The sequence below is a fragment of the Streptomyces sp. NPDC029296 genome (assembly GCF_055569255.1).
This window is the reverse complement of sequence record NZ_JBVHXT010000016.1, coordinates 29,485-87,155: the sequence shown is the minus strand read 5'-3', so window position 1 is coordinate 87,155 and position 57,671 is coordinate 29,485. Positions and strand designations below refer to the sequence as shown.

Sequence of the window (57,671 nt, the reverse complement as noted above, 5' to 3'; positions counted from 1 at the left end):
CAACCGCGACGGGATCGACGGCCGCCCGCGCGGCCACCTGCGCGCCTTCGGGCTGTCCCGGGTGAACCTGCGCACGCTCGCGCACCAGGGCTTTCTGCCCGGGGTCCGTAAGTCCTCCTGGTGACGGCACGGCTCCGTCGGTCGCGAAGACGTCGCCCCGCACCCCGGTGACCAGCAGGGACGCGAGGCCGCGCTCCGGCCGCCACCGGGGTTGCGGAGGGGCGCGCGCACGGGACCCGGGAGCAGGCGCCATGATGCAAGGGCACCGTCACGACCAGGACAGGGACCCGCTCATGCGCGCCATTCCGCTCACCGTCACCGCCCTCGCCGCCGCCTTGCTGCTGACCGCCTGCGACGACGGTGGCGGCAAGAGCGGTGACAGCGCCGGCTCGGCCTGCGAGATCGGCGGGGTCTCCGTGCAGATCGGCTCGGCGAGCGTGGCCCCGGCCGCCGGGGACACCGGCGAGATCCCGGTCAGCCTCACCAACCAGAGCACGCCCTGCACCCTGGACCACTTCCCCGAGGTGGTCCTGAGCGGCGGCGGCAGCGATGCCGCCGTGCCCACGCTCAAGGGCGCGAAGGCGCAGAAGCTGAAGCTCGCCAAGGGCGACTCCGCGACCTTCTCCCTCAGCTATGTCCGCGGCGGGGACGGCGCGAAGAACGTCCTCGCGGCGCAGACCGTGAAGATCACCCTGCCCGGTACCGACACCGGGCGGAGCTTCCCGTGGAAGTACGGCCCGGTCGCCGGCAAGGCCGACGGGAGCGGACCGGACGCGTCGGTGAGCGCCTTCCAGCAGGTCGGCGACTGAGGCTCCGGGCGAGGCTGCGGGCGGGCCGGCGACCGAGGCCGCGGGCGGGCCGGCGGCGAGGCCGGACCGGCGGGGTTCCGGCGCGGTATCGGGATCCGGCGCGGCACCGACGCCCGGCGCGGCACCGCCGAGGTCCGGCGCGGCACCGGGGTCCGCGCGACGCCGGGGCCGGCCGCGGTACCGGGGCTCACTCCAGCCGGGGGCGGGCCCTGACCTGGGCCTGGTCCGCCGCCCGGGCGCCCTCGGTCCAGCCCGCCGCGTCGCCGACCCCCCGCAGCCGGGTCGTCGTGGTCTCCGGGAACATGTGCTCCAGCCGGCCGGTGACGGCTATCGCGCGCGTGGCCAGCACCGGCAGCAGGTCCTGGGTCACCTGGGTCTCGGCGGCGGCCGTGAGCCGGTCGCCCACGCGGTGCGCGTAGGCCGCGAGGAACGACTGCCGGAAGGTCTTGGTCCGCTTGCGTCCGCCGGCCCGCTGGGCCGCCTCGGCCCTGGTCATCGCGTGCGTGGCCTGCACCAGCAGCGAGGTGTAGAGCAGTTCGACGGCCTCCAGGTCCGCCTCGAAGCCGACGACCGTGGAGAAGCCGAGCGGTTCGTTCCACACCGCGCGGCAGTGGTTGGCCGTGGCCACCGCGTCCAGCAGGACCGCCTTGGCCTGTTCGTACGGCGGCTCGACCCCGATCCGGCAGGCTCCCGGCGCGTCCGGCGCGGGCGCCCCGGCGGCGAGCAGCGCCTCGTCGACGCTGTGCCGGGCCATCAGCTCCTGCGCCTTGGCGCTGAGCGCCTCCGCCTCCTCGGGATAGCCGGTCGCCTCGGCCTTGGCGAGCAGCGCGCGGATGCGGGTGAGCATGCGGGAGGCGGCCGGGCCGGGGGCGCGGCGGGGCTCGTCCTCCAGGGGCTCCAGGGCGGGCAGGCGCAGCAGCAGGCGGTACAGCTCCAGGACGGCCGTGGCGTGCGAGAAGCGGTCGGCGGTGCCGTCCGGACCGGCGGGCAGCGCGGCCAGCTGGCCGGTCCAGCGGCGCCCGCGCGGACGGTCCCGCCCGGCCTGCGCCCGGATCAGCCCGGCGGCCAGGCGGACGTGCGGGTCCTCCAGCTCGCGCCGCACCAGCCGTACGACGTCGGCGGGCTGCCAGCCGCGCCTCCAGGCCGCCGCCACGAACTCCTCGCCGCGCCGCGCGAGTTCGGCGTCGCTCCCCGGATCGGCGGCGAGCAGGGAGGCGCCCGTGTCGAGCCCGGTGTCGGTGTCGTCGTAGAGGGCGGCCCGGAAAGCCCGCTCGACGGTGCTGGCGGTACTGGTCACAGGCTCGATCGTGCCACGCGCCACCGACAGTGGGAGGACCGCCGTCCACAGCCTGTGGACAACTCCGGTGGCGGCGCGGTCGCGGGCGGCCCCGGGCGGGTGTCCTGGACCGCTTCGGCGGGGCGGTGTGCGCGGACTCACCGTACGGCCGGCGGCCACGCCCGAGCGGACCGGTGTCCGACGCGAAGGTGACTGACAACCAGTGGTTGACACTCCTAGAAAGGCAACCTACGGTTGACACTATGGCGACCAACCCCAAACCCACGGCCTCCGTGCGCCTCGACGACCTCATCGAGGCCATCAAGAAGGTCCATCACGAGCCCCTCGACCAGCTCCAGGACGCGGTGATCGCCGCCGATCACCTCGGTGACGTGGCCGACCACCTGATCGGGCACTTCGTCGACCAGGCCCGCCGCTCGGGAGCGTCCTGGACCGACATCGGCCGCAGCATGGGCGTGACCCGGCAGGCGGCGCAGAAGCGGTTCGTGCCCAAGGAGTCCGCCGACCTCGACCCCAGCCAGGGATTCAGCCGCTACACCCCCCGCGCGCGGAACGTGGTCATGGCCGCGCACAACGAGGCGGTGGCCGCCCGCAACACCGAGGGCCGCCCGGAGCACCTGCTCCTCGGCCTGCTGTCCGAGCCCGAGGCCCTGGCCGCGAAGGCGATCACCGCGCAGGGCGTGGTCCTGGACGCCGCACGCCAGGCCGCGACCGCCGCGCTGCCACCGGCCGCGGACGACGTCCCCGACCTCGTCCCCTACGGCCCCGACGCCAAGAAGGTCCTGGAACTCACCTTCCGCGAGGCCCTCCGGCTCGGCCACAACTACATCGGCACCGAGCACATCCTTTTGGCCCTGCTGGAGCACGAGAACGGGCAGGGCGTCCTCAGCGGCCTCGGCATCACCAAGCCGGCCGTCGAGGCGGAGGTGGGCAGGATGCTGGCCCTGCTGCTGGAGAACACCTCCGAACCGGACGGCTCGCAGGGATAGACCCGCAGGTCACGGCCGATTGTCAGACCCGCCTGCCACACTCGCGGACATGACGGACCGGTGGGCGCTCGCACCGGCCGAGGACGGAGGCGTGGACGTCGCCCCCCTCGGCCCGGACGGGCTGCCCGCCGGACCGGTGCGGCGGGAGAGCGATCTCGCCGGGGCGGTGCGGAGCCGCCCGGAGGTGACGCGCTGGGTGTGGCGCTCGACCGCCGAGGTCTACCCGCGCCTGCTCGCCACGGGGGTGCGAGTGGAGCGGTGCTACGACATCGAGGACGCCGAGACACTCCTGCTGGGCCACGAGGGCCGGTACGGCGAGCCACGCTCGGCCGCCGCCGCCCTGGCCCGCCTCCGCGGCGGCCCCGTCCCGCCCGACCCGCCGCAGCGCGCGGCCGAACCCGGCGCCCAGTCCCCGCTGTTCGAACCCGCCGGCCGGCGCCTGCCCCTGCCGGACCTGCTCGCGGTCTACGCCGACCAGCAGCGCCGCCACCAGCGGGCCGCCCACCCCGACCGGATGCGGCTGCTGACCGCCGCCGAGTCGGCGGGCATGCTGGTGGCCGCCGAGATGAACCGCTCCGGCCTGCCGTGGAGCGCCGGGGTCCACCGCGAACTGCTGCACGAACTGCTCGGCGAGCGGTACGCGGGCGGCGGTGAGCCGCGCCGCCTCGCCGAGCTGGCCGACGAGGTGTCCGCCGCCTTCGGCCGCCGGGTGCGGCCGGACCTGCCCGCCGATGTGGTCAAGGCCTTCGCGCAGGCCGGGATCAAGGTGAAGTCCACCCGCCGCTGGGAGCTCAGGACCGTCGACCACCCGGCCGTCGCACCCCTGCTGGAGTACAAGAAGCTGTACCGCATCTGGGTGGCGCACGGCTGGTCCTGGCTCCAGGACTGGGTGCGCGACGGCCGCTTCCGCCCCGAGTTCCTGGCCGGCGGCACGGTCACCGGGCGCTGGGTGACCAACGGCGGGGGCGGACTGCAGATCCCCAAGGTGATCCGGCGGGCCGTGGTCGCCGACCCCGGCTGGCGGCTGGTGGTGGCCGACGCCGACCAGATGGAACCGCGCGTGCTGGCCGCGATCTCCCGCGACCCCGGCCTGATGGAGGTGGCCGGCCGCGACAGCGACCTCTACCAGTCCGTCTCCGACCGCGCCTTCTCCGGCGACCGCGAGCAGGCCAAACTCGCCGTGCTCGGCGCGGTGTACGGCCAGACCTCCGGCGACGGCCTGAAGAACCTCGCCGCGCTCCGCCGCCGCTTCCCGAAGGCCGTCGCCTACGTCGACGAGGCCGCCCGCGCGGGCGAGGAGGGCCGGCTGGTCCGCACCTGGCTGGGCCGCACCTGCCCGCCGGCCGCCGGTTCCGGCGAGGACACGGCCCAGGAGGCGGGCATCCCGGTCGGCGAGGAGGAACCGGAGGCCCAGTCCGGCTGGGTCCCCGGGTACGCCTCGACGAACGCCCGCGCGCGGGGCCGCTTCGCCCGCAACTTCGTCGTCCAGGGCAGCGCCGCCGACTGGGCCCTGCTCCTGCTCGCCGCGCTGCGCCGCGCCCTGGGGGACATGGCGGCCGAGCTGGTCTTCTTCCAGCACGACGAGGTGATCGTGCACTGCCCCGCACAGGAGGCCGACGCGGTCGTACGCGCCATCCGCGACTCCGCCGCCCTGGCCGGCCGGCTGACCTTCGGCGACACCCCGGTGCGGTTCCCGTTCACGACGGCGGTGGTCGAGTGCTACGCCGACGCCAAGTGAGCGAGTCCCCCCGTCCCCCGGGCACCTCCCGGCCGCCGCTCGACGGCCCCCTTCACCCGGCGTCGCCGGGGCCCTCGCCCAGCAGCTCCCGCAGTTCCGCCAGGACCGCCTGTTCGTCCGTGCCCTCCAGTGCCTCCCGCGCCGCGCGCCAGGCGTCGTACGCCTCCGTCCGCCGTCCCCGCTCCCGCAGCAGGAGGCCGTGCTGGTGCAGGGCCAGTCCGCCCGTGTAGCGGTCGGCGCGGGCGTCGGCCCGGCGCAGCAGCTCGGCGCACTCGTCGGCCGCCCGTCCGGTCTGCCGGAGCTGCCGCAGCGCGCGGACCAGGCCGAGCCGGGTCTGGGCCTCGCCGTGCCAGTCGCCGTGGTCGCCGAGGATGCGCAGGCTCTCCTCGAAGTGCCGGGCGGCGGCCTCCGGTTCGCCGAGGGTGAGATGGGCGTAGCCGATGTTGCAGTGCGCCGAGTGCCGCACGATGACCGCGCCGATCCGGTCCCCGATCGCCAGCGAGCGCCGGTGCTGCTCGATGGCGGCGCGCGGGTCGGTGTGCTCGTAGAGGTTGCCGAGGTGGCTGCGGGTGACGGCCTCGCCGTAGGGATCGTTCAGCAGCCGCGAGTAGACGAGGCTGCGGCGCAGCGCCTCCCCCGACTCCGCGAACCGCCCGAGCCCCTCCAGCAGCAGCCCCCGGTTGTTCAGGCAGCGCCGGATCCGGGAGACCGCGCCGAGCCGCCCCCAGATCTCCAGGGCCTGGTCGGTGAGGGTGAGGGAGTCGTTCTGCCGGCCCGTCAGGAAGTGCAGGGCCGCGAGGTCGCACAGCGCGTACGCCTCGGCGGCCGGATCCCTCAGCCGCCGCGCCGCCCGGAGACCGGCCCGCCCCAGCACCTCCATCTCGGCGACCCGGCCGCCGCGCTGCACATAGGGCAGGAGCAGCCGTGTGAGCACCGAGAGGTGGGCGGCGGTGCGCGGATCACCGGTGTCCGCGTTCCGCGCCACCAGCGCGACGACGTTCTCCAGCTCCACCTCGCCCCAGGCGAACGCCTCCTCGGCCGACTCGAAGGGCGCGAGGGCGGCCACGTCCGCCGCGTGCCCGGCGGGCTGCGCGGCGGTCGGCCGCCGCCGGTCGTCCTGGTCGACGCCGGGCCCGGTGATCGCCGTCAGCACCCGCTCGGCCACGGCCGCGTACCAGCGCAGGGCGACGAGATCGGCGGTGCCGGTGTCCGGGTCCGGGGCCACGTCCGCGGCGGTGGCCCGCGCGTCGGCGTCGGCCAGCTCGCGGGCGAAGTCGCGGACGAGGTCGTGGGGCGCGTACCGGCCGTATGCCGTCTCCTCCAGCAGGGCGACGTCGACCAGGCGGTCCAGCGCGGCCTCGGCACGCCGCTCGTCGGTGCCGGTGAGACGGGCGATCAGCGGGGCGCCGTACGTCGGCAGGTCGAGTGCGCCGATGCGGCACAGGGCGAGGGCCGCGTCCCGGTCGGCCTCGCGCTCGGCGGCGGCCAGCGCGTCGTGGGCGACGGCCAGGGAGCGGCGGACGCTCAGATCGTCGTACTCCAGGTGGTGCAGCCGGCTGCCGGTGTCGGCGAGCTGCCCGGCCAGGACGTCCGGGGTGAGGGGGCGGCGGGCGGCGAGCCGGGCGGCGACCACGCGCAGCGCCAGCGGGAGCCGGCCGGTCAGCTCGACCAGCGGATGACCGGAGTCCAGCCCCTCGCGTCCGCTCACCGCGCGCAGCAGGGCCGCGCTGTCCTCGCCGGTCAGCGGGGAGAGCGGGAAGCGCCGGGCGCCGTCGAGGGCGGTGAGCGGCGAGCGGCTGGTGACGATCACCGCGCAGCCGGGCCCGGCCGGGAGCAGCGGCCGCACCTGGGCCGCGTTCGCCGCGTCGTCCAGCACCAGCAGGACGCGGGCGGGGGCGAGCAGGGAGCGGAGCAACGCGGCGGCGGCGTCCGGGTGTTCGGGGATGTTCCGGGGGCCGACGCCGAGGTCGCGCAGCAGCGCGGTGAGCGCCTGGGTGGCGGTGAGCGGGGCCACGCCGGGGGTGGCGCCGTGCAGATTGACGTAGAGCTGGCCGTCGGTGAAGCGTTCCCGCAGCTCATGGGCCACGTGCAGGGCCAGGGCGCTCTTGCCGACCCCGGCCATGCCGCTGATCACCGCGACGCCGGGGCCCGGGGCGGACGGCCGGGTCAGCGCGTCGCGCAGTTCGCGCCGTACGTCCGCCCGCCCGGTGAAGTGGGCCGGCGGGGCGGGCAACTGGGCCGGACGCGGGGTCTGCGAGGCGGGCGGCGCGGCGTCGACGCGCGGGGAGCCGGGGCTCGCGGATTCGGCGGCGGGGGTGCCGGCCGGCCGGGAGGCCGTGGACGCGGGGAGGGTGGTGCCGGGCGACGCGACCGAGGCGGGGCCGGAGACATGGTGATCGCCGGCACCGCCGCCCGTGGACGGCGCGCCGTCGTCACCGGTGCCCGGCTCCCCGCTCGCCCGGCCTTCCGGCTGGTCGTCGTCGCGTGCCTCGCCGCCGCGGCCGCGCAGCACCTCGACATGGGCCTCGCGGACCGTCGGGCCGGGTTCGATGCCGAGTTCCTCCACCAGGCGGGCGCGCAGATCGCGGTGGACGGCGAGGGCCTCGGCCTGGCGCCCGGTGCGGTGCAGGGCGAGCATCAGCTGACGGTGGTACGCCTCGCGCAGCGGATGCTCGGCGACCAGCGCGGACAGCTCGGGCACGAGGGCGGCCAGGCGGGCGCCGCCGAGGGCGAGTTCGGCGTCGTAGCGCCACTCCAGAAGGAGCAGCCGGGCCTGCTCCAGGCGCTGCGCGAAGGCGTAGCCGCCGATGTCGGCGGGGAGTCCGCCGAGCGGGGCGCCGCGCCACAGCGCGAGCGCGCCGGAGCTGGCCCGCAGGACGCCCGGCCAGTCCCGCCGGGCGTGCGCGGCGCGCGCCTCGGCGACCCGGGCGTCGAAGACGTGCACATCCAGCTCGCCGTGGTCGACCCGCAGCACATAACCCGGCGGTACGGCCCGGAGCCGCTCGGGATCGTCCAGGAGCCGGCGCAGCCGGGTGACGTGGTTGTGCAGGGATGCCTGCGCGGAGACGGGCGGCGTGCCGCCCCACAGCGCGTCCTTCAGCATCTCGACCGACACGACCCGGCCGGGCTCCAGCAGCAGCGCCGCGAGCAGGGCACGGACCTTGGGACTGCCGATCGACCGGACGTGCCCGTCGCCCGCGGCTCCGGCAGCGGGGTCGTACGGCGCCCCGTACGCCGGTCGGTCGTAGAGGACCGGCGGTCCCAGCAGTCCGAAGCGCAGCTCGCACCGCCGCATCACGCCGCTCCACAGCCTTCCCGCGCGGTCGGGGCCGACCGCGCTCCGCGGCGGGTGTGTGCCCGCCGTCGCCTGGCGGAAACCCGCCCTGTCCACAACGGCGTCCCGCCACTCGTTGCCCACTGAACGGCCGACGGAATGCACCCTTCCAAGGGTCTTTTCCCGCTATTGAAAGGCCACTTCCGGCCAGCCGCCCGGCGGCCCGCTGACGAACCGTTGGCCACATGTTAGCGATCCGTTGGCGAATCCTGATGTGATCATTCCATCGGATCTGGCTCGACGGCGCGCGCGTATGTCGCGTAACTCGGGGGAGTGTCGCCGCAGGCCGGATCCGGGGACGACAAGGGCCCCGGCCGGCGGAGGTGAACGACCGGGGCCCCGTCCCGCCTTTCCCCGACAGCGTGCTCACGCGCCCCTGCCGCCACGCCCCACCGAACCCACAGGCCCCATCCGGCCCCACCGGGATGCCAAACCCTCTGAACGACAAAACCCCAGGTCAGACGATGTCTGCCCTGGGGTTCCAGTGGAGCCGCTTTCGGGATTCGAACCCGAGACCTACGCATTACGAGTGCGTTGCTCTGGCCATCTGAGCTAAAGCGGCGTGCTGCTCGAACCATGGTGCGATCGGCAACGTCGGTAAGTCTACACAGTTTCCCGGGGTGCTTCGTACCCACCCCGGAGCGGGGGCTTCCGGGGTGGGCTCCAGGGGCTATGAGCAGCGCTTTCCGGGGGGTGGCGGGGTGCCTCGGAGGAGGTAGGTGTCGATCGCCGTGTCGATGCAGCCGCTGCCCCGCCGGTACGCCGTGTGGCCGTCGCCGTCGTACGTCAGCAGGCGGGCCGAGGAGAGCTGCCCGGCCAGGGACCGTGCCCAGCGGTAGGGCGTCGCCGGGTCGCGGACGGTACCGACCACCACGATCGGCGCCGCTCCCCTCCCCTCGATGCGGTGCGGCTCGCCCGTGGCCCGCACCGGCCAGTACGCGCAGTTCAGGGAGGCCCAGGCCAGGCCCGGGCCGAAGACCGGGGACGCCTTCTCGAACGCGGGCAGCGCCTTCTCCACCTCCTCGGGACCCGAGAACGCGGCGGGCAGGTCCAGGCAGTTCACCGCCGCGTTGGCCATCATCAGGTTGCTGTAGTGGCCGTCGGCGTCCCGCTCGTAGTAGCTGTCCGAGAGGGACAGCAGACCCGCGCCGTCGTGCTCCTCCATCGCCGAGGTCAGCGCCTCGCGCAACTGCCCCCAGGACCCCTCGTCGTACATCGACGCGATCACCCCGGTCGTGGCCAGCGCCTCCCCCAGCCTGCGGCCGTCCGCGTCACCCGTCGGCAGCGGCCGGGCGTCCAGCTCCCGGAAGAACGCCCGCAGGCGCTCGCCGACCCGCGCGGGGGTCGTGCCCCGGCCGCCGAGCGGGCAGTCGGCGTGCCGTACGCAGTCCTTCGCGAACGCCTGGAACGCCGTCTCGAAACCCGCCGTCTGGTCCAGGTTCAGCCCGCGGGCGTCCAGGGACGGGTCCATCGCGCCGTCCAGCACCATCCGGCCGACCCGCTTCGGGAACAGCCCCGCGTACGTCGCCCCGAGGAACGTGCCGTACGACGCCCCGACGTAGTTCAGCCTCCGGTCGCCGAGCACCGCCCGCAGGATGTCCATGTCCCGCGCCGCCTCCACCGTCGAGACGTGCCGCAGCAGCCGCGCCGAGTGGGCCCCGCAGCTCTCCGCGAACCTCCGGTCCGCCGCGACCAGCGCGTCCCGCTCCCTCTGGTCGTCGGGTGTCGGATCCGTCTGCGTGTACGCGTCCATCCGCCGCCCGTCGAGGCACTTCACGGGCTCGCTGCGGGCGACGCCCCGCGGGTCCATCGCCACCATGTCGTAGCGGGCGCGGACCGCCGCCGGGTAGCCGAGGGCCGCGTACTGCTGGAGGTACCCCACCGCCGAGCCGCCCGGGCCGCCCGGGTTGACCAGCAGCGAGCCGAGCCGCCCCGCCGTGCCGGTGGCCTTCTTGCGGGCGACGGCGAGGCGGACGGTGCCCGCGTCGGGGCGGGCATAGTCCAGCGGGGCCTTCATCGTCGCGCACTCGAACCCGGGGGCACCGCACGCGCGCCAGCGCGGCCGTTGGCTGTAGTACGGCGTCAGCGCCGCCGGGGTCGCACGCGGCAGCGCGGCGAGCGCGGCCTGCACCGTCCCGGCGGCCGACGTGGCCGGGCTCCCGGGGGAACAGGCGGACACCAGCAGCGCGCCGGCCGCGAGGAGGGTGGCCGTGAGTCGGGCCGCCGTCCGGGGGCGGACGCCCCGGATCCGATGGGCACGGCCGGAACCGCGGGGAGGGGGAGTTGGCCTGGTTCGCATCAGGCGAGCGTAACGCCGGGCGACGGCTCAGGTGCGATGCGTAGTGTTTGTGCCCTCCTACGGGGGACGCGCCCGCTCACCCCGCCCGCAGTGCCATCGTCATCGCCTCCACCGCCAGCAGCGGGGCCACGTTGCGGTCCAGCGCGTCGCGGCACGCCGAGATCGCCTCGATGCGGCGGAGCGTGGACTCGGGGGTGCTGCCGCGCGCCAGCCGGTCCAGGGCGTCCTCGGCGTCGGCGTTGGCGATCGCCACACGCGTGCCGAGCTGGAGGGCGAGGACATCGCGGTAGAAGGCGGTGAGGTCGCCGAGGGCCACGTCGAGACTGTCGCGCTGCGTCCGGGTCCTGCGGCGCTTCTGCATGTCCTCCAGGTCCTTCATCACCCCCGCCGTCCCGCGCGGCATCCGGCCGCCCTGGGCCGCGCCGAGCGCCGCCTTCAGTTCCTCGGTCTCCTTGCCGTCCATCTCCTCGGCGAGCTGCTTGGCGTCCTCCGCCGCCGCGTCGACCAGTTCCTGGGCGGCCTTGAGGCAGGCGCCCACCTCACCGAGCCGCAGCGGCAGCCTCAGCACGGCGGCGCGGCGCTCGCGGGCCGCCGGGTCGGTGGCCAGCCGGCGGGCCCGGTCGACATGGCCCTGGGTGGCGCGGGCGACGGACGCGGCGACCTCGGGCTCGATGCCGTCGCGCCGTACGAGCATGTCGGCGACCGCGTCGACGGACGGTGTGCGCAGGTTCAGGTGGCGGCACCGGGAGCGGATGGTGGGCAGGACGTCCTCGATGGAGGGGGCGCACAGCAGCCACACCGTGCGCGGGGCCGGCTCCTCCACGGCCTTGAGGACGGCGTTGGCCGACTTCTCGTTCAGCCGCTCGGCGTCCTCGACCAGGATGATCTGCCAGCGGCCGTTCGCCGGGGCGGTGAACGACTTGCGGACCGTGTCCCGCATGTCCTTGACCAGGATCTCGGAGCCGACCGCGGCGACCGTCGTGACGTCCGCGTGGGTGCCGAGCAGTGCCGTGTGGCAGCCGTCGCAGAAGCCGCAGCCGGGGACGCCGCCGAGCGCCCGGTCGGGGCTCACGCACTGCAGAGCGGCGGCGAAGGCCCTGGCCGCCTGGTTCCGGCCCGCGCCGGGCGGGCCCGTGAACAGCCAGGCATGGGTCATCTTCGACGCCTCGGGGGGCGGCTGCTCCGCCGTGGCGGCCGTGACGAGGGCGTCGGCGTCCCGCGCGGCCGCGTCGAGCACCGCGCTCACCTTCTCCTGCCCGACGAGGTCGTCCCACACGGTCATGGGTCACGCCGCCCTTCCGTCACACTCCGCGTTCCGGGATCCATTGTGCGGGCGCGCACCGACAACGGGAGACGACCCGGGTCGCGGGGCGTGCGGGGAGCCGGCCGGGCGGGCGGGGAAGCGACCGGCGCCCGGCGCCCGGCATGCCGACCGGCGTCTCATGGAGGCGACCGTGCCCCGACGTGCCGACCGGCGTCTGACGGTGGCGGCCGGGGACCGGCGGAGGCGGCCCGGAACCCGCGCGGCGCGACCGGCCGGCGCGGCACCCCGGTCGGTCACCGGGGCCCCGCCGGCCTCCTCAGGCCCCTCGGCCCCTCAGCCGCGTCGGCCCCTGCCCCGGCCCCGGCCCCGGCCCCGGCTGCCCGGCTCCTCGTTCTCGCCCCCGTCGCCGTACTCCCGCTCGCCGTACGCGCTCTCGTCGTACGACCCGAGCAGTTCGTCGGCCAGCGACGGCAGGTCGTCCAGCGGGGTCTCCTCGGCCCAGTCGGAGCGCGGGCGGCGGGGGGTGCCGTCGGCGCCGAGCTGGGGCATCTCCCGCGTGCGGGGCTCGGAACCGTCGGGTCCCGCGGCGGGGCGCTCGTCCCGGAAGAAGCCGGGCGGCACCCGGTCCGCCGGGTCGTCGCCCCGCACGGGCGGCAGCACGGCCGTCTCGTCGGCCGCGCCCGGGGTCACCCGCGGCAGCACCGCCGTCTCGTCCCCGGCACCCGGGCCCGACGCCGGCGACCCGGCCGGACCGTCGGCGGACACCGGCGGCGGTGCGGCCGTCTCGTCCGCCGCGCCGGAAGGCACCTGCGGCAGCACCGCCGTCTCCTCCCCCGGCCCGGAGGGCACCGGCGGCTGCGGCAGCTCGGCGGTCACCTCGGAGTCCGGGGAGGAGTCCCGGGCGCCACCGGCGAAGCGGTCGCGCACCGGTCGCAGCACCGTCGTGTCGTCCGTGGCCGGACCGTCCGTACGGCGTTCCGTCCCGCCCGGGGTCCGCGCGTCCGGCGACACCGCCGGCGTCGGAACGGTCTCGTCGACGGGCGAAGCGCCAAAGGTGTGCCCGGCGTCCCCGGTGTTCCGGGCGGTGCCCGGCGTCGTGGGCAGGGGCGCGCTGGGCCTGCGGGCCGCCGCGTCGGCCGCCGCCGCGGCCTCGGCGGCCTGCCGGCGGGCCTCCTCGGCGCGGAGCAGCGCCTCCTCGGCCTTGCGCTGCGCCTCCAGACGCCGCGCCTCCTCCTCGGCACGCAGCTTCGCCTGCCGGGCCTCCTCCTCCGCCCGCAGCCGGGCCTGCCGGGCCTCTTCCTCGGCGCGCAGCCGGGCCTCCTCCTCGGCCTGCTTGCGGCGCCGTTCCTCCTCCGCCTTGCGGCGGGCCTCCTCCTCGGCGCGCGCCTTCTCCTCGGCGAGCAGCCGCTGCCGCTCCTCCTCCGCGCGCCGGCGCGCCTCCTCGGCCCGCTGCCGGGCCTCCTCCGCCTGCCGCTCGGCCTCGCGCCGCTGCGCCTCCTCCAGCTCGCGCCGCTTGCGCTCCTCCTCCTCGGCGCGCAGGCGGGCCAGCTGCTCCTGGCGCTCACGCTCCAGGCGCTCCTCCTCGGCCTTGCGGGCGGCCTCTTCCTCGGCCTTGCGGCGGGCTTCCTCCTCGGCTTTGCGGCGCGCCTCCTCCTGGGCCTTGATCTCGGCCTCGGACAGCGGCAGCACGACGTCCAGCCGGTGCCGGATCACGGTGGTGACGGCCTCGGGCTCCTGTCCGGCGTCCACCACCAGATAGCGGCCGGGGTCGGACGCGGCCAGCGTGAGGAAACCGGCCCGCACGCGTGCGTGGAACTCGGCCGGCTCCGACTCCAGCCGGTCCGGTGCCTCGGTGAACCGTTCGCGGGCGGTCTCCGGGGAGACGTCCAGCAGCACGGTGAGGTGCGGGACCAGCCCGTCGGTGGCCCAGCGGTTGATGCGGGCGACCTCGGTCGGGGACAGGTCGCGGCCGGCGCCCTGGTAGGCGACGGAGGAGTCGATGTAGCGGTCGGAGATGACCACCGCGCCGCGCTCCAGGGCGGGCCGTACGACCGTGTCGACGTGCTCGGCGCGGTCGGCGGCGTACAGCAGTGCCTCCGCGCGGTGCGACAGGCCGGCCGAGGACACGTCCAGCAGGATGGAGCGCAGCCGCTTGCCCACCGGGGTGGCGCCGGGTTCGCGGGTGACCACGACCTCGTGGCCCTTGGCCCGGATCCACTCGGCGAGCGCCTCGGCCTGGGTGGACTTGCCGGCGCCGTCACCGCCCTCCAGGGCGATGAAGAAGCCGTTGGCCGCCGGTGCCGTGACCGGGTCGTCACCGCCGAGCAGCGCGTCCTTCAGGTCCTGGCGCAGCGGTACGCCGGAGCGGTCGTCGACCTTGGCGAGCACCAGCGCGGCCACCGGCAGCAGCAGCGCGCCGACCAGCATCAGCGTGAAGGCCGCGCCGCCGTGCGCGAAGACGAACTTGCCGTTCTCCAGCCGGTGCGGGCCGATCAGCGCCGCGAACAGCGGTGCGATCAGGACGCCGAGCGCTATGAAGACGCGGACGACGGCGTGCAGGTGCTCGGTGGTGCGCGCCCGGCGGAAGTCCTCGGTCTCCTGGTCGAGCAGGGTGTGCCCGGTGTTCGCGGCGACGCCCGCGGCGGCACCGGCCAGCGTGACGATCAGCAGGACCGTGGTGACGTCCGGGACCAGTCCGGCGGCCAGCAGCGCGATGCCGGTGACGGCGATCGCCAGGGCCAGCAGACGGCGGCGGGACAGGGAGGGCAGCAGCGCGGGGGCGGTCCGGATGCCGACGGCGACGCCGCCGGTCAGGCCCAGCACCAGCAGGCCGTAGAGGACCGGGCCGCCGCCCAGGTCCTTGGCGTGCAGCACGCACACCGAGACGGCCGCGGCGATCGCCCCGGCGACCCCGGCGCAGGCCGGGACCAGCAGCGGGGCGGCGCCCGTGCGGCCCTTGTCGACACCGGTGCCGGTGCGCGGCCGGCGCAGTCCCTCCAGCGGGGACCGCGCGCGCGGGGTGTGGGTGCCGGGCACCTCCAGGGAGGTCAGCACGGACAGCGAGGCGGCGAACAGGCCCGCCGCCACGTACGACGCGAGGGCCGCCTGATGCTGGTCGAACCAGGCCACGCCCGTGCCCAGCAGGTTGTTCAGCAGGGCGGCGCCGACCAGGACGGCGGCGGCCAACGGGACGGTGAGGAAGGTGGTGCGCAGCGCCAGGCGACGCAGGGCGTCCAGGTGGTCCGGCAGCGGCCGCACGGTCGCGCCCTCCGGGGGCGGGGCCGGCAGCAGGGCCGGGGCGGCGCTCTCCCGGCACACCGTCCACAGCCGCTCGGCGACGCCGGTGACGAAGGCGGTGACCAGCAGGACGGCGAGCGCGTCGCCCGGGATCCAGGCGATCCACAGGGGCGCGACGATCAGCAGCGCGGCGCGCAGCCCGTCGGCGCCGACCATGGTCCAGCGGCGGTCGAGCGGGCCCTCCAGGGCGGTGAGCGTGGTCAGCGGGCCGAGGAGGACGGCACCGAAGAGCAGCGTGGCGAGGACGCGTGCGCCGAAGACCGTCGCCACTGCGAACGCCACGCCTCGGTAACCACCGCCGAAGGCGCCCTCGGCGATCGCCGCCTGGAGGACCAGGACGACGAGGACGAGAAGGGACAGGGTGTCGCCGACCCCGCTGACCAGCTGCGCGCTCCACAAGCGCCTCAGCTGCGGTCGGCGCAGCAGGGAACGGACGGCACGCTCGCGGGAGTCCGCGACCAGGGCGTCGTCCGGGGCTGTGGGGTGGGCCGTTGGCTGCTCGGCTCGCGTCATGCGTTCAGCCTATCCGCAGCCACTGACACCACACCTCGCGTGTCCGCACGCGCGTCCGCCCCGGTACCAGGCGGGCACCGGGGCGGACGTTCATTTCGCGAAGCGCCGAGCGAAGCCGGGCGCGAAGCCGAGTAGGCGGCCGGGTACGAGACCGCGGGGGCCGGCAGGGCGGTCACGGACGCCGTGAACGGCCCCTGACCGCGGCCGGCCCCCCTCGATGGGGCCGGGGTCCTCCGCTCAGTCCTCCGGCCCGGAAGCCGTCGCCTTGGAAGCGGCCGTCTTCTTCGTGGCCGTCTTCTTGGCGGTCGTCTTCTTCGCGGTGGCCGTCGTCTTCTTGGCGGCCGTCTTCTTGGCGGCGGTCTTCTTCGCCGGGGCGGTCTTCTTGGCCGCCGCCTTCTTCGCGGTCTTCTTGGCCGGGGCCTTCGCGCGCTTCTCGGCGAGCAGCTCGAAACCACGCTCAGGAGTGATCGTCTCGACGCTGTCGCCGGAACGCAGGGTCGCGTTCGTCTCGCCGTCGGTGACGTACGGGCCGAAGCGGCCGTCCTTGACGACGACCGGCTTGCCGGAGACCGGGTCGTCGCCCAGTTCCTTCAGCGGCGGCTTGGCGGCGGCCCGGCCCCGCTGCTTGGGCTGGGCGTAGATCGCCTGGGCCTCTTCCAGCGTGATCGTGAAGAGCTGCTCCTCGGACTGGAGCGAACGCGAGTCCGTGCCCTTCTTCAGGTACGGGCCGTAGCGGCCGTTCTGCGCGGTGATCTCCACGCCGTCGGCGTCCGTGCCGACGACCCGCGGCAGCGACATCAGCTGCAGCGCGTCCTCGAGCGTCACCGTGTCGAGCGACATGGACTTGAACAGCGACGCCGTCCGCGGCTTGACCGCGTTCTTGCCCGTCTTCGGGGTGCCCTCGGGCAGGATCTCCGTGACGTACGGGCCGTAGCGGCCGGCCTTGGCGACGATCTGGTGGCCCGTCTCCGGGTCGGTGCCCAGCTCGAAGTCGCCGCTCGGCTTGGCCAGCAGTTCCTCGGCCAGCTCGACGGTCAGCTCGTCCGGGGCCAGGTCGTCCGGGATGTCGGCGCGCTGGTGCTCCTCGGTGTCCTTCTCGCCGCGCTCGATGTACGGGCCGTAGCGGCCGACGCGGAGCACGATGCCGTTGCCCACCGGGAACGAGGAGACCTCGCGGGCGTCGATCGCGCCCAGGTCGGTCACCAGCTCCTTGAGGCCGCCGAGGTGGTCCCCGTCGCCGTTGCCCGCCTCGGCCGCGCTGCCGACGCCGTCCCGGCCCTCACCGAAGTAGAAGCGCTTCAGCCACGGCACGGCCTTCGCCTCACCGGCGGCGATCCGGTCGAGGTCGTCCTCCATCTTGGCGGTGAAGTCGTAGTCGACCAGCCGCCCGAAGTGCTTCTCCAGGAGGTTGACCACGGCGAAGGACAGGAAGGACGGCACCAGGGCCGTGCCCTTCTTGAACACATAGCCGCGGTCCAGGATCGTGCCGATGATCGACGCGTAGGTCGACGGGCGGCCGATCTCGCGCTCTTCCAGCTCCTTGACGAGGCTGGCCTCGGTGTACCGGGCCGGGGGCTTGGTCGCGTGGCCGTCGACCGTGATGTCCTCGGCGGACAGCGCGTCGCCCTCGGCGACCTGCGGCAGCCGGCGCTCGCGGTCGTCCAGCTCGGCGTTCGGGTCGTCGGCGCCCTCGACGTAGGCCTTCAGGAAGCCGTGGAAGGTGATCGTCTTGCCGGACGCGCTGAACTCGACGTCCCGGCCGTCGGCGGACGTGCCACCGATCTTCACCGTGACGCTGTTCCCGGTCGCGTCCTTCATCTGGGAGGCGACGGTCCGCTTCCAGATCAGTTCGTACAGCTTGAACTGGTCGCCGGTCAGGCCGGTCTCCGCGGGCGTGCGGAAACGATCACCCGAGGGGCGGATGGCCTCGTGGGCCTCCTGCGCGTTCTTGACCTTGGCGGCGTACGTGCGCGGCTGCGGCGGCAGGTAGTCGGCGCCGTACAGCTGCGTGACCTGGGCGCGGGCCGCGGAGATCGCGGTGTCGCTCAGCGTCGTGGAGTCCGTACGCATGTACGTGATGTAGCCGTTCTCGTACAGCTTCTGCGCGATCTGCATCGTCGCCTTGGCGCCGAAGCCGAGCTTGCGGCTGGCCTCCTGCTGGAGTGTCGTCGTACGGAACGGGGCGTACGGCGAGCGGCGGTACGGCTTGGACTCGACGGACCGGACGGAGAAGCGGGTGTTCTCCAGGGCGGCGGCGAGGCCGCGGGCGGTCGCCTCGTCGAGGTGGAGGGTGCCGGCGCTCTTGAGCCGGCCCACGGAGTCGAAGTCGCGGCCCTGCGCGACCCGCCTGCCGTCGACGCTCTGGAGGCGGGCGACCAGCGACGACGGGTCCGACGTGTCTCCCGCGCGGCCGGTGGCGAAGGTGCCCGTCAGGTCCCAGTACTCGGCGGAACGGAAGGCGATGCGCTCGCGTTCCCGCTCCACGACGAGTCGCGTGGCGACGGACTGCACGCGGCCGGCCGACAGCCGGGGCATGACCTTCTTCCACAGGACCGGCGAGACCTCGTAGCCGTAGAGGCGGTCGAGGATGCGGCGGGTCTCCTGGGCGTCGACCAGCTTCTGGTTGAGCTGGCGCGGGTTGGCGACGGCCGCGCGGATCGCGTCCTTGGTGATCTCGTGGAACACCATCCGCTTGACGGGGATCTTCGGCTTCAGGACCTCCTGGAGGTGCCAGGCGATCGCCTCGCCCTCCCGGTCCTCATCGGTGGCGAGGAACAGCTCGTCGGAGTCCTTCAGCAGGTCCTTGAGCTTCTTGACCTGGGCCTTCTTGTCGGCGTTGACGACATAGATCGGCTGGAAGTCGTGTTCCACGTCCACACCGAGGCGACGGACCTCGCCGGTGTACTTCTCGGGTACCTCCGCGGCACCGTTGGGAAGGTCGCGGATGTGCCCGACGCTCGCCTCGACGATGTAACCGGGGCCGAGGTAACCCTTGATCGTCTTCGCCTTGGCAGGCGACTCGACGATGACGAGTCGGCGACCGCCGTGTGCGGTCTCGCTGGTCGGGGACAACTTCGCTCTTCTCTCCGGTCGACGCTGGGGCCTCCCCAGGCCTTGGTCCCGGGGTTCGCGGCGTACTGCTGGCTCGTGTGACGCTGCGGAGTGTGACGCTACATCCCGCCCCCGTGTCAAACGGGAAAAGCCCACAACGGCCACTCGAACGGTAACCCGACTACCGGCATTCCTGCCGCCCGGACTGCCCGGCCGCCCGCGCGGCCCTGTCCGGAGCGTAACGTTCCCCTTACCCGCCGAAGCGGTCCCGCACGGGCTCAGAGCCGGGTCAGGCAGTACCCGCCGAGGGTCAGGGCGGCGGTCGCGGCCACGCCCGCGAAGGCGGTGGATGCGACCCGGCTCACACCGAGGGCCACCGGTTCGCGGCGTCGCAGCCGCCTCCCGGTCCAGGCCAGTAGACCGGCTCCGAACAGGGCGAACACCGCTCCCGCGAAGATCGCCGGCCCGCTTTCCATCGCCCGCCCCCCTCTTGACTGCCACCGGCTGCGCCCGGCGCGGGGAGCGTGGCACGCACGGGAGACGGGCGGGCGACATCGGGGTGAACGGAAGGCCGACATCAAATCGCACATACAAGCGAACGAGAAGGTCCGGGCTCGTCGGCCATATTTTTCCGGCCGTTTTCCGGAGACCAACCCGGCAGCGAGGCCCCGGAGCCCTCTCCGGCCCCGCGCTCCCGGTGTACGGCAGGGGCGCGCGGCCGGGCCGGACGACGATCCGGCCGCGCCCCGCGACGGCACGGGCACCCGGGAGCCGGGAGTCGGGAGTCGGGAGTCGGGAGCCCCTGCCAGCTCGCTCAGCCCGCCGGCTCCAGGAAGCCCTGTTCCACCAGCAGCCGGATCTGGGCGGGGGTGCGGTCGCGGAGCAGCACCGCGTCCTCGCCGACGAGCTGGGCGATGGCGTCCAGGATGCGGCCCGCGCTCAGCGTGCCGTCGCACACGCCCGCGAACCCGGCGCCGACCGTGTCCACCTTCGTCGCCCGACGCATCCCCCGGTGCTGGCGCAGCACCACGTGCTCGGGATCCTCGGCGCCGGGCAGCCCGACCTGCTCCTGGACCACTTCGGGGGCGAGCCTGAAGTGGCTGTCCAGCAGTGCCGCGTCGTCGTGGCCCCGGAGGTAGTCGAGCCGGTCGAAGTGCGCCCGGATCGTCTCGCCGAGCGGCTGCTCGACCGGGTGCGGCCACTCCTCCACGGTGACGACGGGCTCGGCGGAGCCGGTCTTGCGCAGGGTGATCCAGCCGAAGCCGACCGCCCTGGCCTTGCGCGCCTCGAACTCGTCGAGCCAGGCGTCGTAGCGCGCCTGGTACTCCGTCGGGTCACCGTGGTGGTCGCCGGCGTCCCGCAGCCACAGCTCGGCGTACTGTGTGACGTCCTGCACCTCGCGCTGCACGATCCAGGCGTCGCACCCGCGCGGCACCCAGGACCTGAGCCTGTCCTGCCAGTCCTCCCCCGCCACGTGCTGCCAGTTCGCGAGGAACTGCGCGAACCCGCCCTCGTTCAGCCGTTCCCCCGCCTGCTGGACGAGCGAGCGGCACAGATCGTCCCCGCCCATGCCGCCGTCCCGGTACGTCAGCCGGGCCCCCGGGGAGATCACGAACGGCGGGTTGGAGACGATCAGGTCGAAGCTCTCGTCGTCCCGGACCGGCTCGAAGAGCGAGCCCTCGCGCAGATCGGCGGCGGGCGCCCCGGACAGCGCCAGCGTGAGCGCCGTGATGTGCAGCGCACGCGGGTTGAGGTCGGTCGCCGTCACGCGCGTGGCGTGCCGGGCGGCGTGCAGCGCCTGGATGCCGGAGCCGGTGCCGAGGTCCAGGGCGGAGGCGACGGGGGTGCGCACGGTGATGCCGGCGAGGGTCGTGGAGGCGCCGCCGACGCCGAGGACGACGCCCTCCTCGCGCTGTCCGATGCCGCCGGCCCCGCCGACCGCGCAGCCCAGGTCGGAGACGATGAACCAGTCCTCGCCGCCGGGACCGCCGTAGGGCCGCACGTCCACGGTCGCGGCCACCGCGTCGCCGCCCACGCGCCGCAGCCAGCCGGCCTCCAGTGCCTCCTGGACCGGCAGCACGGCCGTCACGCGCGCGTGCGGCACCGGCTGCTGGAGCAGGAACAGCCGTACGAGCGTCTCCAGCGGCGTGTCGCCGCGGGTCGCCCGCAGGGCGGGCACGGTCTCGCTGCGGGCCAGTGCCGCGTACGCGGCGGCGCCGAGCAGGTCGAGCAACCCGTCGGCGGTGAAGGAGGCGGCCAGCAGCGCGTCCCTCAGGCGCGCGGCGGTGTCGGGCCGGTCGACGGCGGGCAGGGAAGCGGGTCCGGTGTCAGTCACGCCCCCATTGTGGCCCGCGGCGGCCCGCCGGGGCGGACCCCGCGCGGGCCGTTCGCCGACGTCAGCCGGTCGTCACCGAGGCCGTGGAACGCGCCGTCGCGGACGCGGCGACCTTGCAGCTGGGCTGCTCGGCCATGGCCTCCTTGACCTCGCCCTGCTCCAGCCGCTTCAGCGCCTCGGTGCCGTCGTCGCCCTGCTTGCCGACCTCCTTGGTCTGGCCGGCGACCTCCTTGAGGCCCTTGGCGAACTTGCCCTGGTCCTTGGTGTCGAGACCCTCGACCGTCTTCTTCAGGCCGGTGTACGACGTGGAGAGGCCGGCGAGGTTGCCGGCCGCGTCCTTCTGGAGCTTGGCGCCGCCGTCGATCCCGGGGGGCGCCCCGGCGCTGTTCAGGGCGTCCGCGAGGGCCTTGTAGCCGTCGGCCAGGTTCTGGAAGGCCTCGACGTACGTCTTCTGGGCGTCCTTCGGCGGAAGGTTGCCGTCCGTGGCGATGGACGCGATCGAGGCGTTGGCCGACTTGATCCTGGCGCTCTGCGCGGGCACGGCGTCGCAGACCGTCTTGGCCCAGGACACCAGCTTGGGGTCGGGCCCCTTGTCACCGCCGCCGCCGCATCCCGTCACCGCCACCGCCAGTACCGCACCGCCGGACAGTGCGGCCGCGAGCTTCTTGTTCACCGGATTGGTCCCTTCCATGGCTCTCGGCCCCCGGAATCTACACGGCGGACGGCCGCACCCCCGCCACCGGACGAGTGATCAGTCGGATTTTGTGACCTTTTGCCCCTTGGGAGAGAAGGCTCACGACGTGGCCGAGCGCACACGAGGAGGCGGGCGGGCGGCGCGTCGGCACGCGCCCCCGCCCGCCTGTGGACCGGGCCTTGCCGGTCCGGGCTAGGAAACCACCGCCGCGTCGGGCGAGTTGGTCACCCGTTCGGCGTTCTCGTCGTCCCCGACGGCGATGCCGCGCCGCTTGGAGATGTACACGGAGACGATGATCACCAGGAGCGCGAGGACCGCGATGCCGATCCGCACGCCGAGGTTCTTGTCGTCGCCGTAGGAGAACCTGATCACCGCCGGCGCGATGAGCAGCGACACCAGGTTCATGACCTTCAGCAGCGGGTTGATCGCGGGTCCGGCGGTGTCCTTGAAGGGATCGCCGACCGTGTCCCCGATCACCGTGGCCGCGTGTGCCTCGCTGCCCTTGCCGCCGTGGTGGCCGTCCTCCACCAGCTTCTTGGCGTTGTCCCAAGCGCCGCCGGAGTTGGCCAGGAAGACCGCCATCAGCGTGCCCGCGCCGATGGCACCGGCGAGGAAGGAGCCGAGCGCGCCGACGCCGAGCGTGAACCCGATGAAGATCGGCGCCATGACGGCGAGCAGGCCGGGCGTGGCCAGCTCGCGCAGGGCGTCCTTGGTGCAGATGTCGACGACCTTGCCGTACTCGGGCTTCTCGGTGAAGTCCATGATCCCGGGCTTCTCGCGGAACTGCCGCCGCACCTCGAAGACCACCGAGCCGGCCGAGCGGGAGACGGCGTTGATGGCCAGTCCGGAGAAGAGGAAGACGACCGCGGCACCCGCGATGAGGCCGACCAGGTTGTTGGGCTGCGAGATGTCCAGGGACAGGCCGAGCGGCGCGCCGGGCCCGGTCAGCTTGGCGCCGACGTCCCGCACGTTGGTGGTGATCGCGTCACGGTACGACCCGAACAGCGCCGACGCGGCGAGGACGGCGGTGGCGATGGCGATGCCCTTGGTGATGGCCTTGGTGGTGTTGCCGACCGCGTCCAGGTTGGTGAGCACCTGCGCGCCCGCGCCCTCGACGTCGCCGGACATCTCGGCGATGCCCTGCGCGTTGTCGGAGACCGGCCCGAAGGTGTCCATGGCGACGATCACGCCGACCGTGGTGAGCAGGCCGGTGCCGGCCAGGGCCACGGCGAACAGCGCCAGCATGATCGACGTGCCGCCGAGCAGGAACGCCCCGTACACGCCGAGCCCGATGAGCAGGGCGGTGTACACGGCCGACTCCAGGCCGACCGAGATGCCGGACAGGACGACGGTGGCCGGTCCGGTCAGGGAGGTCTTGCCGATGTCCCGCACCGGACGGCGGTTGGTCTCGGTGAAGTAGCCGGTCAGCTGCTGGATGACGGCGGCGAGCAGGATGCCGATGGCGACCGCGACCAGCGCGAGGATGCGCGGGTCGCCGTCCTTGCCCTTGATCGCCGCGTCGGTGACGCCGTCGAGGCCGGCGTAGCTTCCCGGCAGGTAGACGAAGACGGCCACCGCGACCAGCGCGAGCGAGATCACCGCGGAGATGAAGAAGCCGCGGTTGATCGCGGTCATGCCGCTGCGGTCGGCGCGGCGCGGGGCGACCGCGAAGATGCCGATCATCGCCGTGATCACGCCGATGGCGGGCACCAGCAGCGGGAAGGCCAGTCCGAAGTCGCCGAAGGCGGTCTTGCCGAGGATCAGCGCGGCCACCAGGGTCACGGCGTACGACTCGAAGAGGTCGGCCGCCATGCCCGCGCAGTCGCCGACGTTGTCGCCCACGTTGTCGGCGATGGTCGCGGCATTGCGCGGGTCGTCCTCCGGAATGCCCTGCTCGACCTTGCCGACCAGGTCGGCGCCGACGTCGGCGGCCTTGGTGAAGATGCCGCCGCCCACGCGCATGAACATCGCGATCAGGGCGGCGCCGAGGCCGAAGCCCTCCAGCACCTTCGGCGCGTCGGCGGCGTACACCAGCACCACACAGGAGGCGCCCAGCAGGCCGAGCCCCACCGTGAACATGCCGACGACGCCGCCCGTGCGGAATGCGATCTTCATCGCGGTGTGCGAGACGGTGGTGAGATCCTTTCGGGGTTCGCCTTCCGCCGGAGTGGCCTCCCGGGCCGCCGCGGCGACCCGTACGTTGCTGCGCACGGCGAGCCACATGCCGATATAGCCGGTGGCCGCCGAGAACGCCGCGCCGATCAGGAAGAACACCGAGCGGCCGGCCCGCTGATTCCAGTCGTCCGCGGGCAGCAGCATGAGCAGGAAGAACACGACGACGGCGAATAGGCCGAGCGTGCGCAACTGCCGGGCCAGATACGCCTTGGCACCTTCCTGGACCGCCTCGGCGATCCGTTTCATGCCGTCGGTGCCCTCGCCCGCCGCGAGCACCTGCCGGACCAGGATCCCCGCGACCACCAGGGCGGCGAGGGCGACCGCCGCGATAACGGCCACGATGATCCGATTGTCGTCGGTCAGAACCACGGCTGCGAGAGAAGTGGGATGACCCAGATGAGGGGTAGAAAGCCCCGCCATTCGTCCTCCTTGACGCTTGGGCTGAGCTCAAGATGTGGACGGATTGTAGGGACCGCCGAGTGATCTAAACAGGGGACGGTAATCGGATTCGGCCTGCTCATGCTCTTCAGCAAATGATCGAGAGAACAGCATGGAACCCGAAAGAAGTAATGCCCTCAGGGCATTGACGGGCGCACGGGCGCTTGATCGAATTATCGGGCTATTGATCGTGAATATCTTCACGAATTCCGGGACGTCCCGGAAAACACGACGAGGGCCCTGCTGAGCGGGGCCCTCGGGAGTGCGGCTGTGCCGTCGGTCAGACGACCGTCGTGGCCGGCGGTGTGGTCGGCCAGGTCATGCGGATCAGTCCGCCGTTCGTTCCGGTGGTGACCTCCACGTCGTCGACGAGGCCGCTGATGACCGCGAGGCCCATCTCGTCCTCCTCGGCGTCCGTGTCGCCCTCCTGCGCCGAGCCGGGCGTGTCGCCGCCCGCGACGGCGTGCGGCGCCTCGTCGCCGACCTCGATGGAGAACTGTTTCTCCTCTTCGATCAGCGCCACCTTCACCGGTGCCGTGACACCGCTGCCTCGGTGCAGTCCGACCGCGCGGGAACACGCCTCGCCCACGGCGAGACGCACTTCGTCCAGAACGGCCTCGTCCACTCCCGCCCGGCGCGCCACCGCCGCCGCCACCAGGCGGGCGGTCCGGACGTGCTCGGGCAGCGCGCTGAAGCGGAGTTCGACGGTGGCCATGCATCCCCCTCGCGACTACGGGCGTGCGGTCGGGGACGGGGCCGCCGCCGGGCGACCGCACCCCCCTGGTGTCCTTGTGTACCCCCGGGCCGCCTCGTGCGCAGCGTCTGGTCCGCGTCATCCGCGTCCGCGGCGGCTTGGCGCGTCCGCATCGTCCGCGTCGGCCCAGGACGGGACCGGCCGACGACCGGACCCCGGTAGGGGCCCGGCGCCGGCGACCGGTCCGGAATCGGCCGGCGGCCGATCAGTCGGTGGCCTGCACCGCTTCCTCGACCGTGGTGTGGATCGGGAACACCTTGGTGAGGCCGGTGATGCGGAAGATCTTGAGAATGCGCTCCTGGTTGCAGACCAGGCGCAGCGAGCCCTCGTGGGCTCGCACCCGCTTCAGGCCACCGACCAGCACGCCGAGTCCGGTGGAGTCGAGGAAGTCCACGCCCTCCATGTCGACGACGAGGTGGAAATTCCCGTCGTTCACCAGCTCGACCAGCTGCTCGCGCAGCTTGGGCGCGGTATACACGTCGATTTCGCCACCGACTCGGACGACCGTACGATCGCCGACGGTCTCGGTCGACAGGGACAGGTCCACGGATCCTCCAGCACCTTGCTATCGAGCGGTTGTCCCTCGGGCACCCAGACTGCGGCCCCCGGGACGCTTCGCCAGCCGCGATGGCATTCAATCACTTACCGGCAGGCGTGCACGACGCCTTGACTCCATTGTCCGTCACACCAGTGACACACTCGGTGCCGATGGCCAAGAATCACCGATCCGATCGAACCCCGGCGGGCCCGGCGTCCCGTCCGGCTCCGGGCGCGGTCCTGGACCGGCTCGCCTCCGGGCCGAGCCGGGCTGCGCGCATCACTCATACGGAGCACTTGCCCCCGCGTGCGGGCCGCCATGCCGTCTGGCCTGACCGGATTCGCTCCGAGGTGATCGCGGCCGTCCAGGAGTGCGGCATCGAACACCCCTGGGCACACCAGGCACTCGCCGCCGAGCACGCCCTGGACGGCGACTCGGTGGTCGTCGCCACCGGCACCGCCTCCGGCAAGTCCCTCGCCTACCTCATGCCCGTCCTGTCCACCCTTCTGGACGGCGCCGAGGCCCCGAACGGCCGTGGCACCACCGCCCTGTACCTGGCGCCCACCAAGGCGCTCGCCGCGGACCAGTGCCGGTCGGTGAAGGAACTTTCACAATCTCTCGGCACTTCGGTGCGCCCGGCCGTGTACGACGGCGACACCCCGGTCGAGGAACGGGAGTGGATCCGCCAGTACGCCAACTACGTGCTCACCAACCCGGACATGCTGCACCGCGGGATACTTCCCTCCCACCCGCGCTGGTCCTCCTTCCTGAAATCCCTCCGGTACGTCGTCATCGACGAGTGCCACACCTACCGCGGCGTGTTCGGCTCGCACGTCGCCCAGGTGCTGCGCCGGCTGCGCCGCCTGTGCGCCCGCTACGGCTCCTCCCCCGTGTTCCTGCTGGCCTCCGCGACCGCCGCCGAGCCCGCGGCCTCCGCCCGCCGGCTGACCGGCCTGCCGGTGGTCGAGGTCGCCGACGACGCCTCCCCGCGCGGGGAGCTGGTCTTCGCCCTCTGGGAACCCCCGCTCACCGAGCTGCGGGGCGAGAGGGGCGCCCCCGTACGGCGTACCGCCACCGCCGAGACCGCCGATCTGCTGACCGACCTGACCGTGCAGGGCGTGCGCTCGGTCGCTTTCGTGCGCTCCCGGCGCGGCGCCGAGCTGATCTCGGTCATCGCGCAGGAAAGACTCGGTGAGGTGGACCGCTCCCTGGTCCGGCGTGTCGCGGCCTACCGCGGCGGCTACCTCCCCGAGGAGCGCCGCGCCCTGGAACGCGCCCTGCACTCCGGCGAGCTGCTCGGCCTCGCCGCGACGACGGCCCTGGAGCTGGGCGTGGACGTCTCCGGACTGGACGCGGTGGTGATCGCCGGCTATCCGGGCACCCGCGCGTCCCTGTGGCAGCAGGCGGGCCGGGCGGGCCGTTCCGGCCAGGGCGCGCTGGCGGTCCTCGTCGCCCGCGACGACCCGCTGGACACCTTCCTCGTCCACCATCCCGAGGCCCTGTTCGACCAGCCGGTGGAATCGACGGTCCTCGACCCCGACAACCCCTACGTCCTCGCCCCGCACCTGTGCGCCGCCGCGGCGGAGCTGCCGCTGACCGAGGAGGACCTGGGCCTGTTCGGCCCCGCCTGCGCGGACGTGCTGCCGCAGCTGGAGGCCGCGAAGCTGCTGCGCCGCCGCACCCGGGCCTGGCACTGGACCCGCCGGGAGCGGGCCGCCGACCTCACCGACATCCGCGGCGCCGGGGGCCGCCCGGTGCAGATCGTGGAGTCCGGCACGGGGCGGCTGCTCGGCACGGTCGACGCGGCCGCCGCGCACTCCACGGTCCACGAGGGCGCCGTCCACCTGCACCAGGGCCGCACGTACCTGGTGCGCTCCCTGGACCTGGAGGACTCGGTCGCCCTGGTCGAGCGGGCCGACCCGCCGTACTCGACCGTCGCCCGCGACACCACGTCGATCTCCGTCCTGGAGACGGACACCGAGATCCCGTGGGGCGCCGGCCGCCTGTGCTACGGCTCGGTGGAGGTCACCAACCAGGTGGTCTCCTACCTCCGCCGTCGCCTCATCACCGGCGAGGTGCTGGGCGAGACGAAACTCGACCTCCCTCCGCGTACCCTGCGCACCCGCGCGGTGTGGTGGACGGTCACCGAGGACCAGCTGGACGAGGCCCGGATCAACCCGGAGATCCTCGGCGGCTCCCTGCACGCCGCCGAGCACGCCTCCATCGGCATGCTGCCCCTCTTCGCGACCTGCGACCGCTGGGACATCGGCGGGGTCTCGATCCCCCTGCACCCGGACACCCTCCTCCCCACGGTCTTCGTCTACGACGGCCACCCCGGCGGCGCGGGCTTCGCCGAGCGTGCCTTCCATACCGCCCGCGCCTGGCTCTCGGCCACCCGCGAGGCCATCGCCTCCTGCGAGTGCGAGGCCGGCTGCCCGTCCTGCATCCAGTCGCCCAAGTGCGGCAACGGCAACGATCCCCTGCACAAGCGGGGCGCCGTACGGCTTCTCACGGTGCTGCTGCGGGGCGCGGCGGACGAGCCGACGCCGGAACCGGAGGGGGCCGAGGGGGCGAAGGGGGCCGAGGCGCCAGAAGGGCTGAGGGTGTCGGAGGGGGCAGAGGGGTCGGAGGCCGGTTAGGGGCCGCGTGGAGCCGACGGGCCCGGTCCGGCAGAGGCTCCCGGTCCGCGAGGCAGGCCCGGTTCAGCGCGCGAGTCCGGCCCGACAAGCAAGCCCGGTTCAGCGCGCGGGCCCGGTCCGGCACGCAGGTCCGGCTCGGGAGCCGGGCCCGGGTCGGCCGGCGGTCCGGGTCCGTCCCCGCCCGGAAGCGGTCCGGGCGGCACCGATCCCGGTGGCCCCGCTCTCGCCCTGACCTCCGCCGTGAACGGCCCTCTACCCGCGGCCGCCGTCACGTCCGAGGTGTCGCCCACGATCGCGCACCGCACCAGCCGTACCCCCTGGGCGGCCGCCAGCCGCTCCGCGCGGGCGCAGGCCGCCGCGCCGCCCTCGGCCCAGTGGTCCGCCGCCGCGAGCGCCGCCAGGTCCGCGCCGCCCGCCGCCCGGTGCCGCACGACGACGGCCTGACCGAGCAGCAGCACGGCTCCGAAGACCGCGCACAGCACGGCGATCACCCCGAGGCTCCATACGGTGGCCGACCCCCGGTCGGACCGCCACCGCCGCCCCACGCCCACGCGCGCACCGTCCGAGGCCGCCGCGCAGGGCCGCCGGCCGGGCGACCGCGCCCCCTGGGGTGCCCCTCGCTCCGCTCCCGCCCAAGCCCACCGGCCCGGGAACCCAGCTCCGTGCCCCAGCGTCCCGGCGCCGCCCCGCCGTCCCGTCCACCACCGGTTCCGGCCTCGGGCCGACGCTCCCTCACCATGCCTGCGGCCGGCGGGCCACCGGCCTGTCCAGCCCTGCCCGCGTCCCGGCGCCCTCGCCTCCTCCCGTTCGCCCTCGGCAGTCCGCCGCCACGGCCCGTGCCCCCGCCTCACTGCCCCGCCTCCCCTCTGCCCACGGTGTCCTCCGCGAGCGCCACCGCCTCCGCGTGTACGTCGAAGGGCAGTCCGCTCAGCAGCCGGGGCCGGGCCACCACCGTGACCCGGATCCGGTCGCCCTCGCGCGCGACGGTCACCCGTGCTCCCCGCGGAGCCGTCTCCCGGGTCACGCTCACCACCGCGTCGGGCGGGTCCTGGCGGGCGGCGGCCCGGGCGCCCGCGCGGGCCGCGTCCACACACTCGATCCGCGCCGCCACCATGAGCAGCGACCAGACCAGCGCCATCGTGAACGCCACCAGCACGGGCAGCGCCATGGCCGTCTCCACGGTCACGAACCCCCGGTCCCCGCCCCGCTCCCCGCCCTCCTCACATCCGCGCACTGAGGGCCTTCTTCACGATGGCCTGGAGCTCCGCCTGGACCTGGCCACTGGTGACGACCTGGTAGAGCAGCACCGCGAACCCGACGGCCGCGATGATCCCCATGGCGTACTCGGACGTCACCATTCCGGTGTCCTGACGGCACGCCCCACGCAACCGAGCCGCCACTTTCCTGATCTTTCCGAACATCTCTACTCCCGTAAGGTTCTGGTCTGTTTCGTTCTCCGTGCTTGCCTGACCGTTTCCTGCTCGTCCGTGCTTGCCGCCTCTTCCTCACCCCCCTCCCGTGACCCCGCCCGCCAGGCCGATCACGACCGGCACCACCCCGACCGCGACGAACGCGGGCAGGAAGCACAGCCCGACCGGCGCGGAGATCAGTACGGCCGCCCGGCGTGCCCGGGCCGTCGCCGTACGGGCCCACTCCGCGCGGGCGTCCGAGGCGAGACGGGCGACCGGGTCCGCCGCGGGGAGCCCGGACTCGTCGGCCCGCTCCAGCAATCGCGCCAGCGCACCGGCGCCGGGCAGCAGGGCGAGGTCCCGCCAGGCGTCCGCCGGTGCCCCGCCGAGCCGGACCTCCGCCGCGCCGCGCGCCAGCGCCTGCCCCACCGGCCCGCCGAGGGCCTCGCCCACGGCCTGGGCGGCGATCACCGGGCCGGCACCGGCGGCGATGCAGGCGGCCAGCAGGTCGGCGGCCAGCGGGAGTTCCCGCGCGGCCCCGGCGGCGTCGACCGCCTCGGGCCGGCCGGCCGCCGTCTGCCGGCCCCGCCACCGCCAGAGCGCGACGCCGGCTCCCAGCCCCAGCGCGGCCCCGACGACCCCGCCGACCAGCGCCCACGCCCCGCACGCCGCGCCGGCCGGCGGCAGCCACCGCCGTACCCCGGGCGGCAGCGTGAAAGACCCTCTGCCCGTGGGATCCTGGGTCACTTCGCGCCCCAGCACCCCGGCCACCCTGCGCCGCACCTGACGCCGCCGACGCGCCAGCTCCAGCCGCCGCGCGCCCCAGCCGAGAACCAGCACCACGACCCCGGCCATCCCCAGCCTGTGGACGAACTCCCCGCTCACCCGACCCACCCCTCTCGCCTCCCGCACATCCCGGACCGCCCTTCCTCGCCCGCCTCGCGGGCCAGCCGCTTTCCCCGGTCCCTCCCGCGCCCGTCACGGACCAGCCGCTTTCCCCCGGTCCGTCCCGCCCGCCTCACACCGCCTCCGCCCCGCGCACGATCCGCCTCGCCCACCACATCCCGGCCGCCTCGAACACGGCCCCCGCGATCAGGCAGCCGAGGCCGGCCCCGGTGTGCAGGAGGATGCGTAGCGGGTCCGCGCCCATGGCGGCGCCTAGCAGCAGTCCGAGGGCGGGCAGCGCGGCGAGCAGCACCGCGGTGGCCCGGGCACCCGCCAGCTGGGCGCGCAGGTCGGCCCGGCCGTCCCGCTCGGCACGCAGGGCGCCGTCCAGCCGGTCCAGGCCGTCGGCGAGGCCGGCTCCCTGGTCCACGGCCACCCGCCAGCACGCGCCGAGCCCGAGCAGACCCTCGGCGCCGGGCTGCCGCGCCGCCACGGCGAGCGCACCCGGCACGTCACCGCCGAACCGCGCCGCGGCCACCACGGCGGCCCGGGCGTCACCGAGCCCGCCGGAGTCCCGCGCGGCCCGCAGCAGCGCCGCCCCCGGTTGCCGGCCCGCCCGTACCTCACCGGCGAGCACCCCGCACAGGGTGATCACCGCGTCGGCCCGCCGCTCCCGGCTCTCCCGGGCCCGCCGGGCCAGCCGCACCCGGCGCAGCACCGGCACCCCGGCCACCCCCGCGACGACCGGAATCACCGAGGCGCCCCACAGGGCGATCGCCAGCCCGGCGCCGAGCGCCGCCCACTCGGCTCCCCACCGGCCGCGCCACCTCCGCGGGTCCGCGAGGGCCTGCCAGGCCAGCGGTCCGGTCGCCACCACGCCGCCGCCGGCCAGCAGCAGCCGGGCCCGCCGGACGCCGTAGCGCCGTCCGCCCGGCAGCCAGGCCAACGCGCCCAGACAGAGCGCCACGGCCCCCGTCGACATCACACCGATCACTTCCGTCCCCTCTCACCCATCACTCCGGCCACCCGTCCCGCTCGCGGCTCACACCCGCCCCGGATCCCGTCTCTCCCGGGTCACATCCGCCCCGCATGCCGTCCACCCCGCATCGCATCCCTGCCGGGTCACGTCCGCCGGACCTCGCCCACCGGCCCTCACCCGGCCCTCACCCCGCGTCACCCCGGACCCCCAACGGCCCCAGCAGCTCCCGCAACCGCTCCCACCCCCGCTCCCGGACGAACGCCTGCTCGCCCCGGCGCAGGGCCGGTACCGTCCGCACCAGCCCGGTGGGGTCCCGCTCCAGGACGTGGATCTCCTCGATCCGGCGCCGCCCGGACCGGTCCCGTGCGAGGTGCACCACCACCGAGAGGGCCGCCGCCAGCTGGCTGTGCAGCGCGTTCCGGTCCAGTCCCGCGGCCGTGGCCAGTGCCTCCAGCCGGGCCGGTACGTCGGCGGCGGCGTTGGCATGGACCGTGCAGCAGCCGCTGTGGCCGGTGTTGAGGGCGGCGAGCAGATGGACGACCTCGGCTCCCCGCACCTCGCCGACGACCAGCCGGTCGGGCCGCATGCGCAGCGCCTGCCGTACGAGGTCCTCCAGGGTGACCAGGCCGGCGCCCTCCTGGTTGGCGGGCCGGGTCTCCAGCCGGACCACGTGCGGGTGGTCCGGCCTCAGCTCGGCGGAGTCCTCGGCGAGCACGATCCGCTCACCCGGTCCGGCCAGCCCCAGCAGCGCGCTGAGCAGGGTGGTCTTGCCGGAGCCGGTGCCGCCGCTGACGAGGAACGAAAGCCGGGCCTCGATCAGCGCCTCCAGGATCCGGTCGCCGCCGGGCGGCACCGTGCGCGCCGCGACGAGTTCGCCGACGGTGAAGGCCCGGGGCCGTACCACCCGCAGGGCGAGGCAGGTGCAGCCGACGGCGACCGGGGGCAGCACCGCGTGCAGCCGGGTGCCGTCGGGCAGCCGGGCGTCCGCCCAGGGCCGGGCGTCGTCCAGCCGGCGTCCGGCCACGGCGGCCAGCCGCTGCGCGAGGCGTCGTACGGCCGCCGCGTCCGGGAAGGTGACCGCGGTCAGCTCCAGGCCGCCGCCCCGGTCCACCCACACCCGGTCGGGGGCGGAGACCAGGACGTCGGTGACGTCGGGGTCGGCGAGCAACGGTTCCAGCGGGCCGGTGCCGACGAGTTCGGACCGCAGGCGTTCGGCGGTGCCGAGGACTTCCGCGTCGCCGAGCACCCGGCCCTGTTCGCGCAGCGCCTGGGCCACGCGCGCGGGGGTGGGCTCGGCGCCGCTCTCGGCGAGCCAGCGGCGGACGCCGTCGAGCAGGGCCGCGCCGTCGGCCCGGTCGAGTCCGGGCAGGGTCATCGGATGCCCCCCGTCTCGACCAGCGCGCGCTCCCAGAAGTCGGTGCAGAAGCGGGCGAGCGGGCCGCGCCCGGTGGCGCCGGGGGCCTTGGCGCTCCCCCTCGGGCGAAGCAGCGCGGGTTCCACCGGAAGCCGGCCGGCCAGGGGCAGGCCGAGCAGCCGGGCCACCTCCTGGTCGTCCAGGCCGGGTGCGCGGGGCCCGCGGACCGCCACCCGCAGATCGCGCACGACCATGCCGACGGCGGAGGCGACCCGGCCGGCCGCGGCGACCGCCCGCAGTTCGGCCGGGACGACGAGGAGCACCAGGTCGAGCTGGGCGAGGGCCTCGGCCACTCCGTCGTCGAGACGGCGGGGCAGGTCGACCACGACCGTGCCGCCGCGCCGCCGGCCGGCGGCCAGCACCGCGCGCACCGCGGGCGGGGGCACGGCGACGCAGTCCCCGCGGTCCCAGCTGAGCACGCGCAGGGAGTGCAGTTCGGGCAGCGACTCCTCCAGGGCACCGCCGCCGACCCGGCCGCGGGAGGCGGCGAAGGCGGGCCAGCGCAGCCCTTCGGCGCCCTCGCCGCCGAGGAGCACGTCGAGTCCGCCGCCGAGCGGATCGGCGTCCACCAGGAGGGTGCGCAGGCCCTCCCGCGCGGAGGTGACGGCGAGCGCGCACGCGAGGGTGGACGCCCCGGCGCCGCCGCGGCCGCCGATCACCCCGACGGTGAGGGCCGGGCGGCCGGTGCCCTCGGCGACGTCGGCGATGCGGTCCACCAGCCAGGCCTCGCCGTCGGGAAGCATCAGGACGTGGTCGGCGCCGATCAGGACGGCCCGTTTCCATACATCGGGGTCGTCCTGGTCGCGGCCGACCAGCACCACGCCGGGCCGGCGCGCGGCACCGCCCAGCCGGCGGGCGGCGTCGTCGCCGACGAGCACGAGCGGGGCCGCCGCCCAGCCGTCGCCGGATTCCGGTACGCCGTGGTGGACCTCGGGGGTGGCGCCCGCGGCCGCGCACAGGCGCAGCAGATCGTCCAGCAGGACGGCGTCCTCGGTGACGATGAGCGGCCGCCCGGGCCGGTCCGCGGGGCCGGGCGGCGGGTCGTGGATGACGGTTCCGGTCACGGGTGTTCCCCCTTCGCTGCGTGGGCCGCGCGGCGCCAAGGCCACGCGATTCCCAAAGGTGTGGAGAACCGGCGAGCGGCCTCCCTATGAACGGCCGTCGGAAACCGGCCGTACGCGCCGCGGGCAATCGGAACCGGCCATGAACTCGCCGCGGCCGCGCTGCGCTGGAATCACGGTGGCGTCATCCGCGAAATAATGTGGATCTTGGTGGAAAACTGTGGACAACCCCGGCCCTGTGAATAACTTCGTCACCCATACCGGTGAGCCCCGCACCGGTCTCCGCACGACTTCCGCAGAGCAGCCTGACGATTACCCTGGGTAACGAATCATGGGCATGCTGAAGGCGCGGCGACGACGGCGTGACGCCGGCCGTACGACCGCGTGAAGAACGAGGGGGAGGGAGAAAACCCGTCCGGACATGCGACGACCCCCGCCGGGGGGGAGAGCGGGGGTCGTCCCCACGGCCGACTCGGGGGGGGAGGAGTCGGGCCGGGTTAGCACGGTCGCGAACGATCCGTGACTTCCATGGTGTACCCGAGAGGCCTCTCAGGCAAACCCACGCGCCCCACCTTACGCCGAATGGTGGGCCCCTATGCTCAGGGGTGTGGAAAACCACTCCTCGCCCCGCGCGGCGGCCTTCTTTGACCTGGACAAGACGGTCATTGCGAAGTCGAGCACGCTCACCTTCAGCAAGTCCTTCTACCAAGGCGGGCTGATCAACCGCAGGGCCGCCCTTCGTACCGCATATGCCCAGTTCGTCTTCCTGGCCGGCGGTCTGGACCACGACCAGATGGAGCGCATGCGCGAGTATCTGTCCGCGTTGTGCCGCGGCTGGAACGTCCGGCAGGTGCGGGACATCGTGGCCGAGACCCTGCACGACCTGATCGACCCGATCATCTACGACGAGGCCGCCTCCCTGATCGAGGAGCACCACGCGGCCGGCCGGGACGTGGTGATCGTGTCCACCTCGGGCGCGGAGGTGGTCGAGCCGATCGGCGAACTGCTGGGGGCGGACCGGGTGGTCGCCACCCGCATGGTGGTGGGCGAGGACGGCTGCTTCACCGGAGAGGTCGAGTACTACGCCTACGGCCCGACCAAGGCCGAGGCCATCCGGGACCTGGCCGCGTCCGAGGGCTACGACCTCGACCGCTGCTACGCCTACAGCGACTCGGCGACCGATCTGCCGATGCTCCGGACCGTCGGGCACCCGCACGCGGTGAACCCGGACCGCGCGCTGCGCCGCGAGGCCCTCGCGCGGGGATGGCCGGTGCTGGAGTTCCGCCGCCCGGTGCCGCTCAAGAAGCGGCTGCCGGCGTTCTCCGTGCCGCCCCGCCCGGCGCTGGTCGCGGCGGCGGCCCTGGGCGCGGCGGCGGCGACCGCCGGGCTCGTCTGGTACGCCAGCCGGCGCCGCGGCATCGCCTGACCCGCGCCCGCTCCACAGCGCCCGTTTCGCCCTGTTTGAAGCTGAAAGTAAAGAAGTGCGGGCAAGGGTTCCACTTCATCCGGACGCGCGGTACAAAGAACGTAGGCCCGCGAGACCAAAGGACATCCGCGAGGATCTCCTGTCACTACGCACTTGGCCCCACGGACCCCGCATGAACACAGGGCACCCACGCGACGTCGACCCGTCGAATACGGGCCAGCCGCACCAGGTGACGGGCAAAGCACCCCGGCCTGATGGGCGACACATCGAGGACGCCTGGTAACCCGGCGATCATGCCAGCGGCGGTACGAGAACTCGTACCGCCGCATTCCTTCGCCCGGCCGCCGGGAAGTCCCGCTCAGGCCGCGCCGCGCTGGAGCGCCTCGCACACCGCCGTCGACTCGCGCACGCCCAGCTCGACCGCCCGCCCGCAGTGGGCGATCCAGGCGGCCATGCCCTCCGGGGTGCCGGAGACATAGCCGTCCAGGGCGGCGAGGTAGGCGGCGCGGCCCAGTTCGGCGTAGCCGACCTCGGCCGGGCAGATCGCCTTCGGGTCCAGGCCGCTGCCGATCAGCACGATCCGCTCGGCCGCGCGCGCGACCAGGCCGTTGTACGACGCGAAGGGACGCAGCGCGATCAGTTCGCCGTGCACCACGGCGGCCGTCACCAGCGCGGGGGCCGAGGTGCCGGCGATGATCAGGTCCGCCAGCCCCTCCAGCCGGCCGGAGACCTCCCCGGCGTCCGGCAGCGGCAGTCCGATCAGCGGCTCGTCGACCGGCTCGCCGGTCCGGCGCGGCCTGCCGACCTCGTCGGCGTCGCTCGCCGCGGCCACCAGGTGCAGCCGGGCCAGCACCCGCAGCGGCGACTGGCGCCAGATGGACAGCAGCTGTCCCGCCTCGGCGGTGAGCCGCAGGGCCGCGCCCATGACCCGGGCCTCCGCGTCCACGCCGAAGTCGGAGCGGCGCCGCACCTCCTCCAGGGCCCAGTCCGCCCCGGACAGCGCCGCCGAGCCGCGGGCACCGCGCAGGGCCGCCTCGGAGGTGACCTCGTTGCTGCGGCGCCGCATGACCCGGTGCCCGTAGACCCGGTCCACGGCCTTGCGCACGGACTCCACGGATTCGGCCACACCGGGCAGCGAGCCCAGGGCCGCGAGCGGATCGGCGGTCGCGCCTGTCGTACTCATGAGTACGACAGTACGCACCCGGGCGGCCCACCCCACGAAGGAGTGGTCTTCTTCACTTCACATGACACGTACAGCTATCGTCCGGCTACCCTTGGTGAACATGAAAATTGCTTTCGTCGGGAAGGGCGGGAGCGGCAAGACGACGCTCTCCTCCCTCTTCATCCGTCATCTCACCGCCGCCGGCGCCCCGGTGGTCGCCATCGACGCGGACATCAACCAGCACCTCGGTCCCGCACTCGGCCTCGGCGAAGAGGAGGCGGCGGCGCTGCCCGCCATGGGCGAGCGGCTCCCGCTGATCAAGGATTATCTGCGCGGCACCAACCCGCGCATCGCCTCGTCCGCGACGATGATCAAGACCACCCCGCCCGGCGAGGGCTCGCGGCTGGTCCGGGTGCGGGAGCCCAACCCCGTCTACGACGCCTGCGCGCGTCCGGTGGAACTCGACGGCGGCGCCGTCCGCCTGATGGTCACCGGCCCCTTCACGGACGCCGACCTGGGGGTCGCCTGCTACCACTCCAAGACCGGCGCGGTGGAGCTGTACCTGAACCACCTCGTCGACGGCCCGGACGAGTACGTCGTGGTCGACATGACGGCCGGCTCGGACTCCTTCGCGTCCGGCATGTTCACCCGCTTCGACATGACGTTCCTCGTCGCCGAACCGACCCGGAAGGGGATCTCCGTCTACCGCCAGTACAAGGAGTACGCCCGGGACTTCGGCGTCGCCCTGAAGGTCGTCGGCAACAAGATCCACGAACCGGACGACATCGACTTCCTGCGCGCGGAGGTCGGGGACGACCTGCTCGTGACGGTCGGCCGCTCGGACTGGGTGCGCGCCATGGAGAAGGGCCGCCCGCCCCGGTTCGACCGCCTGGAGGAGGCCAACGCCCGCGCCCTGGAGACGCTCAGGGCCGCCGTGGACGCCACCTACGAGCGGCGCGACTGGGAGCGCTACACCCGCCAGATGGTGCACTTCCACCTGAAGAACGCCGAGGCCTGGGGGAACGAGCGCACCGGGGCCGACCTGGCGGCGCAGGTCGACCCCGGCTTCGTGCTCGGCGAGAGTGTGGCGGCGCCCGTCTGACGCCTACCGCTGTTCCGCCGGCGCCCCGGGCACGCCCCTGGGCGCCGGGGCCGGGCTGCCGGACAGGAAGGACGCCCAGCCCTGCCGGGGCACCTCGCCGACCTCCAGGGAGCGCAGCCGCGCCAGGGCCCGCGGGTCCTGGGCGTCCAGCCAGTCGGCCAGTTGCCGGAAGGAGACGCAGCGCACCTCGGGCTTGCCGCACACCTCCTTCACCACCTCTTCCACGGCGCGCATGTAGGTGCCGCCGTTCCAGGACTCGAAGTGGTTGCCGATGACCAGGGGCGCGCGGTTGCCGTCGTAGGCGCGGTAGAAGCCCTTGAGGAGGCCGTCGCGCATCTGGTCGCCCCAGTAGTCGAACTTGTCGGGGTCGCCCTGGGTCTGGGTGCCGGACTGGCTGGCCATGAAGTTGTAGTCCATGGTCAGCTGCTCATAGGTGTGGCCGGGGAAGGGCACCAGTTGCATCGACAGGTCCCACAGGCCCTCCTTCTTCTTGGGCCAGACCTGGTCGTTGACTCCGCTGGAGTCGTAGCGGAAGCCGAGGTCGCGGGCGGCCTTGACGAAGTTTTTCCGCCCTTCCAGGCAGGGGGTGCGGGCGCCGATCAGCTCCTTGTCGTAGTCGAAGGGCAGCGGGTCCGCCTGGTGCATGCCGGTGTTGCTCCGCCAGGACTTCACGAACTCCTTGGCCTGGGCGATCTCGCTCTTCCACTCGGCCACCGACCAGGTGCCCACCCCGCCGTCGGGCCCGCAGAAGTGGCCGTTGAAGTGGGTGCCGATCTCGTTGCCCTCCAGCCAGGCCAGCCGCAGTTGCTCCAGGGTGTCGGTGATGCCCCGCTGGTCGTTGAACCCGATGTCGGAGCGGCCCGGATCGTGCTGCGGCGGCTTGTAGAGGTCGCGCTTCTCCTCGGGCAGCATGTACACGCCGCTGAGGAAGTACGTCATGGTCGCGTTGTTCGCCTTGGCGACCTGGCGGAAGTGCGAGAACAGCTTCTGGCTGTCCTCACCCGCGCCGTCCCAGGAGAACACGACGAACTGCGGGGGCTTCTGACCGGGACTCAGCCGCTCCGGCACGGGCAGTCGCGGCTGGGCCCCGGTGTACGCGGTGGATCCGTCGCCGATCGGCCGGAACACGCTGCCCGGTGCCGGCGCCCCCTGCTCCGGGCCGGGCGCCCCCGGCTTGACGGCGGACGAGTCTCCCGCGCAACCGGCGAGCGACGCGGCGCAGACCGCGGCGGCCATGGCGCCGACGGCGATCCTCTGGGTGGCGGCCATGTTCCGCCCACCTTCTTCCTTCTCTCAGGCACACGCTGGCTGGGGCGTTTCTGGTGATGTGCCGGGCTTGTCCTGGCAGCGCGGCCAAGGTCGCACGGGCCCGAGAAGGAATTAGTACGACAAGCCGACGAAATGATTACTTCACCCCGGAGTGTGATCTCCTGCTCCATTCACCCCGGAAATCTGCGCTTTGCCTTTACGTGACATTACGATTCCTTTACCGAACGCGCCCGTTCCACCGACGCGCGCCACCGCACCCCGCAGCCGTGACCGCTCACTTGGCGATCTCCACACAGGTCTAAACCAATTTTCCCGTCGACCCTTGTCATCGGGCCCCCGCGTCTGATGAGCTGTGGCCTGGGACACAACGGACACCCTTCGAAAGGGAGATGTCGTGAGCAACGAGAGCCTGGCCAACCTGCTCAAGGAAGAACGCAGGTTCGCGCCCCCCGCCGACCTGGCCGCACACGCCAATGTCACGGCGGAGGCGTATGAACAGGCCAAGGCTGACAGGCTCGGCTTCTGGGCCGAGCAGGCCCGCCGGCTGACCTGGGCCAAGGAACCGACCGAGACGCTGGACTGGTCCAACCCGCCGTTCGCGAAGTGGTTCAAGGACGGCGAGCTGAACGTCGCCCACAACTGCGTGGACCGCCATGTGGAGGCCGGCCACGGCGACCGCGTCGCCATCCACTTCGAGGGCGAGCCCGGCGACAGCCGCGCGATCACCTACGCGGAGCTGAAGGACGAGGTCTCCAGGGCCGCCAACGCCCTGCTGGAGCTGGGCGTGCGCAAGGGCGACCGGGTCGCCATCTACATGCCGATGATCCCGGAGACCGCGATCGCGATGCTGGCCTCGGCCCGGATCGGCGCGGCCCACTCGGTCGTCTTCGGCGGCTTCTCGGCGGACGCGCTCGCGACCCGCATCCAGGACGCGGACGCCAAGGTCGTCATCACCGCCGACGGCGGCTACCGACGCGGCAAGCCGTCCGCGCTCAAGCCGGCCGTGGACGAGGCGCTCGCCAAGGCCGACCAGGTCGAGCACGTGCTGGTGGTGCGCCGTACCGGCCAGGAGGTCGCCTGGACCGAGGGCCGCGACCTGTGGTGGCACGACCTGGTGGGCCGGCAGTCCGCCGAGCACACCCCGGAGGCGTTCGAGGCCGAGCACCCGCTGTTCATCCTCTACACCTCGGGTACGACGGGGAAGCCGAAGGGCATCCTGCACACCTCCGGCGGCTACCTCACCCAGGCGGCCTACACCCACTGGGCGGTCTTCGACCTCAAGCCGGAGACGGACGTCTACTGGTGCACGGCCGACGTCGGCTGGGTGACCGGGCACTCGTACATCGTGTACGGCCCGCTGGCCAACGGCGCGACCCAGGTGATGTACGAGGGCACCCCGGACACCCCGCACCAGGGCCGGTTCTGGGAGATCGTGCAGAAGTACAAGGTCTCCATCCTCTACACCGCGCCGACCGCGATCCGGACGTTCATGAAGTGGGGCGACGACATCCCCGCCAAGTACGACCTGTCCTCGCTGCGGATCCTCGGCTCGGTGGGCGAGCCGATCAACCCCGAGGCATGGGTCTGGTACCGCAAGCACATCGGTGCCGACCGCACGCCCGTCGTGGACACCTGGTGGCAGACCGAGACCGGCGCCATGATGATCAGCCCGCTGCCCGGTGTCACCGAGACGAAGCCCGGCTCGGCGCAGCGCCCGCTGCCCGGCATCAGCGCGACGGTCGTCGACGACGAGGCGAACGAGGTGCCCGACGGCGGCGGTGGTTACCTGGTGCTGACCGAGCCGTGGCCGTCGATGCTGCGCACCATCTGGGGCGACGACCAGCGGTTCATCGACACCTACTGGTCCCGCTTCGAGGGCAGGTACTTCGCCGGCGACGGCGCGAAGAAGGACGACGACGGGGACATCTGGCTGCTGGGCCGGGTGGACGACGTGATGCTCGTCTCCGGGCACAACATCTCCACCACCGAGGTCGAGTCGGCCCTCGTCTCGCACCCGTCGGTCGCCGAGGCCGCCGTCGTGGGCGCCGCGGACGAGACCACCGGCCAGGCCATCGTCGCCTTCGTCATCCTGCGCGGCTCGGCGTCGGAGACCGAGGCGCTCATCGGCGAGCTGCGCAACCACGTCGGCGCCACCCTCGGCCCGATCGCCAAGCCCAAGCGCGTCCTGCCGGTGGCGGAGCTGCCGAAGACCCGCTCCGGCAAGATCATGCGCCGCCTGCTGCGGGACGTCGCCGAGAACCGGCAGCTCGGAGACGTGACCACGCTGACCGACAGCACGGTCATGGACCTCATCCAGACCAAGCTGCCCGCCGCGTCCAGCGAGGACTGAGCGGACCGGGAGGACTGACACGGCACCCTCGGGGCACTCGGCCGGCGAACGCGCCGGGTGCCCCCGAGGCTCACGGTGGGATCATCGGACCCGGCACGCGCGATCTTAGGTAAACTAAGGAAAGTGTCACCAAGGTGGCACGTCAGGTGCGCCGGGAAGTCTGGTCGGCATGTGAGTTCCGCCTGCCTGCCCCCGGAGGTCTCCCGTGACCGCGCCCCGCACCCCCACCACCGTCCGCAAGGCCCTCGGCCGGCTGTCCCTGCCCGAGCGGACCTTCGTCGCGGACGCCCTGCGCACCGAGACCGTCGGCGGCGTCCTGCTGCTGCTCGCCGCCGTGGCCGCCCTGGTCTGGGCGAACGTCCCCGGCCTGCGCCACGGCTATGAGACGGTCAGCGACTTCCACCTCGGCCCCGGCGCCCTGGGCCTGCACCTGTCCGTCGCCCACTGGGCCGCCGACGGGCTGCTCGCCGTGTTCTTCTTCGTCGCCGGCATCGAACTCAAGCGCGAACTGGTCGCCGGGGACCTGCGCGACCCGAAGGCGGCCGTGCTGCCCGTGGTGGCGGCACTGTGCGGGATGGCCGTACCAGCGTTCGTCTACGCCCTCACCAACCTGGCCGGGAACGGCTCCCTCCAGGGCTGGGCGGTGCCCACCGCCACCGACATCGCCTTCGCGCTCGCCGTCCTGGCGGTCATCGGCACCTCCCTGCCCAGCGCCCTGCGCGCCTTCCTGCTCACCCTGGCGGTCGTCGACGACCTCTTCGCGATCCTGATCATCGCGATCTTCTTCACCGACCGGCTGAACCTCGCCGCCCTCGGCGGGGCCGTCGCCGGGCTCGCCGTCTTCTGGCTGCTGCTGCGCAAGGGCGTCCGCGGCTGGTACGTCTACCTCCCGCTCGCCGCCGTCGTCTGGGCGCTGATGTACAACAGCGGCGTGCACGCCACCATCGCCGGCGTGGCGATGGGCCTGATGCTGCGCTGCACCACCCGGGAGGGCGAGGAGCACTCGCCCGGCCAGCGTGTCGAGCACCTGGTGCGGCCCCTGTCGGCCGGGCTCGCCGTACCGCTGTTCGCCCTGTTCAGCGCCGGTGTGACACTGTCCGGCGGGGCGCTCGGGGACGTGTTCGGCAAGCCCGAGACGCTCGGTGTCGTCCTCGGCCTGGTCGTCGGGAAGACGATCGGGATCTTCGGCGGCACCTGGCTGACCGTCCGCTTCACCCGGGCGCGGCTCAGCGAGGAACTGGCGTGGGCCGACGTCTTCGCGATGTCCTCGCTCGCCGGGATCGGCTTCACGGTCTCGCTGCTCATCGGCGAGCTGGCCTTCGGGGGCGACACCGTCCTCACCGGCGAGGTGAAGGCGGCCGTCCTCACCGGATCGCTGATCGCGGCGGTGTGCGCGACGATGCTGCTGAAGCTGCGCAACGACCGGTACCGCAGGCTGTGCGAGGAGGAGGATCGCGACGAGGACCTCGACGGCATCCCGGACGTCTACGAACAGGGCGACCCGGCGTACCACCTCCGGATGGCCGAGATCCACGAGCGCAAGGCCGCCGAACACCGGCGGCTGGCCGCCGAGGCACGCCACGGGCTTGCGGAAGTGCCGGGCGGGGCAGGCGAGGAACGCGACCGTCCGGCATGATCTGACGAGACGGTACAAAACAAGACGGCCGCACGCGCGCGACGGCTGCACGGACAGCCGTACGAGCACCACGGCCGTCCCCGCAGCACATGTGCGGCACGAGACCTCTGAGGGAGAACGCGATGAGCGCACCCGACGGCAGCCCGGTCGGCGCCGAACGCAGCATCGGCCAGCTGTTCGCCTCGGCGACGACCGAATTGTCGGCGCTGGTGCACGACGAGATCGCGCTGGCCAAGGCCCAGCTCAAGCAGGACGTGAAGCGCGGCGCGGTGAGCGGCGGCGCCTTCTCGATGGCGGGCGCGGTCCTGGTGTTCTCCCTGCCGATGCTCAACTTCGCCCTGGCGTACGGCATCCGGACCTGGAGCCACTGGAACCTGGCGATCTGCTTCGTGCTGTCCTTCGCGGCCAACGTGCTGGTCGCCGGCCTGCTCGGGCTCATCGGCCTGGTGTTCGCGAAGAAGGCCAAGCGGGGCAAGGGCCCGCAGAAGGTGGCCGCCTCGATGAAGGAGTCGGCGGGCGTCCTGCAGAACGCCAAGCCGCACCCGCGTCCGGAGCTTGGCGACGAGCCGGCTCCCGCCGCCCTCGAGGCTGTGGCACGCTCGTCGTCATGACGGACCCCGCCGCCCCCTCCCCCGTGCGGATCGACCTTCCCGACGGGAGGCGGGTCACGCACCGGGACGTCGCCGCCAACGGCGCCCGCTTCCACATCGCGGAGCTGGGCGACGGCCCCCTGGTGCTGCTCCTGCACGGCTTCCCGCAGTTCTGGTGGACATGGCGGCACCAGCTGGCCGCGCTCGCCGACGCGGGCTACCGGGCGGTGGCGATGGACCTGCGGGGCGTCGGCGGCAGCGACCGCACGCCCCGCGGGTACGACCCGGCCAACCTGGCGCTCGACGTCACCGGGGTGATCCGCTCGCTCGGCGAGCCGGATGCCGCGCTGGTCGGCCACGACCTCGGCGGCTATCTGGCGTGGACGGCGGCGGCCATGCGGCCCAAGCTGGTGCGGCGCCTGGCGGTGGTGTCCATGCCGCACCCGCGGCGCTGGCGCGCGGCGATGCTGCGGGACGCCCGGCAGACCGCCGCCAACTCCTACATCTGGGGCTTCCAGCGGCCGTGGCTGCCCGAGCGCCAACTGACCGCCGACGACGGCGCGCTGGTGGGCCGGCTGATCCGGGAGTGGTCCGGGCCCCGGCCGCCGGAGGACGCGGCCGTGGAGGCGTACCAGCGGGCCATGTGCATCCCCTCCACGGCGCACTGCTCCATCGAGCCGTACCGCTGGCTGGTGCGTTCCCTGGCCCGCCCGGACGGTGTGCAGTTCTACCGCCGGATGAAGCGGCCCGTCCGGGTGCCGACGCTGCATCTGCACGGCTCGCTGGACCCGGTGACCCGCACCCGCAGCGCGGCCGGCTCCGGCGAGTACGTCGAAGCCCCCTACCGCTGGCGCCTGTTCGACGGCCTCGGTCACTTCCCGCACGAGGAGGACCCGGCCGCGTTCTCCGCCGAACTCGTCAACTGGCTGAAGGATCCCGAGCCGGACCGGTGACCGTTTGGTGAGGGTTCCGGTGCGTTCGGCATCCGGTTCCCCCACAGTCGTCCCCTGAATCGCCACATGCCTTGCGCATAGGCCAATTAGGGGGCGCGCGGGTGGTTATCGACCTTCGGGCGGGGGCACACGTCGGGGTATGGGCTGGACGCACGACTACAGTGACGCACCCCGCAACCGCCGCTCGGCCATGGGTCCGGGCACGCCCCAGCGGGTCGTTCCGCAACTCGCGGCAGGCGACCCGCGGGTGGGGATCCCGCGCATTCTGCGCCGCCGGGCCCGCTGGGTCTCGATGCGTCTGCGCCACGCGCGGAGCTGACGCCTCCGCGCCGTCCTACAGGGCGCAGCTGTCCGTCCCCACCTGCTCGTTCGCCGTACGGCCCCGCTCGATGTCGGCCCGGATCTCGTCCGCCGTCAGCGCGTACCCCGTGTCCGCGTCGTCGAGTGACTTGGCGAACACCACGCCGTACACCTCCCCGTCCGGAGTGAGCAGCGGGCCACCGGAGTTGCCCTGCCGGACGACGGCGTACAGGGAGTAGACATCGCGGCGGACCGTGCCGCGGTGGTAGATGTCCGGGCCGTTGGCCGTGATGCGCCCGCGCACGCGCGCGGCGCGCACGTCGTACGCTCCGTTCTCCGGGAAGCCCGCGACGATCGCGCCGTCCCCGCCGGCGGCGTCCTCGCGGGTGAACCGCAGCGCGGTCGCCCTCAGGTCGGGCACGTCGAGCACGGCGATGTCGCGCTCCCAGTCGTACAGCACGACCTTGGCGTCGTACTTGCGGCCCTCACCGCCTATCTGCACCCGCGGCGCGTCCACCCCGCCGACCACGTGCGCGTTGGTCATCACCCGGCGGTCGGCGAAGACGAAGCCGGAGCCCTCCAGGACCTTGCCGCAGCTCTGGGCGGTCCCGGTGACCTTGACGATGGAGCGCTGGGCGCGCTGGGCGACCGGGCTGCCCGCGAGGCCCTGGTCCGGCGGCCGCACGTCCTTGATCGGCTCGTCGGCGAACGGGCTGAAGACCTGCGGGAAGCCGTTCTGGGCGAGAACGGAGGAGAAGTCGGCGAACCAGGTGTCGGCCTGCTCGGGCAGCGCCCGGGAGACGCCGAGCAGCACCTTGGAGCCGCGGACCTCCTTGCCGAGGGTGGGCAGGGTCGTGCCGGCCAGGGCGGAGCCGATCAGCCAGGCCACCAGGAGCATCGCGACGACGTTGACCAGCGCGCCGCCCGTGGCGTCCAGGGCACGGGCCGGGGACCAGGTGATGTACCGGCGCAGTTTGTTGCCGAGGTGGGTGGTCAGGGCCTGGCCCACGGAAGCGCACACGATGACGACGACCACGGCCACGACCGCGGCGGTGGTACCGACCTCCTCCTTGCCGGTCATGGCGTCCCAGATCACGGGCAGCGTGTACACGGCGAGGAGGCCGCCGCCCAGGAACCCGGTCACCGACAGGATGCCGACGACGAAGCCCTGGCGGTAACCCACCACCGCGAACCACACGGCCGCGACGAGCAACAGGATGTCCAGCACGTTCACCGCTTCAGGCCTCGCCTACTCACTCCGCTCCCAGCAGCTCGGCCGGGCCCCGGGGCCGCCCCCCGGGGATACCGCACGGGGATCACCCTGTCACGCGTGCCAGTCGAGCGGGACCTGCTTCCCCCGGTCCCAGGGACGCTCCCAGCCCGCGTAGTGCAGCAGGCGGTCGATCACCCCGGCCGTGAAGCCCCACACCAGGGCCGATTCGACCAGGAACGCCGGACCGCTGTGGCCTCTGGGGTGGACGGCGGTGGCGCGGTTGGCGGGGTCCGTGAGATCCGCCACCGGCACGGTGAAGACCCGGGCCGTCTCGTCCGGGTCGACCACGCCGACCGGGCTGGGCTCGCGCCACCAGCCCAGCACGGGCGTGACGACGAAGCGGCTGACCGGGATGTACAGCCGGGGCAGCACGCCGAAGAGCTGCACGCCCGAGGGGTCGAGCCCGGTCTCCTCGCGCGCCTCGCGCAGCGCGGCCCGCAGGGGCCCGTCGCCCAGCGGATCGCCGTCCTCCGGATCCAGCGCGCCGCCCGGGAAGGACGGCTGGCCGGCGTGCGAGCGCAGGGAGCCCGCGCGCTCCATGAGCAGCAGCTCCGGCCCCCGCTCCCCCTCGCCGAACAGGATCAGCACGGCCGACTGCCGCCCCGAGCCGTTCTCCGGCGGCAGGAAGTGGCTCATCTGCGTCGGCTCGATCGTCTCCACGACGTCCACGACCGGCGCCAGCCAGTCCGGCAGCCCCGTCCTGCTGAGCGTCAGCGGGCCGCCCTGTGTGTCGCTCGTCCTCGTCATCGCCACCCCCGTCGTCCTGCCCTCTCCAACGCCCGAGGACACCGAGATCGTTCCGTCACGCGGCCCCCAGGGGCGGCGCCGGGGTACCGCCGGCGTCCAGGTAGGCCTGCGGGGGCTTCAGGCGCTGGCCCGGGAAGCCGCCCTTCTCGTACTTGAGCAGCTTCTTCGCCTTCTCCGGGTCGGTCTCGCCCTCGCCGTACGCCGGGCAGAGCGGGGCGATGGGGCAGGCGCCGCAGGCGGGCTTGCGGGCGTGGCAGATGCGCCGGCCGTGCCAGATGACGTGGTGGGACAGGTCGGTCCACTCGCTCTTCGGGAAGAGCGCGCCGACGGCGGCCTCGATCTTGTCGGGGTCGGTCTCGTCGGTCCACTGCCAGCGCCGGACGAGCCGCTGGAAGTGGGTGTCCACGGTGATCCCGGGCCGGCCATAGGCGTTGCCGAGGACGACGAAGGCCGTCTTGCGGCCCACGCCGGGCAGCGTGACCAGGTCCTCCAGCCGTCCGGGCACCTCGCCGCCGAAGTTCTCGACGAGCGCCTTGGAGAGCCCTATGACCGACCTGGTCTTGGCCCGGAAGAAGCCGCAGGGGCGCAGGATCTGCTCGACCTCCTCCGGGTTCGCGGCGGCGAGGTCCTCGGGGGCGGGGTACCGGGCGAAGAGCGCCGGGGTGGTCTGGTTGACGCGCAGGTCGGTGGTCTGGGCCGACAGCACGGTGGCGACCAGCAGCTGGAAGGGGTTCTCGAAGTCCAGCTCGGGGTGGGCGTAGGGGTACACCTCGGCCAGTTCGCGGTTGATGCGGCGGGCGCGGCGGACCAGGGCGGTGGGAGACTCGCCGCCCGGCGGCCGGACGGCGATCTTCTTGACGGGCGTGGCCTTCTTGACGGCGGCCTCGGCGGGGACGACCGCGTCGGCGGGCTTCACCTTCTTGGCGACGGCTTCGGCGGTGGCCGGCTTCCGGGCGGACGCGCCCTTCTTCGCGGCGGCCCCGGAAGAAGCGGCCTTCTTCGCGGCGGTCCCGGAGGAGGCGGCCTTCTTGGCGGGCGCGCTCTTCCTCGCCGCCGCGCTCTTCTTCGCCGGTGCCGGTTTCTTCTCGGCCTTCGTCGTGTCCGCCGCCTTCTTCGCGGCCGCCGCCTTCTTCGCGGCCGCCGCCTTCTTCATGCCCTCCGCCTTCTTCACGGGCGTGGCCTCCTCGGCGGCCTCCCCCTCCGCGCCGACAGCCTTTTTAGCCGATTTGCGCGTTTTACTACTTCCCTCGGGCGTGCGTTCGCCCACAGCGGAATCGCGACGTACAACCACCCGCCCAGCCCCCTTGGCCTGTGCTCTCACCGGCGATTTGGACACCCGGCCAGCCTAAAGCCCGGCACCGACATCCGCCCCGGACCCGGCGCAGCGGCCCCCGATCGGACCCCTGACGCATACCCCGGGAGACCGGTGCGGCATCCTTGTGACAGATCACACTGTTTGGACCGTCCGGCAAAATGGGGAACACGGTCCCCTGGCACACGGGGGAGCAAGATCCCCTGAGCAGGTCGACAAGGAGAGAACTCGTGGACGACGTTCTGCGGCGCAACCCGCTCTTCGCGGCTCTCGACGACGAGCAGGCCGCGGAGCTTCGCGCCTCCATGAGTGAGGTGACCCTCGCCCGCGGCGACTCCCTGTTCCACGAGGGCGACCCCGGGGACCGGCTGTACGTCGTGACCGAAGGCAAGGTCAAGCTGCACCGCACTTCCCCCGACGGCCGCGAGAACATGCTCGCCGTCGTCGGTCCCGGCGAACTCATCGGCGAACTGTCGCTGTTCGACCCGGGCCCCCGTACGGCCACCGCGACCGCCCTGACCGAGGTCAAGCTGCTCGGTCTCGGCCATGGCGACCTCCAGCCCTGGCTGAACGCCCGCCCCGAGGTGGCCGGCGCCCTGCTGCGGGCCGTCGCCCGCCGGCTGCGCAAGACCAACGACGCCATGTCCGACCTGGTCTTCTCCGATGTGCCGGGCCGGGTCGCCCGCGCCCTGCTGGACCTCTCGCGCCGCTTCGGCGTGCAGTCCGAGGAGGGCATCCACGTCGTCCACGACCTGACCCAGGAGGAGCTGGCCCAGCTGGTCGGCGCCTCCCGCGAGACGGTGAACAAGGCCCTCGCGGACTTCGCCCAGCGCGGCTGGCTGCGCCTGGAGGCGCGGGCCGTGATCCTGCTGGACGTGGAGCGGCTGGCCAAGAGGTCGCGCTGACGCCGTCCTCGGCCCGTACGCCGACGGGGCCCCGCTCCCACGAGCCGAGCCCCGCTGCCGTATCCGGGCGCCCGGCGCCACCGCGAGGCCGGGGAACTCATCCCCGCACGCGCGCGTACCGGGCACCGGCTCCCTCGCGGGCGCCCCGCTCCGTGTCGTCCCGTCCGCGCTAGATCAGCCCGTGCTCGCTGAGGTAGTCCAGCTGGGCCCGGACCGACAGTTCCGCCGCCGGCCACAGTGAGCGGTCCACGTCGGCGTAGACGTGGGCGACGACCTCGGCCGGGGTGCGGTGGCCGTTCTCGACCGCGGTCTCCACCTGGGCGAGCCGGTGCGCGCGGTGGGCGAGGTAGAACTCCACGGCGCCCTGGGCGTCCTCCAGGACCGGCCCGTGGCCCGGCAGGACGGTGTGCACGCCGTCGTCCACCGTGAGGGACCGCAGCCGCCGCAGGGAGTCCAGGTAGTCCCCGAGCCTGCCGTCCGGGTGCGCCACGACCGTCGTACCGCGCCCGAGGACGGTGTCGCCGGTCAGCACCGCCCGGTCGGCCGGGAGATGGAAGGACAGCGAGTCCGCGGTGTGCCCGGGGGTCGGTACGACCCGCAGCTCCAGCCCGCCCACGGTGACCACGTCCCCCGCGGCCAGGCCCTCGTCGCCGAGCCGCAGGGCCGGATCGAGGGCACGCACGCGCGTGCCGGTCAGTTCGGCGAACCGGGCGGCGCCCTCGGCGTGGTCGGGGTGACCGTGGGTCAGGAGGGTCAGGGCTATGCGCCTGCCGGCCTTCTCCGCCGTGTCCACGATGTTGCGCAGGTGGCCGTCGTCCAGCGGCCCCGGGTCGATCACCACGGCCAGGCCGGAACCGGGCTCGGCGACGATCCAGGTGTTCGTGCCGTCCAGGGTCATCGCGGAGGCGTTGGGCGCGAGGACGTTGACCGCCCGTTCGGTGGCCGGCCCGGACAGGGCCCCGCCCCGGGGCTGGCCCGGCAGCGCGCTTGCGTCGGTCATGCGGGGCCTCCACCGGTGGTCGAGGGGGTGTTCGCGGGCGTGGCCGGGCGCGGGCCGGCCGGGGTGTCCGCCGGACCGCCCGCCGGTGTTCCGGACGCCGGGGGCGTCACAGGAGCCGTCACCGGCTCGGCGGCCGTCGGGATGTGCTTGGTGAACTCCTCGTGCCCGGGCCAGGAGAGGACGATCTCGTCGCCCCGGAGGCGGGCGCTCGCCCGTACCGGCGTCATCTCGCGCGCGGGCGCGGCGGCCAGTGCCCCGGCGGCGCTGCCGTAGGGCAGCAGCTGGCGCAGGGCGGCGATGGTGGGCGGCATCATCAGCAGCTCGCCCCTGTCGTACCCGGCGGCGGCCTCGGCGGGGCGGATCCACACCGCGCGGTCGGCCTCCGTTGAGGCGTTGCGGGTGCGCTGCCCCTCGGGAAGGGCGGCCACGAAGAACCACGTGTCGTAGCGGCGGGCCTCGAACTCCGGGGTGATCCAGCGGGCCCAGGCGCCCAGCAGGTCCGAGCGCAGCACCAGGCCGCGCCGGTCGAGGAACTCGGCGAAGGACAGTTCACGCGCGACCAGGGCGGCACGGTCGGCCTCCCAGTCGTCCCCGGTGGTGTCGCCGACGACCGAGTCCGCACCGGGCCCGGCGAGCAGCACACCGGCCTCCTCGTACGTCTCCCGTACGGCCGCGCAGACGATCGCCTGGGCGCTTGCCGCGTCGACGCCGAGCCGCTCGGCCCACCACGCGCGCGAGGGGCCCGCCCAGCCGATCCGGCGGTCGTCGTCCCGGGGGTCGACGCCGCCCCCGGGATACGCGTACGCGCCTCCGGCGAAGGCCATGGAGGCGCGTCTGCGCAGCATGTGGACGACCGGCCCGTCCGGGGTGTCCTTCAGGAGCAGGACCGTGGCCGCGCGCCTCGGGGTCACCGGCGTGAGCGTGCCGTCCGCGAGCGCGCGGATGCGCTCCGGCCACTCCGGGGGATACCACTGACCGTTCGCCATGGCCGGAGGCTATCCCGTACAGGGCGATTGTTCGAGAGGTGCCCGGGGCCGGCGGGGAGGGCGGGTACGGCGGGGTCCTACTGGGCCAGCTCCACCTGGATCTCGACCTCGACCGGCGCGTCCAGCGGCAGCACCGCGACACCGACCGCGCTGCGGGCGTGCACGCCCTTCTCGCCCAGGACCTCGCCGAGCAGTTCGCTGGCGCCGTTGACGACACCGGGCTGCCCGGTGAAGTCGGACGCCGAGGCGACGAAGCCGACGACCTTCACCACGCGCGCGATGGTGTCCAGGTCGCCGACGACGGACTTCACGGCGGCCAGCGCGTTCAGCGCGCAGGTGCGGGCCAGCTCCTTGGCCTCCTCCGGCGTGACCTCGGCGCCCACCTTGCCGGTGACCGGCAGCTTGCCCTCCACCATCGGCAGCTGGCCGGCGGTGTAGACGTACGCACCGGACCGCACGGCCGGCTGGTAGGCGGCCAGCGGCGGGACCACCTCGGGCAGGGTCAGACCCAGCTCGGCCAGTTTGGCCTCGACCGCGCTCACGCCTGCTTCTCCCGCTTCAGGTAGGCCACGAGCTGCTCGGGGTTCGGCCCGGGCACGACCTGGACGAGCTCCCAGCCGTCCTCGCCCCAGGTGTCCAGAATCTGCTTCGTGGCATGGACGAGCAGCGGCACGGTTGCGTATTCCCACTTGGTCATGGGCCGACTGTAGCCGCTGTGGCCACAGGGACGGTGACCTGCGTTGTCCACAGGCCCGCGCGTGCCTGTCGGCCGGACTGGTTAGTCTCGAAGATGTGAGCAGGCTCCAGGTCGTCAGCGGCAAGGGCGGGACCGGAAAGACGACGGTCGCCGCCGCACTCGCGCTGGCCCTCGCGACCGAGGGGAAGCGGACGCTTCTCGTCGAGGTCGAGGGCCGGCAGGGCATCGCCCAGCTCTTCGAGACGGAGGCGTTGCCCTATGAGGAGCGGAGGATCGCGGTCGCGCCGGGCGGCGGGGAGGTGTACGCCCTCGCCATAGACCCCGAACTGGCCCTTCTGGACTATCTCCAGATGTTCTACAAACTGGGGAGCGCGGGCCGGGCCCTGAAGAAGCTCGGCGCAATCGACTTCGCCACCACCGTCGCGCCCGGCCTCCGGGACGTCCTGCTGACCGGCAAGGCGTGCGAGGCCGTGCGCCGCAAGGACCGGTCGGGCGGGTTCGTATACGACTACGTGGTCATGGACGCCCCGCCGACCGGCCGGGTCACCCGCTTCCTGAACGTGAACGACGAGGTGGCGGGCCTCGCGAAGATCGGCCCGATACACAATCAGGCGCAGGCGGTGATGCGGGTGCTGAAGTCTCCGGAGACGGCGGTGCACCTGGTGACGCTGCTGGAGGAGATGCCGGTCCAGGAGACCGCCGACGGCATCGCGGAACTCCGCGCGGCCCGGCTGCCGGTGGGCCGGGTCATCGTGAACATGGTCCGGCCGCGGGTGCTGGACTCGGCCGGCCTGGAACTCGTGCGGACCGTGGAGCGTTCCTCTGTCGCACGGGCGCTCTCGGCGGCCGGTCTGGGCGGGGCCCGGCGCGGCGGGAGTGCCGAGCGGCTGGTGGACCCGCTGCTGGAACAGGCCGCGGAGTACGCCGAGCGGTACGCGCTGGAGCAGGAGCAGCGCGCGGTCCTCACCGAGCTGGACCTGCCGCTGCACGAACTGCCGCTGCTCGCCGAGGGCATGGACCTGGCGGGCCTGTACGAACTCGCCACCGAGCTGCGGAAGCAGGGGTTGTCATGAGTGCGGACCCGGCCGAGGCATCCGAGACGGCGGAGGGGCCCGAGGAGGCCGAGGAGCTGGAGGAGACCGAGGAGCCCGGGGAGGCCCGCCGGCTCTCCCCCGCGCGCGTGCTGGACGTGGACCCGCTGCTGGACGACCCGAAGACCCGGATCGTGGTGTGCTGCGGCTCGGGCGGGGTCGGCAAGACGACGACCGCGGCGGCCCTCGGGCTGCGGGCCGCCGAGCGGGGCCGCAAGGTGGTCGTCCTCACCATCGACCCGGCCAGGCGGCTGGCCCAGTCGATGGGCATCGACTCCCTCGACAACGTGCCCCGCAGGGTGAAGGGCACCGAGGGCGGCGGCGAGCTGCACGCCATGATGCTCGACATGAAGCGCACCTTCGACGAGGTCGTGGAGGCGCACGCGGACCCCGCGCGGGCCGCGGCGATCCTGGCGAACCCCTTCTACCAATCGCTCTCGGCGGGCTTCGCGGGCACGCAGGAGTACATGGCGATGGAGAAGCTGGGCCAGCTGCGGGCGAAGGACGAGTGGGACCTGATCGTGGTCGACACCCCGCCGTCCCGCTCGGCGCTGGACTTCCTGGACGCGCCCAAGCGGCTCGGCTCCTTCCTGGACGGCCGGCTCATCCGTCTGCTGACCGCTCCGGCCAAGCTCGGCGGCCGGGCCGGGATGGCCTTCCTCAACGTCGGCATGTCGATGATGACCGGCACGCTCGGCAAGCTGCTCGGCGGTCAGCTGCTGAAGGACGTGCAGACCTTCGTGGCCGCGATGGACACCACCTTCGGCGGCTTCCGCACCCGGGCGGACGCCACCTACAAGCTCCTCCAGGCGCCCGGCACGGCGTTCCTTGTGGTGGCGGCCCCGGAGCGGGACGCGCTGCGCGAGGCGGCGTACTTCGTGGAGCGGCTGGCCGCGGAGAAGATGCCGCTGGTGGGCCTGGTGCTGAACCGCGTCCATGGCAGCGGGGCCGGCCGGCTGTCGGCCGAGCGGGCGCTCGCCGCCGCGGAAAATCTTGAGGACCCCCGCATTGTGGATCAGGGGGGCGGGAAAGCTGGACTTCGTAACTCTCCCGACACGCACGGCAGTTCACCATCCCACGCACCGGAGACCGCAGCTCCCGCTCCCGAGGAAGGCTCCCCCGCCGACACGGAGCGCTCGGTCGACCGGCTCACCGCGGGCCTGCTGAGGCTGCACGCCGAGCGCATGCGGCTGCTCGCGCGCGAGCGGCACACACGCGACCGCTTCCTCACCCGCCATCCCGAGGTGGCGGTGGTCGAGGTACCCGCGCTGCCCGGTGACGTCCACGACCTCGTGGGTCTGCGCGACATCGGAGACCGGATGGCGGCGCCCGAAGGGCCGGAACGGACGGAGCACGTATAGGCACCCGCACATGACACACCCCGGCGCGGACAGACACGCGTACGGCGCGTGCAGGGCACCCGGTCGTCTGCCCGCGGCTCAGGCACGGCAGCCGTACACCCGGTCACCCGCGACCGGTCGTACCGGCCCTGTGTGCCGGCCCGGGCCTCACGGAGCGCACCCGACGGGGGCCCTGGCCTTGAAGGGGTTCCTCGCCAGGCGGACCGAAGGGGATCCCCACCTCGCGAGGCGAGACTGAAGGGGGAGCCCTCAGCTCACCGCGGCGTAGTTCTCGTACACCTCGTCGTTGTCGAGGGACACGATTCCCGCTCCCCGCTCGTACTCGGAGCGGGCGGTTTCCAGGAGTCTGCGCCAGGAGGTCACGGTGGGGCGCCGGCGCAGCAGCGCACGGCGCTCGCGCTCGGTCATGCCTCCCCACACGCCGAACTCGACGCGGTTGTCCAGCGCGTCGGCCAGGCACTCGGTGCGTACCGGGCATCCGGTGCACACCGCCTTGGCCCTGTTCTGCGCTGCTCCCTGAACGAACAGTTCATCCGGATCGGTAGTGCGGCAGGCGGCCTGCGCACTCCAGTCGGTTACCCAGCCCATACCGGCGCCGTCCTCTCCCGAATCGAGGCTCCCCCACGGCGGCAGCGGCATATTCACCGCCGCCAGTTGAGGACGTTACGGAAGGTGGAGACCGTGCAACACCCCCTTCGGGCCCAATCTTGAATGGCCCGAACGGACTATGGGTAAGCGGCAGATCACCCGCGGGAGTGAGCTGAGGACATGCGTGATCATCCCGGCAAACCGGGGCAGTCGCGGTACGTCACACCGTGCGCGAGGCGGCACTCGGGCCCGCCCCCGGGGGAAAAAGGGCCGTTCTCCGAGAATTCCCGGCCGGATCCGGAACGATTCGGGGTCGTCGGACGTAGGGAGAGGTGACCGCACGGCTGTGACAGTTGAGAGCAGCTTAGGCCAATGCCTGCGCGTGTGTCCGGTGAATGAGAACGGAGACGTCCCTCTTTGCCGGGTCATGACGGGGCCGGCGCCCCGGCGAGCCCTCGGGCGGTACGTCACGATCGACACTCGGAACATCCCGACAAGCGGTCGCTCCTTCGGAACGCTCAACAGTACGGATTAGGCTGCCTCCATGCCAAAGAAGCGCTCGGGCGGTGGTCTGTCGCCCATGCAGCAGGCCGCCAAGTTCCTCGGTGTCAGTGTGCTCGCCGGAGCCGTCATGGCGGGCATCGCGCTGCCAGCGGCCGGCGCGCTGGGCCTTGCGGCCAAGGGCTCGGTCAAGGGGTTCGACGACATCCCGGCCAACCTGAAAAGTCCCCAGCTGAGCCAGCGCACCACCATCCTGGACAGCCACGGCGAGCAGATCGCGACCGTCTATTCCCGCGACCGTACGGTGGTGGACCTCAAGGACATCTCGCCCTACATGCAGAAGGCGATCGTCGCGATCGAGGACTCGCGCTTCTACAAGCACGGCGCCGTCGACCTCAAGGGCGTGCTGCGCGCCGTGAACAAGAACGCCCAGGAGGGCGGGGTCGCCCAGGGTGCCTCCACGCTCACCCAGCAGCTGGTGAAGAACTACTTCATCGAAGAGGCCGGTGACGACCCGACGAAGGTCGCCGAGGCCACCCAGCAGACCCTGGGCCGCAAGATCCGCGAGCTGAAGTACGCCATCCAGATCGAGGACAAGCTCGGCAAGAAGAAGATCCTCGAGAACTATCTGAACATCACTTTCTTCGGTGAGCAGGCCTACGGCGTCGAGGCCGCCTCCCAGCGCTACTTCTCCAAGCACGCCAAGGATCTGACCCTCCCCGAGTCGGCGCTGCTGGCGGGCATCGTGCAGTCCCCGAGCCGCTACGACCCGGTCAACGACGAGGCCGAGGCCACCAAGCGGCGCAACGTCGTCCTCCAGCGGATGGCGGAGCTGGGCGACATCTCCCAGAAGGAGGCCGACCAGGCGAAGGGGAAGCCGCTCGGCCTGCACACCAGCCGCCCCAAGAACGGCTGCATCACCGCGGTCAAGGGCGCCGGCTTCTTCTGTGACTACGTCCGCCAGGTCGTCCTCACCGACCCGGTCTTCGGCGAGACCAAGGAGAAGCGGGCCAAGCTCTGGAACCGCGGCGGCCTGACGGTCCGTACGACGCTCGACCCGCAGGCGCAGCAGTCCGTGCAGGAGTCCATCAAGGACCACGTCTACAAGAGCGACGCCGTGGCGACCGCCGCGACCGTCGTCGAGCCGGGCACCGGCAAGATCCTCGCCATGGGCCAGTCCCGCCCGTACGGCGTCAACGTCAACAACGACGAGACGACGATCAACCTGTCCGTGAACCAGGACATGGGCGGCGGCGCCGGCTACCAGCCCGGCTCCACGTTCAAGCCGATCGTCGCCGCGGCGGCCGTCGAGGGCGGCAAGCCCGCGACGCAGGAGTACTCGTCGCCGTACGAGATGGCGTACCCGAGCCCGGTGGCCGCGTGCGACGGCAAGGTGTGGCGCAACGACCCGAACCGGCCGGCCAAGCTGAAGAACGAGAACGACTCCGAGCGCGGCCCGTACGGCATGGCGGAGGCCACCGCGAAGTCGGTCAACACCTACTACGTCCAGCTGATCAGCGACATCGGTATCTGCCCGGTCGTCGACATGGCGAAGAAGATGGGCGTGGCGCGGGCGGACGGCCGCAAGATCGACCAGGCGCCGTCCATCGCGCTCGGCACCCAGGAGATGTCCCCGCTGACGATGGCGAGCGCGTACGCCGCCTTCGCCTCGCGCGGCATGTACTGCACCCCGGTCGCCATCGAGGCGGTCACCCAGAAGGCCGGCAGCGAGCAGAAGTCCCTCCAGGTGCCGAAGTCGACCTGCTCACGGGCGATGTCGGAGAACACCGCGGACACGATCAGCACGCTCCTCAAGGGCGTGGTCGAGGACGGCACGGGCCAGGAGGCCGGTCTCGGCAGCCGCCCGAGCGCGGGCAAGACGGGTACGACGGACGAGCGCTACGCGGCCTGGTTCGTCGGCTACACCCCGAACATGGCGGGCGCGGTCTGGGTCGGCGACCCGCAGCACAAGCGCAAGATGACCAACATCACCATCGGCGGCGTCCCGCACGACAAGGTCTACGGCGGCGAGGTACCGGGACCGATCTGGCGCGACATGATGTCCGGCGCGCTGGAGGGCAAGCCGGCGCCGGACTTCCACCTGATCGACCTCCCCGACGACTCGCACGACGAGGACGACCGGGAAAAAGGCGACCGGGAGTCGACGGACGACCACAACGGGGACACGACCGGGCAGACGACCGGAGGACTGATCGGCGGCCTGACCAACGGGGACACCGCTGACGGCGGCACGACCGCCGGCTCGTTCCCGACGCCGACGTTCTCGCTCCCCGGGAACCTCGTCCAGGGACAGGGGGACGGCTGGAACGGCGGCCACAACGGCAACGGCCGTGGGGGTGGCCGGCACTAGCCCGGGCCCGGGTTCTTTCCGGTACGACGGTGACCGGGTGCCGAACGGCGTGGGGGGGGGGGGGGGGGGGGGGGGGGGGGGGGGGGGGGGGAGGTGGGGGGGGGGGGGGGGGGGGGGGGGGGGGGGGGGGGGGGAAGGA

At 73.3% G+C, this 57,671-nt stretch carries 44 protein-coding genes, 1 tRNA gene and 1 pseudogene (1 of these 46 running past the window's edge); 16 read left to right on the top strand and 30 right to left on the bottom strand.

Going from position 1 to position 57,671, the window contains the following annotated elements:
* On the top strand, window positions 1–124 hold the final stretch of the coding sequence (gene rpsN, locus ACZ4W9_RS16295; RefSeq protein ID WP_467936087.1) for a 30S ribosomal protein S14. The gene continues 182 nt to the left of window position 1, outside the view; the window shows 124 of its 306 coding nt (coding positions 183–306); the start codon falls outside the window, past its left edge; its stop codon occupies window positions 122–124.
* A 169-nt stretch (window positions 125–293) separates the two neighbouring features.
* Window positions 294–809 carry a DUF4232 domain-containing protein gene (locus ACZ4W9_RS16290; protein ID WP_467936085.1) on the top strand — a complete coding sequence of 172 codons (516 nt, stop codon included), beginning with the start codon at window positions 294–296 and terminating at the stop codon, window positions 807–809.
* Between the two features lie 187 nt (window positions 810–996).
* Here the strand turns inward: ACZ4W9_RS16290 and ACZ4W9_RS16285 are convergent, their stop codons facing one another.
* Window positions 997–2,106 carry a DUF2786 domain-containing protein gene (locus ACZ4W9_RS16285; protein ID WP_467936083.1) on the bottom strand — a complete coding sequence of 370 codons (1,110 nt, stop codon included), beginning with the start codon at window positions 2,104–2,106 and terminating at the stop codon, window positions 997–999.
* 242 nt (window positions 2,107–2,348) lie between these two features.
* Between ACZ4W9_RS16285 and ACZ4W9_RS16280 the strand changes: the two genes are divergently transcribed.
* Window positions 2,349–3,095, top strand: a complete 747-nt coding sequence (locus tag ACZ4W9_RS16280; RefSeq protein WP_467936081.1) for a Clp protease N-terminal domain-containing protein — start codon at window positions 2,349–2,351, stop codon at window positions 3,093–3,095.
* Between the two features lie 49 nt (window positions 3,096–3,144).
* Window positions 3,145–4,833 (top strand): bifunctional 3'-5' exonuclease/DNA polymerase, encoded by a 1,689-nt coding sequence (locus ACZ4W9_RS16275; RefSeq protein ID WP_467936079.1) that lies wholly within the window; start codon window positions 3,145–3,147, stop codon window positions 4,831–4,833.
* Between the two features lie 52 nt (window positions 4,834–4,885).
* Here ACZ4W9_RS16275 and ACZ4W9_RS16270 read toward each other — a convergent pair whose 3' ends face one another.
* From ACZ4W9_RS16270 to bldG, 12 genes are all read right to left on the bottom strand, one after another.
* Window positions 4,886–8,128 carry an AfsR/SARP family transcriptional regulator gene (locus tag ACZ4W9_RS16270; protein WP_467936077.1) on the bottom strand — a complete coding sequence of 1,081 codons (3,243 nt, stop codon included), beginning with the start codon at window positions 8,126–8,128 and terminating at the stop codon, window positions 4,886–4,888.
* A 524-nt stretch (window positions 8,129–8,652) separates the two neighbouring features.
* Window positions 8,653–8,729, bottom strand: a tRNA-Thr gene (locus ACZ4W9_RS16265).
* A 108-nt stretch (window positions 8,730–8,837) separates the two neighbouring features.
* Window positions 8,838–10,466 (bottom strand): alpha/beta hydrolase, encoded by a 1,629-nt coding sequence (locus tag ACZ4W9_RS16260; RefSeq protein ID WP_467936075.1) that lies wholly within the window; start codon window positions 10,464–10,466, stop codon window positions 8,838–8,840.
* A gap of 76 nt (window positions 10,467–10,542) precedes the next feature.
* Window positions 10,543–11,748, bottom strand: coding sequence for a DNA polymerase III subunit delta' (locus ACZ4W9_RS16255; protein ID WP_467936073.1), 1,206 nt, complete (start codon window positions 11,746–11,748; stop codon window positions 10,543–10,545).
* Window positions 11,749–12,063: 315 nt separating this feature from the next.
* Window positions 12,064–15,540 carry a dTMP kinase gene (gene tmk, locus ACZ4W9_RS16250; protein WP_467936071.1) on the bottom strand — a complete coding sequence of 1,159 codons (3,477 nt, stop codon included), beginning with the start codon at window positions 15,538–15,540 and terminating at the stop codon, window positions 12,064–12,066.
* Window positions 15,541–15,777: 237 nt separating this feature from the next.
* A complete protein-coding gene (gene topA, locus ACZ4W9_RS16245) occupies window positions 15,778–18,612 on the bottom strand; it encodes a type I DNA topoisomerase (RefSeq protein ID WP_467936069.1) in 2,835 nt (944 codons plus the stop codon).
* A 257-nt stretch (window positions 18,613–18,869) separates the two neighbouring features.
* Complete coding sequence (locus ACZ4W9_RS16240) at window positions 18,870–19,067, bottom strand: hypothetical protein (RefSeq protein WP_467936067.1); 198 nt, start codon at window positions 19,065–19,067, stop codon at window positions 18,870–18,872.
* A gap of 338 nt (window positions 19,068–19,405) precedes the next feature.
* A complete protein-coding gene (locus ACZ4W9_RS16235) occupies window positions 19,406–20,926 on the bottom strand; it encodes a DUF7059 domain-containing protein (RefSeq protein ID WP_467936065.1) in 1,521 nt (506 codons plus the stop codon).
* A 61-nt stretch (window positions 20,927–20,987) separates the two neighbouring features.
* A complete protein-coding gene (locus tag ACZ4W9_RS16230) occupies window positions 20,988–21,599 on the bottom strand; it encodes a small secreted protein (RefSeq protein WP_467936063.1) in 612 nt (203 codons plus the stop codon).
* A 213-nt stretch (window positions 21,600–21,812) separates the two neighbouring features.
* Window positions 21,813–24,215: a sodium-translocating pyrophosphatase gene (locus tag ACZ4W9_RS16225; RefSeq protein ID WP_467936061.1), complete on the bottom strand. Its 2,403-nt coding sequence runs from the start codon at window positions 24,213–24,215 to the stop codon at window positions 21,813–21,815.
* Window positions 24,216–24,513: 298 nt separating this feature from the next.
* The gene (locus ACZ4W9_RS16220; RefSeq protein WP_467936059.1) at window positions 24,514–24,948 is read right to left on the bottom strand and encodes an ATP-binding protein; all 435 of its coding nucleotides are present in this window, start codon (window positions 24,946–24,948) and stop codon (window positions 24,514–24,516) included.
* A 244-nt stretch (window positions 24,949–25,192) separates the two neighbouring features.
* Window positions 25,193–25,534: an anti-sigma factor antagonist BldG gene (gene bldG, locus ACZ4W9_RS16215; protein WP_358690894.1), complete on the bottom strand. Its 342-nt coding sequence runs from the start codon at window positions 25,532–25,534 to the stop codon at window positions 25,193–25,195.
* An 80-nt stretch (window positions 25,535–25,614) separates the two neighbouring features.
* Here bldG and ACZ4W9_RS16210 point away from each other — a divergent pair, with 80 nt between their 5' ends.
* Complete coding sequence (locus tag ACZ4W9_RS16210; protein WP_467936057.1) at window positions 25,615–28,164, top strand: DEAD/DEAH box helicase; 2,550 nt, start codon at window positions 25,615–25,617, stop codon at window positions 28,162–28,164.
* Between the two features lie 188 nt (window positions 28,165–28,352).
* Here the strand turns inward: ACZ4W9_RS16210 and ACZ4W9_RS16205 are convergent.
* The 7 genes and pseudogenes from ACZ4W9_RS16205 to ssd form a co-directional block, all read right to left on the bottom strand.
* A pseudogene (locus tag ACZ4W9_RS16205) lies at window positions 28,353–28,715 on the bottom strand (Rv3654c family TadE-like protein); the annotation flags it as partial.
* A 296-nt stretch (window positions 28,716–29,011) separates the two neighbouring features.
* Entirely contained in the window at window positions 29,012–29,350 is a 339-nt protein-coding gene (locus tag ACZ4W9_RS16200) for a TadE family type IV pilus minor pilin (RefSeq protein WP_467936216.1), read from the bottom strand.
* Between the two features lie 34 nt (window positions 29,351–29,384).
* Window positions 29,385–29,585 carry a DUF4244 domain-containing protein gene (locus ACZ4W9_RS16195; protein WP_467936055.1) on the bottom strand — a complete coding sequence of 67 codons (201 nt, stop codon included), beginning with the start codon at window positions 29,583–29,585 and terminating at the stop codon, window positions 29,385–29,387.
* Window positions 29,586–29,669: 84 nt separating this feature from the next.
* A complete protein-coding gene (locus tag ACZ4W9_RS16190) occupies window positions 29,670–30,458 on the bottom strand; it encodes a type II secretion system F family protein (RefSeq protein WP_467936053.1) in 789 nt (262 codons plus the stop codon).
* 133 nt (window positions 30,459–30,591) lie between these two features.
* Window positions 30,592–31,440, bottom strand: coding sequence for a type II secretion system F family protein (locus ACZ4W9_RS16185; RefSeq protein WP_467936214.1), 849 nt, complete (start codon window positions 31,438–31,440; stop codon window positions 30,592–30,594).
* A gap of 181 nt (window positions 31,441–31,621) precedes the next feature.
* Window positions 31,622–32,812 (bottom strand): TadA family conjugal transfer-associated ATPase, encoded by a 1,191-nt coding sequence (locus tag ACZ4W9_RS16180; protein ID WP_467936051.1) that lies wholly within the window; start codon window positions 32,810–32,812, stop codon window positions 31,622–31,624.
* Window positions 32,809–33,915: a septum site-determining protein Ssd gene (gene ssd / locus ACZ4W9_RS16175; protein ID WP_467936049.1), complete on the bottom strand. Its 1,107-nt coding sequence runs from the start codon at window positions 33,913–33,915 to the stop codon at window positions 32,809–32,811. Before ssd ends, ACZ4W9_RS16180 begins: the two co-directional genes overlap by 4 nt.
* Window positions 33,916–34,507: 592 nt before the next feature.
* On the opposite strand from ssd, the gene ACZ4W9_RS16170 reads away from it, so the two are divergent.
* Complete coding sequence (locus ACZ4W9_RS16170; protein WP_467936047.1) at window positions 34,508–35,338, top strand: HAD family hydrolase; 831 nt, start codon at window positions 34,508–34,510, stop codon at window positions 35,336–35,338.
* A 358-nt stretch (window positions 35,339–35,696) separates the two neighbouring features.
* Here the strand turns inward: ACZ4W9_RS16170 and ACZ4W9_RS16165 are convergent, their stop codons facing one another.
* Entirely contained in the window at window positions 35,697–36,521 is an 825-nt protein-coding gene (locus tag ACZ4W9_RS16165) for a Fic family protein (RefSeq protein ID WP_467936045.1), read from the bottom strand.
* 100 nt (window positions 36,522–36,621) lie between these two features.
* On the opposite strand from ACZ4W9_RS16165, the gene ACZ4W9_RS16160 reads away from it, so the two are divergent.
* The gene (locus tag ACZ4W9_RS16160) at window positions 36,622–37,602 is read left to right on the top strand and encodes an ATP-binding protein (RefSeq protein WP_467936043.1); all 981 of its coding nucleotides are present in this window, start codon (window positions 36,622–36,624) and stop codon (window positions 37,600–37,602) included.
* Between the two features lie 3 nt (window positions 37,603–37,605).
* Here ACZ4W9_RS16160 and ACZ4W9_RS16155 read toward each other — a convergent pair whose 3' ends face one another.
* The gene (locus tag ACZ4W9_RS16155) at window positions 37,606–38,871 is read right to left on the bottom strand and encodes a polysaccharide deacetylase family protein (RefSeq protein ID WP_467936041.1); all 1,266 of its coding nucleotides are present in this window, start codon (window positions 38,869–38,871) and stop codon (window positions 37,606–37,608) included.
* Window positions 38,872–39,223: 352 nt separating this feature from the next.
* On the opposite strand from ACZ4W9_RS16155, the gene acs reads away from it, so the two are divergent.
* From acs to ACZ4W9_RS16130, 5 genes are all read left to right on the top strand, one after another.
* Complete coding sequence (gene acs / locus ACZ4W9_RS16150; RefSeq protein WP_467936039.1) at window positions 39,224–41,221, top strand: acetate--CoA ligase; 1,998 nt, start codon at window positions 39,224–39,226, stop codon at window positions 41,219–41,221.
* A 205-nt stretch (window positions 41,222–41,426) separates the two neighbouring features.
* Window positions 41,427–42,857, top strand: a complete 1,431-nt coding sequence (nhaA, locus tag ACZ4W9_RS16145) for a Na+/H+ antiporter NhaA (RefSeq protein WP_467936037.1) — start codon at window positions 41,427–41,429, stop codon at window positions 42,855–42,857.
* Window positions 42,858–42,979: 122 nt separating this feature from the next.
* On the top strand, window positions 42,980–43,468 hold the full coding sequence (locus ACZ4W9_RS16140) for a phage holin family protein (protein WP_467936035.1): 489 nt from the start codon (window positions 42,980–42,982) through the stop codon (window positions 43,466–43,468).
* Window positions 43,465–44,400: an alpha/beta fold hydrolase gene (locus ACZ4W9_RS16135; protein WP_467936033.1), complete on the top strand. Its 936-nt coding sequence runs from the start codon at window positions 43,465–43,467 to the stop codon at window positions 44,398–44,400. The genes ACZ4W9_RS16140 and ACZ4W9_RS16135 overlap by 4 nt, the downstream gene beginning before the upstream one ends.
* A 139-nt stretch (window positions 44,401–44,539) precedes the next feature.
* On the top strand, window positions 44,540–44,719 hold the full coding sequence (locus tag ACZ4W9_RS16130; RefSeq protein ID WP_467936031.1) for a hypothetical protein: 180 nt from the start codon (window positions 44,540–44,542) through the stop codon (window positions 44,717–44,719).
* A gap of 15 nt (window positions 44,720–44,734) precedes the next feature.
* Here ACZ4W9_RS16130 and ACZ4W9_RS16125 read toward each other — a convergent pair whose 3' ends face one another.
* The 3 genes from ACZ4W9_RS16125 to nth form a co-directional block, all read right to left on the bottom strand.
* Window positions 44,735–45,934: a MarP family serine protease gene (locus tag ACZ4W9_RS16125; RefSeq protein WP_467936029.1), complete on the bottom strand. Its 1,200-nt coding sequence runs from the start codon at window positions 45,932–45,934 to the stop codon at window positions 44,735–44,737.
* Window positions 45,935–46,024: 90 nt separating this feature from the next.
* Window positions 46,025–46,720 (bottom strand): NUDIX hydrolase, encoded by a 696-nt coding sequence (locus tag ACZ4W9_RS16120; protein ID WP_467936027.1) that lies wholly within the window; start codon window positions 46,718–46,720, stop codon window positions 46,025–46,027.
* 55 nt (window positions 46,721–46,775) lie between these two features.
* Window positions 46,776–47,873: an endonuclease III gene (gene nth / locus ACZ4W9_RS16115; RefSeq protein ID WP_467936212.1), complete on the bottom strand. Its 1,098-nt coding sequence runs from the start codon at window positions 47,871–47,873 to the stop codon at window positions 46,776–46,778.
* Between the two features lie 389 nt (window positions 47,874–48,262).
* Here nth and ACZ4W9_RS16110 point away from each other — a divergent pair, with 389 nt between their 5' ends.
* Window positions 48,263–48,937, top strand: coding sequence for a Crp/Fnr family transcriptional regulator (locus tag ACZ4W9_RS16110; RefSeq protein ID WP_014674022.1), 675 nt, complete (start codon window positions 48,263–48,265; stop codon window positions 48,935–48,937).
* Window positions 48,938–49,106: 169 nt separating this feature from the next.
* Here the strand turns inward: ACZ4W9_RS16110 and ACZ4W9_RS16105 are convergent, their stop codons facing one another.
* From ACZ4W9_RS16105 to ACZ4W9_RS16090, 4 genes are all read right to left on the bottom strand, one after another.
* Window positions 49,107–49,937 (bottom strand): MBL fold metallo-hydrolase, encoded by an 831-nt coding sequence (locus ACZ4W9_RS16105; RefSeq protein ID WP_467936025.1) that lies wholly within the window; start codon window positions 49,935–49,937, stop codon window positions 49,107–49,109.
* Window positions 49,934–50,923, bottom strand: a complete 990-nt coding sequence (locus tag ACZ4W9_RS16100) for an NUDIX hydrolase (protein ID WP_467936023.1) — start codon at window positions 50,921–50,923, stop codon at window positions 49,934–49,936. Before ACZ4W9_RS16100 ends, ACZ4W9_RS16105 begins: the two co-directional genes overlap by 4 nt.
* A 77-nt stretch (window positions 50,924–51,000) precedes the next feature.
* Window positions 51,001–51,465 (bottom strand): RidA family protein, encoded by a 465-nt coding sequence (locus ACZ4W9_RS16095; protein ID WP_467936021.1) that lies wholly within the window; start codon window positions 51,463–51,465, stop codon window positions 51,001–51,003.
* A complete protein-coding gene (locus ACZ4W9_RS16090; protein ID WP_009189813.1) occupies window positions 51,462–51,620 on the bottom strand; it encodes a DUF4177 domain-containing protein in 159 nt (52 codons plus the stop codon). Before ACZ4W9_RS16090 ends, ACZ4W9_RS16095 begins: the two co-directional genes overlap by 4 nt.
* 95 nt (window positions 51,621–51,715) lie before the next feature.
* On the opposite strand from ACZ4W9_RS16090, the gene bagA reads away from it, so the two are divergent.
* Window positions 51,716–52,693: an ATPase BagA gene (gene bagA / locus ACZ4W9_RS16085; RefSeq protein ID WP_467936019.1), complete on the top strand. Its 978-nt coding sequence runs from the start codon at window positions 51,716–51,718 to the stop codon at window positions 52,691–52,693.
* The gene (gene bagB / locus ACZ4W9_RS16080) at window positions 52,690–54,072 is read left to right on the top strand and encodes an ATPase BagB (RefSeq protein ID WP_467936017.1); all 1,383 of its coding nucleotides are present in this window, start codon (window positions 52,690–52,692) and stop codon (window positions 54,070–54,072) included. The genes bagA and bagB overlap by 4 nt, the downstream gene beginning before the upstream one ends.
* Window positions 54,073–54,321: 249 nt before the next feature.
* Here the strand turns inward: bagB and wblA are convergent, their stop codons facing one another.
* Window positions 54,322–54,660 (bottom strand): transcriptional regulator WblA, encoded by a 339-nt coding sequence (gene wblA / locus ACZ4W9_RS16075; RefSeq protein WP_030606400.1) that lies wholly within the window; start codon window positions 54,658–54,660, stop codon window positions 54,322–54,324.
* 544 nt (window positions 54,661–55,204) lie between these two features.
* Here wblA and ACZ4W9_RS16070 point away from each other — a divergent pair.
* The gene (locus ACZ4W9_RS16070) at window positions 55,205–57,532 is read left to right on the top strand and encodes a transglycosylase domain-containing protein (RefSeq protein WP_467936015.1); all 2,328 of its coding nucleotides are present in this window, start codon (window positions 55,205–55,207) and stop codon (window positions 57,530–57,532) included.
* Window positions 57,533–57,671: the final 139 nt, after the last annotated feature.

What these genes read in the sequence shown, in the direction of transcription:
- ACZ4W9_RS16185 (WP_467936214.1), bottom strand. Translation starts at nt 31,440, where the DNA reads ATGTCGACGGGGGCCGTGGCGCTCTGTCTGGGCGCGTTGGCCTGGCTG.
- tmk (WP_467936071.1), bottom strand. Translation starts at nt 15,540, where the DNA reads ATGACGCGAGCCGAGCAGCCAACGGCCCACCCCACAGCCCCGGACGAC.
- ACZ4W9_RS16135 (WP_467936033.1), top strand. Translation starts at nt 43,465, where the DNA reads ATGACGGACCCCGCCGCCCCCTCCCCCGTGCGGATCGACCTTCCCGAC.
- ACZ4W9_RS16120 (WP_467936027.1), bottom strand. Translation starts at nt 46,720, where the DNA reads ATGACGAGGACGAGCGACACACAGGGCGGCCCGCTGACGCTCAGCAGG.
- ACZ4W9_RS16090 (WP_009189813.1), bottom strand. Translation starts at nt 51,620, where the DNA reads ATGACCAAGTGGGAATACGCAACCGTGCCGCTGCTCGTCCATGCCACG.
- bagB (WP_467936017.1), top strand. Translation starts at nt 52,690, where the DNA reads ATGAGTGCGGACCCGGCCGAGGCATCCGAGACGGCGGAGGGGCCCGAG.
- ACZ4W9_RS16225 (WP_467936061.1), bottom strand. Translation starts at nt 24,215, where the DNA reads ATGGCGGGGCTTTCTACCCCTCATCTGGGTCATCCCACTTCTCTCGCA.
- ACZ4W9_RS16220 (WP_467936059.1), bottom strand. Translation starts at nt 24,948, where the DNA reads ATGGCCACCGTCGAACTCCGCTTCAGCGCGCTGCCCGAGCACGTCCGG.
- ACZ4W9_RS16070 (WP_467936015.1), top strand. Translation starts at nt 55,205, where the DNA reads ATGCCAAAGAAGCGCTCGGGCGGTGGTCTGTCGCCCATGCAGCAGGCC.
- ACZ4W9_RS16195 (WP_467936055.1), bottom strand. Translation starts at nt 29,585, where the DNA reads ATGTTCGGAAAGATCAGGAAAGTGGCGGCTCGGTTGCGTGGGGCGTGC.
- ACZ4W9_RS16260 (WP_467936075.1), bottom strand. Translation starts at nt 10,466, where the DNA reads ATGCGAACCAGGCCAACTCCCCCTCCCCGCGGTTCCGGCCGTGCCCAT.
- ACZ4W9_RS16280 (WP_467936081.1), top strand. Translation starts at nt 2,349, where the DNA reads ATGGCGACCAACCCCAAACCCACGGCCTCCGTGCGCCTCGACGACCTC.
- ACZ4W9_RS16165 (WP_467936045.1), bottom strand. Translation starts at nt 36,521, where the DNA reads ATGAGTACGACAGGCGCGACCGCCGATCCGCTCGCGGCCCTGGGCTCG.
- ACZ4W9_RS16160 (WP_467936043.1), top strand. Translation starts at nt 36,622, where the DNA reads ATGAAAATTGCTTTCGTCGGGAAGGGCGGGAGCGGCAAGACGACGCTC.
- ACZ4W9_RS16240 (WP_467936067.1), bottom strand. Translation starts at nt 19,067, where the DNA reads ATGGAAAGCGGGCCGGCGATCTTCGCGGGAGCGGTGTTCGCCCTGTTC.
- ACZ4W9_RS16255 (WP_467936073.1), bottom strand. Translation starts at nt 11,748, where the DNA reads ATGACCGTGTGGGACGACCTCGTCGGGCAGGAGAAGGTGAGCGCGGTG.
- ACZ4W9_RS16275 (WP_467936079.1), top strand. Translation starts at nt 3,145, where the DNA reads ATGACGGACCGGTGGGCGCTCGCACCGGCCGAGGACGGAGGCGTGGAC.
- nth (WP_467936212.1), bottom strand. Translation starts at nt 47,873, where the DNA reads ATGAAGAAGGCGGCGGCCGCGAAGAAGGCGGCGGCCGCGAAGAAGGCG.
- wblA (WP_030606400.1), bottom strand. Translation starts at nt 54,660, where the DNA reads ATGGGCTGGGTAACCGACTGGAGTGCGCAGGCCGCCTGCCGCACTACC.
- ACZ4W9_RS16100 (WP_467936023.1), bottom strand. Translation starts at nt 50,923, where the DNA reads ATGGCGAACGGTCAGTGGTATCCCCCGGAGTGGCCGGAGCGCATCCGC.
- ACZ4W9_RS16210 (WP_467936057.1), top strand. Translation starts at nt 25,615, where the DNA reads ATGGCATTCAATCACTTACCGGCAGGCGTGCACGACGCCTTGACTCCA.
- ACZ4W9_RS16130 (WP_467936031.1), top strand. Translation starts at nt 44,540, where the DNA reads ATGGGCTGGACGCACGACTACAGTGACGCACCCCGCAACCGCCGCTCG.
- ACZ4W9_RS16140 (WP_467936035.1), top strand. Translation starts at nt 42,980, where the DNA reads ATGAGCGCACCCGACGGCAGCCCGGTCGGCGCCGAACGCAGCATCGGC.
- ACZ4W9_RS16105 (WP_467936025.1), bottom strand. Translation starts at nt 49,937, where the DNA reads ATGACCGACGCAAGCGCGCTGCCGGGCCAGCCCCGGGGCGGGGCCCTG.
- ACZ4W9_RS16170 (WP_467936047.1), top strand. Translation starts at nt 34,508, where the DNA reads ATGCTCAGGGGTGTGGAAAACCACTCCTCGCCCCGCGCGGCGGCCTTC.
- ACZ4W9_RS16290 (WP_467936085.1), top strand. Translation starts at nt 294, where the DNA reads ATGCGCGCCATTCCGCTCACCGTCACCGCCCTCGCCGCCGCCTTGCTG.
- ACZ4W9_RS16180 (WP_467936051.1), bottom strand. Translation starts at nt 32,812, where the DNA reads ATGACCCTGCCCGGACTCGACCGGGCCGACGGCGCGGCCCTGCTCGAC.
- ACZ4W9_RS16155 (WP_467936041.1), bottom strand. Translation starts at nt 38,871, where the DNA reads ATGGCCGCCACCCAGAGGATCGCCGTCGGCGCCATGGCCGCCGCGGTC.
- ACZ4W9_RS16270 (WP_467936077.1), bottom strand. Translation starts at nt 8,128, where the DNA reads ATGCGGCGGTGCGAGCTGCGCTTCGGACTGCTGGGACCGCCGGTCCTC.